Origin of the sequence: Acidovorax sp. WCS2018Noco2-16 (assembly GCF_031843945.1) — a bacterium.
Taxonomy (GTDB): Bacteria; Pseudomonadota; Gammaproteobacteria; order Burkholderiales; family Burkholderiaceae_C; genus Paracidovorax.
The window spans coordinates 1-56,199 of sequence record NZ_JAVTJJ010000005.1; the positions used below are offsets into that span (position 1 = coordinate 1).

The 56,199-nt window shown below is 68.2% G+C and carries 49 protein-coding genes and 1 pseudogene (1 of these 50 only partly in view); 24 read left to right on the forward strand and 26 right to left on the reverse strand.

Annotation, left to right across the window (positions count from 1 at the left end):
- Nucleotides 1-925, reverse strand: a 925-nt coding sequence (locus tag RQI28_RS12300; RefSeq protein ID WP_311230893.1) for a LysR family transcriptional regulator, incomplete at its 3' end; no start/stop codon positions are given.
- Nucleotides 926-1,030: 105 nt separating this feature from the next.
- On the opposite strand from RQI28_RS12300, the gene RQI28_RS12305 reads away from it, so the two are divergent.
- Nucleotides 1,031-1,891, forward strand: coding sequence for a class III extradiol ring-cleavage dioxygenase (locus tag RQI28_RS12305; RefSeq protein ID WP_311222190.1), 861 nt, complete (start codon nucleotides 1,031-1,033; stop codon nucleotides 1,889-1,891).
- A 109-nt stretch (nucleotides 1,892-2,000) separates the two neighbouring features.
- A complete protein-coding gene (locus RQI28_RS12310) occupies nucleotides 2,001-2,654 on the forward strand; it encodes a hypothetical protein (RefSeq protein WP_311222191.1) in 654 nt (217 codons plus the stop codon).
- 30 nt (nucleotides 2,655-2,684) lie between these two features.
- On the opposite strand, the gene RQI28_RS12315 is transcribed toward RQI28_RS12310, so the two are convergent.
- On the reverse strand, nucleotides 2,685-3,209 hold the full coding sequence (locus tag RQI28_RS12315; protein WP_311222192.1) for a PACE efflux transporter: 525 nt from the start codon (nucleotides 3,207-3,209) through the stop codon (nucleotides 2,685-2,687).
- A 72-nt stretch (nucleotides 3,210-3,281) separates the two neighbouring features.
- Between RQI28_RS12315 and RQI28_RS12320 the strand changes: the two genes are divergently transcribed.
- From RQI28_RS12320 to RQI28_RS12335, 4 genes are all read left to right on the forward strand, one after another.
- On the forward strand, nucleotides 3,282-4,172 hold the full coding sequence (locus RQI28_RS12320; RefSeq protein WP_311222193.1) for a LysR family transcriptional regulator: 891 nt from the start codon (nucleotides 3,282-3,284) through the stop codon (nucleotides 4,170-4,172).
- Nucleotides 4,173-4,336: 164 nt separating this feature from the next.
- Nucleotides 4,337-6,502 (forward strand): TonB-dependent siderophore receptor, encoded by a 2,166-nt coding sequence (locus RQI28_RS12325; protein ID WP_311222194.1) that lies wholly within the window; start codon nucleotides 4,337-4,339, stop codon nucleotides 6,500-6,502.
- A 197-nt stretch (nucleotides 6,503-6,699) separates the two neighbouring features.
- Entirely contained in the window at nucleotides 6,700-7,587 is an 888-nt protein-coding gene (locus RQI28_RS12330; protein WP_311222195.1) for a PPK2 family polyphosphate kinase, read from the forward strand.
- 68 nt (nucleotides 7,588-7,655) lie between these two features.
- Nucleotides 7,656-8,297: a DUF4197 domain-containing protein gene (locus RQI28_RS12335; protein WP_311222196.1), complete on the forward strand. Its 642-nt coding sequence runs from the start codon at nucleotides 7,656-7,658 to the stop codon at nucleotides 8,295-8,297.
- A gap of 27 nt (nucleotides 8,298-8,324) precedes the next feature.
- Here RQI28_RS12335 and RQI28_RS12340 read toward each other — a convergent pair whose 3' ends face one another.
- Nucleotides 8,325-9,266, reverse strand: coding sequence for a LysR family transcriptional regulator (locus tag RQI28_RS12340; RefSeq protein ID WP_311222197.1), 942 nt, complete (start codon nucleotides 9,264-9,266; stop codon nucleotides 8,325-8,327).
- 104 nt (nucleotides 9,267-9,370) lie between these two features.
- Between RQI28_RS12340 and RQI28_RS12345 the strand changes: the two genes are divergently transcribed.
- The 4 genes from RQI28_RS12345 (at nucleotide 9,371) to RQI28_RS12360 (ending at nucleotide 13,658) form a co-directional block, all read left to right on the forward strand.
- Nucleotides 9,371-10,375: a tripartite tricarboxylate transporter substrate-binding protein gene (locus tag RQI28_RS12345; RefSeq protein ID WP_311222198.1), complete on the forward strand. Its 1,005-nt coding sequence runs from the start codon at nucleotides 9,371-9,373 to the stop codon at nucleotides 10,373-10,375.
- Complete coding sequence (locus RQI28_RS12350) at nucleotides 10,372-11,463, forward strand: hydroxyacid dehydrogenase (protein ID WP_311230421.1); 1,092 nt, start codon at nucleotides 10,372-10,374, stop codon at nucleotides 11,461-11,463. Before RQI28_RS12345 ends, RQI28_RS12350 begins: the two co-directional genes overlap by 4 nt.
- Nucleotides 11,423-12,139: an RraA family protein gene (locus RQI28_RS12355; protein ID WP_311222200.1), complete on the forward strand. Its 717-nt coding sequence runs from the start codon at nucleotides 11,423-11,425 to the stop codon at nucleotides 12,137-12,139. Before RQI28_RS12350 ends, RQI28_RS12355 begins: the two co-directional genes overlap by 41 nt.
- A 217-nt stretch (nucleotides 12,140-12,356) precedes the next feature.
- Nucleotides 12,357-13,658 carry a Glu/Leu/Phe/Val dehydrogenase gene (locus RQI28_RS12360; RefSeq protein ID WP_311222201.1) on the forward strand — a complete coding sequence of 434 codons (1,302 nt, stop codon included), beginning with the start codon at nucleotides 12,357-12,359 and terminating at the stop codon, nucleotides 13,656-13,658.
- 118 nt (nucleotides 13,659-13,776) lie between these two features.
- Here RQI28_RS12360 and RQI28_RS12365 read toward each other — a convergent pair whose 3' ends face one another.
- The 3 genes from RQI28_RS12365 to RQI28_RS12375 form a co-directional block, all read right to left on the reverse strand.
- Nucleotides 13,777-14,892, reverse strand: a complete 1,116-nt coding sequence (locus RQI28_RS12365; RefSeq protein WP_311222202.1) for a hypothetical protein — start codon at nucleotides 14,890-14,892, stop codon at nucleotides 13,777-13,779.
- Nucleotides 14,893-15,081: 189 nt separating this feature from the next.
- Nucleotides 15,082-17,397 carry an ATP-dependent DNA helicase gene (locus RQI28_RS12370; RefSeq protein WP_311222203.1) on the reverse strand — a complete coding sequence of 772 codons (2,316 nt, stop codon included), beginning with the start codon at nucleotides 17,395-17,397 and terminating at the stop codon, nucleotides 15,082-15,084.
- Nucleotides 17,394-18,347 carry a hypothetical protein gene (locus RQI28_RS12375; protein WP_311222204.1) on the reverse strand — a complete coding sequence of 318 codons (954 nt, stop codon included), beginning with the start codon at nucleotides 18,345-18,347 and terminating at the stop codon, nucleotides 17,394-17,396. The genes RQI28_RS12370 and RQI28_RS12375 overlap by 4 nt, the downstream gene beginning before the upstream one ends.
- Nucleotides 18,348-18,568: 221 nt before the next feature.
- Here RQI28_RS12375 and RQI28_RS12380 point away from each other — a divergent pair, with 221 nt between their 5' ends.
- A complete protein-coding gene (locus RQI28_RS12380) occupies nucleotides 18,569-19,837 on the forward strand; it encodes a serine hydrolase (protein ID WP_311222205.1) in 1,269 nt (422 codons plus the stop codon).
- Nucleotides 19,806-20,888: a serine hydrolase gene (locus RQI28_RS12385; RefSeq protein ID WP_311222206.1), complete on the forward strand. Its 1,083-nt coding sequence runs from the start codon at nucleotides 19,806-19,808 to the stop codon at nucleotides 20,886-20,888. Before RQI28_RS12380 ends, RQI28_RS12385 begins: the two co-directional genes overlap by 32 nt.
- A gap of 112 nt (nucleotides 20,889-21,000) precedes the next feature.
- Here RQI28_RS12385 and RQI28_RS12390 read toward each other — a convergent pair whose 3' ends face one another.
- A complete protein-coding gene (locus tag RQI28_RS12390) occupies nucleotides 21,001-21,474 on the reverse strand; it encodes a peptidylprolyl isomerase (RefSeq protein ID WP_311222207.1) in 474 nt (157 codons plus the stop codon).
- 207 nt (nucleotides 21,475-21,681) lie between these two features.
- Nucleotides 21,682-22,755, reverse strand: coding sequence for a pirin family protein (locus RQI28_RS12395; RefSeq protein WP_311222208.1), 1,074 nt, complete (start codon nucleotides 22,753-22,755; stop codon nucleotides 21,682-21,684).
- 265 nt (nucleotides 22,756-23,020) lie between these two features.
- Here RQI28_RS12395 and mnmA point away from each other — a divergent pair, with 265 nt between their 5' ends.
- Complete coding sequence (gene mnmA / locus RQI28_RS12400; RefSeq protein ID WP_311222209.1) at nucleotides 23,021-24,133, forward strand: tRNA 2-thiouridine(34) synthase MnmA; 1,113 nt, start codon at nucleotides 23,021-23,023, stop codon at nucleotides 24,131-24,133.
- Nucleotides 24,134-24,404: 271 nt separating this feature from the next.
- Nucleotides 24,405-26,066 (forward strand): L-lactate permease, encoded by a 1,662-nt coding sequence (locus RQI28_RS12405; RefSeq protein WP_311222210.1) that lies wholly within the window; start codon nucleotides 24,405-24,407, stop codon nucleotides 26,064-26,066.
- 136 nt (nucleotides 26,067-26,202) lie between these two features.
- Here the strand turns inward: RQI28_RS12405 and RQI28_RS12410 are convergent, their stop codons facing one another.
- Nucleotides 26,203-26,547, reverse strand: coding sequence for a serine/threonine protein kinase (locus tag RQI28_RS12410; protein ID WP_311222211.1), 345 nt, complete (start codon nucleotides 26,545-26,547; stop codon nucleotides 26,203-26,205).
- 280 nt (nucleotides 26,548-26,827) lie between these two features.
- Between RQI28_RS12410 and RQI28_RS12415 the strand changes: the two genes are divergently transcribed.
- Together RQI28_RS12415 and RQI28_RS12420 are read left to right on the forward strand one after the other, a co-directional pair.
- Entirely contained in the window at nucleotides 26,828-28,063 is a 1,236-nt protein-coding gene (locus tag RQI28_RS12415) for an EAL domain-containing protein (RefSeq protein WP_311222212.1), read from the forward strand.
- A 277-nt stretch (nucleotides 28,064-28,340) separates the two neighbouring features.
- Nucleotides 28,341-29,237, forward strand: a complete 897-nt coding sequence (locus tag RQI28_RS12420; protein ID WP_311222213.1) for a LysR family transcriptional regulator — start codon at nucleotides 28,341-28,343, stop codon at nucleotides 29,235-29,237.
- Between the two features lie 113 nt (nucleotides 29,238-29,350).
- On the opposite strand, the gene maiA is transcribed toward RQI28_RS12420, so the two are convergent.
- From maiA to RQI28_RS12440, 4 genes are all read right to left on the reverse strand, one after another.
- Nucleotides 29,351-30,049 (reverse strand): maleylacetoacetate isomerase, encoded by a 699-nt coding sequence (gene maiA / locus RQI28_RS12425; protein ID WP_311222214.1) that lies wholly within the window; start codon nucleotides 30,047-30,049, stop codon nucleotides 29,351-29,353.
- Between the two features lie 2 nt (nucleotides 30,050-30,051).
- Nucleotides 30,052-30,945: a sulfurtransferase gene (locus RQI28_RS12430; RefSeq protein ID WP_311222215.1), complete on the reverse strand. Its 894-nt coding sequence runs from the start codon at nucleotides 30,943-30,945 to the stop codon at nucleotides 30,052-30,054.
- Between the two features lie 326 nt (nucleotides 30,946-31,271).
- Nucleotides 31,272-31,850 carry a single-stranded DNA-binding protein gene (gene ssb / locus RQI28_RS12435; protein WP_311222216.1) on the reverse strand — a complete coding sequence of 193 codons (579 nt, stop codon included), beginning with the start codon at nucleotides 31,848-31,850 and terminating at the stop codon, nucleotides 31,272-31,274.
- 146 nt (nucleotides 31,851-31,996) lie between these two features.
- Nucleotides 31,997-33,187 (reverse strand): MFS transporter, encoded by a 1,191-nt coding sequence (locus RQI28_RS12440; protein WP_311222378.1) that lies wholly within the window; start codon nucleotides 33,185-33,187, stop codon nucleotides 31,997-31,999.
- A 346-nt stretch (nucleotides 33,188-33,533) separates the two neighbouring features.
- Between RQI28_RS12440 and uvrA the strand changes: the two genes are divergently transcribed.
- Entirely contained in the window at nucleotides 33,534-36,602 is a 3,069-nt protein-coding gene (gene uvrA, locus RQI28_RS12445) for an excinuclease ABC subunit UvrA (protein WP_311222217.1), read from the forward strand.
- A gap of 74 nt (nucleotides 36,603-36,676) precedes the next feature.
- On the opposite strand, the pseudogene RQI28_RS12450 reads toward uvrA, so the two are convergent.
- Together RQI28_RS12450 and RQI28_RS12455 are read right to left on the reverse strand one after the other, a co-directional pair.
- Nucleotides 36,677-36,864 (reverse strand): annotated as a pseudogene (locus tag RQI28_RS12450) (Tat pathway signal protein); the annotation flags it as partial.
- A 78-nt stretch (nucleotides 36,865-36,942) separates the two neighbouring features.
- Nucleotides 36,943-38,937 (reverse strand): methyl-accepting chemotaxis protein, encoded by a 1,995-nt coding sequence (locus tag RQI28_RS12455; RefSeq protein WP_311222218.1) that lies wholly within the window; start codon nucleotides 38,935-38,937, stop codon nucleotides 36,943-36,945.
- Between the two features lie 278 nt (nucleotides 38,938-39,215).
- Here RQI28_RS12455 and RQI28_RS12460 point away from each other — a divergent pair, with 278 nt between their 5' ends.
- Nucleotides 39,216-40,157, forward strand: a complete 942-nt coding sequence (locus tag RQI28_RS12460; protein WP_311222219.1) for an EamA family transporter — start codon at nucleotides 39,216-39,218, stop codon at nucleotides 40,155-40,157.
- A gap of 95 nt (nucleotides 40,158-40,252) precedes the next feature.
- Here RQI28_RS12460 and RQI28_RS12465 read toward each other — a convergent pair whose 3' ends face one another.
- The 4 genes from RQI28_RS12465 to pyrF all read right to left on the reverse strand — a co-directional run bounded on the left by RQI28_RS12465 (nucleotide 40,253) and on the right by pyrF (nucleotide 44,182).
- Entirely contained in the window at nucleotides 40,253-41,290 is a 1,038-nt protein-coding gene (locus RQI28_RS12465; protein ID WP_404976885.1) for a succinylglutamate desuccinylase/aspartoacylase family protein, read from the reverse strand.
- Between the two features lie 3 nt (nucleotides 41,291-41,293).
- Nucleotides 41,294-42,319 carry a tripartite tricarboxylate transporter substrate-binding protein gene (locus RQI28_RS12470; RefSeq protein ID WP_311222220.1) on the reverse strand — a complete coding sequence of 342 codons (1,026 nt, stop codon included), beginning with the start codon at nucleotides 42,317-42,319 and terminating at the stop codon, nucleotides 41,294-41,296.
- A 120-nt stretch (nucleotides 42,320-42,439) separates the two neighbouring features.
- Nucleotides 42,440-43,339, reverse strand: coding sequence for a LysR family transcriptional regulator (locus RQI28_RS12475; RefSeq protein ID WP_311222221.1), 900 nt, complete (start codon nucleotides 43,337-43,339; stop codon nucleotides 42,440-42,442).
- 18 nt (nucleotides 43,340-43,357) lie between these two features.
- Nucleotides 43,358-44,182, reverse strand: a complete 825-nt coding sequence (gene pyrF / locus RQI28_RS12480; RefSeq protein ID WP_311222222.1) for an orotidine-5'-phosphate decarboxylase — start codon at nucleotides 44,180-44,182, stop codon at nucleotides 43,358-43,360.
- Nucleotides 44,183-44,329: 147 nt separating this feature from the next.
- Between pyrF and RQI28_RS12485 the strand changes: the two genes are divergently transcribed.
- Entirely contained in the window at nucleotides 44,330-44,923 is a 594-nt protein-coding gene (locus RQI28_RS12485; protein ID WP_311222223.1) for an exopolysaccharide biosynthesis protein, read from the forward strand.
- Between the two features lie 126 nt (nucleotides 44,924-45,049).
- On the opposite strand, the gene RQI28_RS12490 is transcribed toward RQI28_RS12485, so the two are convergent.
- The 6 genes from RQI28_RS12490 to def all read right to left on the reverse strand — a co-directional run bounded on the left by RQI28_RS12490 (nucleotide 45,050) and on the right by def (nucleotide 49,630).
- Entirely contained in the window at nucleotides 45,050-46,243 is a 1,194-nt protein-coding gene (locus RQI28_RS12490; RefSeq protein ID WP_311222380.1) for a phosphoglycerate kinase, read from the reverse strand.
- Between the two features lie 111 nt (nucleotides 46,244-46,354).
- Complete coding sequence (locus RQI28_RS12495; RefSeq protein ID WP_311222224.1) at nucleotides 46,355-46,702, reverse strand: AzlD domain-containing protein; 348 nt, start codon at nucleotides 46,700-46,702, stop codon at nucleotides 46,355-46,357.
- Nucleotides 46,699-47,547 carry an AzlC family ABC transporter permease gene (locus RQI28_RS12500; protein ID WP_311222225.1) on the reverse strand — a complete coding sequence of 283 codons (849 nt, stop codon included), beginning with the start codon at nucleotides 47,545-47,547 and terminating at the stop codon, nucleotides 46,699-46,701. The genes RQI28_RS12495 and RQI28_RS12500 overlap by 4 nt, the downstream gene beginning before the upstream one ends.
- Nucleotides 47,544-48,515, reverse strand: a complete 972-nt coding sequence (gene fmt, locus RQI28_RS12505) for a methionyl-tRNA formyltransferase (RefSeq protein WP_311222226.1) — start codon at nucleotides 48,513-48,515, stop codon at nucleotides 47,544-47,546. Before fmt ends, RQI28_RS12500 begins: the two co-directional genes overlap by 4 nt.
- A gap of 57 nt (nucleotides 48,516-48,572) precedes the next feature.
- Nucleotides 48,573-49,121, reverse strand: coding sequence for a hypothetical protein (locus RQI28_RS12510; RefSeq protein ID WP_311222227.1), 549 nt, complete (start codon nucleotides 49,119-49,121; stop codon nucleotides 48,573-48,575).
- Complete coding sequence (gene def, locus RQI28_RS12515) at nucleotides 49,118-49,630, reverse strand: peptide deformylase (RefSeq protein WP_311222228.1); 513 nt, start codon at nucleotides 49,628-49,630, stop codon at nucleotides 49,118-49,120. The genes RQI28_RS12510 and def overlap by 4 nt, the downstream gene beginning before the upstream one ends.
- Nucleotides 49,631-49,839: 209 nt before the next feature.
- On the opposite strand from def, the gene RQI28_RS12520 reads away from it, so the two are divergent.
- Together RQI28_RS12520 and dprA are read left to right on the forward strand one after the other, a co-directional pair.
- Complete coding sequence (locus RQI28_RS12520; RefSeq protein ID WP_311222229.1) at nucleotides 49,840-51,054, forward strand: LysM domain-containing protein; 1,215 nt, start codon at nucleotides 49,840-49,842, stop codon at nucleotides 51,052-51,054.
- Between the two features lie 66 nt (nucleotides 51,055-51,120).
- The gene (gene dprA, locus RQI28_RS12525) at nucleotides 51,121-52,320 is read left to right on the forward strand and encodes a DNA-processing protein DprA (RefSeq protein ID WP_311222230.1); all 1,200 of its coding nucleotides are present in this window, start codon (nucleotides 51,121-51,123) and stop codon (nucleotides 52,318-52,320) included.
- A 31-nt stretch (nucleotides 52,321-52,351) separates the two neighbouring features.
- On the opposite strand, the gene argC is transcribed toward dprA, so the two are convergent.
- A complete protein-coding gene (gene argC, locus RQI28_RS12530; RefSeq protein WP_311222231.1) occupies nucleotides 52,352-53,284 on the reverse strand; it encodes an N-acetyl-gamma-glutamyl-phosphate reductase in 933 nt (310 codons plus the stop codon).
- Between the two features lie 177 nt (nucleotides 53,285-53,461).
- Between argC and sucC the strand changes: the two genes are divergently transcribed.
- The 3 genes from sucC to RQI28_RS12545 form a co-directional block, all read left to right on the forward strand.
- Nucleotides 53,462-54,622: an ADP-forming succinate--CoA ligase subunit beta gene (sucC, locus tag RQI28_RS12535; RefSeq protein WP_010464519.1), complete on the forward strand. Its 1,161-nt coding sequence runs from the start codon at nucleotides 53,462-53,464 to the stop codon at nucleotides 54,620-54,622.
- A gap of 53 nt (nucleotides 54,623-54,675) precedes the next feature.
- Complete coding sequence (gene sucD, locus RQI28_RS12540; protein WP_010464520.1) at nucleotides 54,676-55,572, forward strand: succinate--CoA ligase subunit alpha; 897 nt, start codon at nucleotides 54,676-54,678, stop codon at nucleotides 55,570-55,572.
- A gap of 187 nt (nucleotides 55,573-55,759) precedes the next feature.
- Nucleotides 55,760-56,199 carry the 5' portion of a TerC family protein gene (locus tag RQI28_RS12545; protein ID WP_311222232.1) on the forward strand. The gene runs 253 nt beyond the window's last position, so 440 of the gene's 693 nt are visible here — the first part of the coding sequence; it begins with the start codon at nucleotides 55,760-55,762; its stop codon lies off the right edge, out of view.

Consider the following 56,199-nt stretch of genomic DNA (forward strand, 5'->3'; position numbering starts at 1 on the left):
TGATGCCGGTTTCCGTCTCCGTGGACGCTGCCGTTAACCCCCCCAACCGCTCCGCCAAAAAATCGATGAAGCTGCGCACCTTCAGCGGCATCTGCCGCCGGCTGGCATACACCGCATACAGCGTGTTCACATAACCTGTGTCGACCGGCAGCCGTACCAGCCGGCCGGCGGCCAGGTCGTCGTCCACCAGCCAGGCGGGCATGAACGCTGCGCCGATGCCGGCCGCCATGGCGTGGTAGCCCAGCGTGGTGTCGCTCGATTTCATGATGGGGTCGATGCGCCTGCGCATGCCCTCTTGCAGCCTGGCCTTCATGCGGTCCAGCGGCACGTAGTTGGGCAGGATCACCGGGATCGGCGGTCGTTCACCGGCCAGGTCCGCTCCATGGTCCAGGTCATGCAAGAGCCCGGGCGCGGCGACCCAGTGAAACGCCATCTGGCACAGTGGGCGCGCGATCAGCTGCGGTGCGGGCTCGGCGGTCATGCGCAGCGCCACGTCAAAGCCGTCCGAGACGAGGTCGACCATGTGGTTGTCCAGGTGCAGATCCAGCCGCACCTCCGGGCAGGCGCGGCTGTAGTCCGCCAACAGGCTGGCGAAGCGCGGCGTGGCACACCACACCGGGGCGCTGATGCGCAATTCGCCCTGCGGTTGTTGCTGGCCGCGGCCGACTGAAGACGCCGCCGCATCCAGCAGTTCCAGCGCCTGCCGGCCCTGGGCGTAGAAGGCCGTGCCGGCCTCCGTCAGGCTCATGCTGCGGCTGGTGCGGTTCAGCAGACGCGCGCCCAGTGCGCGCTCCAGCCGCGCGATGTGCTTGCTGACCATGGGCGGCGCCATGCCCAGGCGGTCTGCGGCGGCGCTGAAGCTGCCGGCTTCGACGATCACCTGGAACACGCGGATGCCGGTCAAGTCGAGATCTGCAGGGTTCATGGTTGCCAAAAAAGGAAAGATGACCATCACTCTATCGCCATCGATTTCCTTTACGGGAAACATTAACCTCGGGCCATCTGTTCCTCGCCATTGTTGGAGCCCCACATGACCGCTTCTTCTTCTCCTTCTCCTGTTTCCCCGGTTCCCACCGCCACCGCTGTGCTGCCCACCTACTTCATCTCGCACGGCGGCGGCCCCTGGCCCTATGTGACCGAGATGCGGCGCGACCTGCACAAGCTGGAGCTGTCGCTGCAAGACATTCCACGCCAGATCGGCACCCTTCCGAAGGCCGTGCTGGTGATCTCCGGGCACTGGGAAGACGACGTGTTTGCCGTGATGGCCAGCCCGCAGCCGCCCATGCTCTACGACTATTTCGGCTTTCCGCCCCATACGTATGAAGTGCGCTACCCGGCGCCCGGCGCGCCCGCGCTGGCCCAGCGCGTGGCGGCCCTCATCGAAGCAGCGGGCCTGCCCAGCCGGCTCGATGCCGAGCGCGGCTTCGACCACGGCACCTTCTCGCCGATGGAGGTGATCTACCCTGACGCCGACGTGCCGGTCATCCAAGTGTCTCTGCAGCGCGACCTGGACCCGGCGCTGCACCTGGCGCTCGGCCGCGCGCTGGCACCGCTGCGCAGCGAAGGCGTGCTGATCCTGGGCAGCGGGCTGAGTTATCACAACCTGCGCCGCTTTGGCGAGGCCGGCCGGGCCCCCTCGGCGGCTTTCGACCAATGGCTGCAGGATGCGGTGGTAGCAACGCCGCCGGCCGAGCGGCCAGCGCGGCTGATCGACTGGCAAAGCGCGCCCGCCGCCCGCCTGGCGCACCCGCGCGAAGACCATCTGATTCCGCTGATGGTGGCGGCAGGCGCCGCCGAAGCCGAAGCGGCCGACTGCGTGTATCACGAGGTGGGCGTGTACGGCGGCGTGACGGCATCGAGCTTTCGGTTTGGCGCCAGCGTGGCGCCCTGACGCTGCGGCGGGTGAAGCGCCTTTGGGGCATCATGACTTTTTCCCTCCACCGCACGCCGCCACGCCCATGAAGCCCCATCACGCCCCTGCGCTCCTGCCCCCGCTTTTCATGGCTGCCTCCTTGCTGTTGGGCAGCTTCGGTGCCACGGCGCAAACCGTGGCACCTGCGGCACCGGCGGCCGCAGCGCCAGCGCAGGCGGTGCAGACCGTGCGGCTGCGCGGCACCATCGAAGCCGTCACCCCCACCACGCTCACCGTGAAGGAGCGCGGCGGGCAAACGGTCGTGCTGGCCCTGGCGCCCACGCTGGTAGTGCAGGAGGTCTACCCCATCGAGCTGGCCAGCATCCAGCCGGGCAGCTTCATCGGCACGGCTGCGCTGCCCCAGGCGGACGGCACGCAACTGGCCATTGCGGTCACCGTGTTTCCTGAATCCGCCCGCGGCGCGGGTGAAGGCCACCGCCCGTTCGACCTGCAGCCGCAAAGCACCATGACCAACGCCACCGTGGCCAACGTGGCTGCGGTGACCGATGGCGCTGTGGTGGCGAATGCGGCCACCCAGGGCCGCACGCTGCGGCTGACCTACCCAGGGGGAGAGAAAACCGTCACGCTGGCGCCCGGCACGCCGGTGGTCACCTTCCGCCGCGGCGACCGCAGCCTGCTGGTGCCGGGCGCCAGCGTGTCGCTCAGCGCGCAAGAGGTGAACGGCACACCCACGGCCTTGCGCATCAACGCCGGGCGCAACGGCTTCGTGCTGCCCTACTGAGCGGTCAAGCGGTCAAGCTATCAGGTCAGATCAGCCCGTCGCCGCCACAGTGCCGGCAGGCGCGGCGGGTGCGGCCAGGGCCGACGCTGGCAGCCCGAACACCCGGTCGAAGCCCCAGTTGAAGACGAAGGTGTAGACCAGAAAGAACACCAGCAAGCCCAAGTCCATCATCAGCGCCTGCCACAGGCTCACGTCAAACCACCAGGCCAGCACGGGCACCAGGATGAAGGCCAGCCCGCCCTCGAAGCCGATGGCGTGCGCCACCCGCCGGCCCACGGTGCGCTCGCGTGAGGGCTGGCGCGACTCCCACCGCTCGAAGGCCCAGTTGAAGGCCACGTTCCAGACGATGGCAATGGCCGAGGCGATGGCCGACACCGCGCTCGCATGCGCTGCGCCCTGGCCGGTGAAAAACGCCAGTCCGACGGTAGCGGCAGCGATGGCAATCACCTCGTACAGCGCGACATACACCACGCGGCGGCGAACGCCCTGCAGGCCTGGGGCCGCGGGATGGGATGCGTTGGAAACGGCAGAGCGGGAAACATTGGAGGAAGCCATGGCCGCACTGTATGTGCGTGCTGCTGAAACTTAAAGTCAGCTTGTTTCAATATTTCTGATAGAAGCACTGCCATGGCTTTTTCCTCAGACAACGTGAATGTGTTCCTGGCCGTGCTGGACCGGGGCTCGTTTTCCGCCGCCGCCCGCGGGCTTGCGCGCGTGCCTTCGGCGGTCAGCATGACCATTGCGCACCTCGAAGCGGAGCTGGCGGTGCAGCTCTTCGACCGCAGCGGCCGCGAGCCGCGCCCCACGCCCGCCGCCCGGGCGCTGGAGCCGCAGGCACGGCTGCTCGCAGCTCAGCTCAAGCAGTTGAACGCGCAGGCGCTGGCCCTCACGCAGGGGCTCGAAGAGCGCCTGACCATCGCCATTGCCCCGGAGCTGCTCGCCGCGCACTGGACCGGGCCGCTCGCCGCGCTGGCCAGCGACTACCCCTTGCTGCAGGTCGAGGTGCTGGCCGCGCCGCAGGCAGACGCCGTGGCGCTGCTGCACGCCGGCCGCGCGCAACTGGCGCTGGTGTTCGAGCGCCCCAGCATCGACGGCCGCGAGGGTTTTCAGGAAGTCGGCAGCGAAACCCTGGTCGCCGTCATCGCGCCGCAGCACCCGGTGATGCAAGCGGCCGGCGACGGCCCTTTGAGCGAAGTGCACCTCACCACCACCCGCCAGATCGTCGTGGCCAGCCGCGACCTGGCGCAGACCGACCCGCGCTTCGTCTTCGCCCGCCACCACTGGCGCACCGACAACCACCTGGCCGCCCTGGGCCTGATCGAGGCCGGCCTGGGCTGGGGCTGGCAGCCGCGCGCGCTGGTGGAGCCACGCATCCAGGCCGGCACACTGGTGGAGATGCCGTTCAGCAATCTCAGCAACGGCGTGGCGCTGTGGGTGGACGTGGTGTGGTCCAAGGAGCGCCCGCAGGGCCTGGGCGCGCGGCGCTTCGTCGAACTGATGGGGCGCGGGCAGGTTTAGAACAGGTTCTCAGGGCGCCTCCCGGCGGGCGGAGTGTGGCCGCTGTGCCACATCAAATGAGATTACTTCTCATTTGAGAACTAGAATTCGGCCCCTCCCCGCTGTCCTGCGTCCTTTCTCCCCCTCCAACCCGCGCCCGGCTTTACCGCCTGGGCTTTGCGTTCATGCCTGTTTCCTCTTCTTCCACCGCGCACTGCGCATCCCTCACCCATGCGGCCCAGGCCGCGTTGGCCCTGTGCACCGGCTTGGCCGCACTGGCTGCGCATGCCGCAGACACCGTTGCCGACACGGCCTCGGCAGCTCCTGCCGTCACGTTGCAGGAAGTGCGGGTGCAGGACGCCAGCGGTGCCACCGGCTACCAGGGTGCTCAGCGCAACACCGCCGCCACCCGGACCGACACGCCGCTCATCGAAACCCCGCAGTCCGTGCGCGTGGTGCCCCGCCAGCTGATCGAAGACCTGGGCGCGAAGCGGCTGGCCGACACGGTGGACTTCGTGAGCGGCATCACCCGCATGAACGACTTTGGCGGCACTTGGGACAACTACGCCATCCGCGGCTTCAGCAATACCGAAGGCGGCTCGCTGCTCAACGGCTTTGCCTCGGGCCGCGGCTACGGCCCGCAGCGCGACGCCGCCACCATCGAGCGGGTGGAGTTTCTCAAGGGGCCGGCCGCTGCGCTCTACGGCAGCAGCGAGCCCGGCGGCACGATCAACATCGTCACCAAGAAGCCGCAGTTCACCGCGGCCCACAAGGCCGGACTGGAAGTGGGCACGCTGGGCATGCGCCGCGCCACGCTGGACACCACCGGCCCGCTGTCGCAAGACATCGCCTACCGCCTGAACGTGGCGGCCGAGGACGGCGCCAGCCGCACAGGCCTGGTGGACAACAAGAAGTATGTGATCGCCCCGGCCCTGACATGGGCCGTCAATGCCGACACCGTGCTGCAGTACGAGGCCGAGATCATCCGCATCCGCACGCCGCTGGACCGCGGCACGGTGCAGGTCGGCGGCGACGCCCTGGCGCTGCCCGGCAACCGCTACCTGCAGGAGGCAAACCGCGGCAACCTGCACGTCAACGGCGACACGCACCAGCTCACGCTGGACCACGACTTGGGGCGTGGCTGGCGCGCGCGCTTCGGGGGCGCCTATCGCGAGACCGAACTGTATGGCGACGCGGTGGACTTCGGCACCGGCCAGATCGGCCTGCTGGGGGCCGACGGCCGCACCCTGTCGCGCACCGACAGCTGGCGCACGCTGCCCTCGCGCGACGCCTCAGTGCAGGCCGAGCTGGAAGGCAAGTTCAGCACCGGTGGCCTGCGCCACACCGTGCTGGCCGGGCTGGAGTCGTGGCGCCTGTACATGGGCCAGGACATCCGCTATTCGGCCCAGCGCTACCCCATCGACATCTACAACCCCGTCTACGGCAACGTGCCGCGCGGCCCGCTGGCCCAGGGCTTTTTGCAGGACGACCGCCTGCGCGCCACGGGCCTGTTCCTGCAAGACCAGATCGACCTGAGCGCGCGCTGGAAGCTGCTGGCCGGCCTGCGCTTTGACCGGTTCAACCAGGACTTCGTCAACCAGATGACGAACACGCGCCAGGCCCAGCAGCACTCGGCTGCCACACCGCGCCTGGGCCTGAACTACATGCTCACGCCGAACAGCTCGGTCTACGTGTCCTACGGCCGCTCGTTCCGTCCCAACGCCGGGGCTGACTCGTCGGGCAAGGCCTTCGATCCGCAGAAGGGCAAGGCCTTCGACGCCGGCGCCAAGTGGCAGTCGGCCGACCAGCGCCTGAACGCGTCCGTTGCCGTGTTCGACATCCGCAAGACCAACGTGCTGACGCGCGACCCCGACAACGGCAACTTCAGCGTGGCCGCCGGCGAGGTGCGCAGCCGCGGCATCGAGGCCGACGTCGCAGGCCAGCTCGACGCGCACTGGCGCATCACCGCCAACGCCGCCTTCACCGACACCGAGGTGCTCCGCGACAACAATCCCGCGTTGGTGGGCAAGCGCCTGCTGGGCATTCCCCGCGTGAGCGCCGGCCTGTTCGCCATCCGCGAAGACCGGCTGGCCTCGGGCGGCCGCTACGGCCTGGGTGGCGGCCTGGTGCACGTGGGCGAGCGCACGGGCACCGCCACCGACACCTACCGCCTGCCGGCCTACACCACCGTGCGACTGCGCGGTTACTGGCAGATCGACCCGCGCACGCGCCTGACGCTGGACGTGCACAACCTGTTCGACAAGCACTACGCCGCGGCATCGTGGAACGCCATCGCCGTCATCCCCGGCCTGGGGCGCCAGGTAGTGGCGGGGGTGCAGATCAGCTTCTGAAGTGGCCCTGCATGGGTTTCATGAGTGAAATAGGGCTCTAGCGCTTATCCATCAAGCGCTAGTAGCTATCAAAATAGTAGCATCCATCTGCAGGCTGCTTGACTGGTGCTGCCGGCGCCCCCAGACACTGCGTGTGGAAGGGGCGGCGCCAACGGCCCACGCTGGTGACCTTTGCATGCCGCGCCACAATGGCCGGCATGAAAACACCCGTGCAGCACCCCTTCGATCTTCCGGACGACGCCCTGGCCGCACGCTGGCGGGCATGGCAGCCGGGCAAGCCCGGTGCCGGCGCAGCCGCCAAGGCCCGTGGCGACTTCTCACTGGCCGCGTTCGATCCGTCCGCCAAGCCGTTTTCGCAGGGCGACAAAGCCAGCGACAAGGCCGCCGTGCTGGCGCTGGCGGACGAGCTCGACGGCCTGCAGAATTTGTTCTATGCCGACCGGCGCTTCAAGCTGCTGGTGCTGCTGCAGGGCACCGACACCTCGGGCAAGGACGGCACGGTGCGCGGCGTGTTCGGCCGCACCAGCCCGCTGGGCGTGCGCGTGGTGGGCTGGAAGGCGCCCACCGAGGTCGAGCGCGCCCACGACTACCTCTGGCGCATCCACCAGCAAGTGCCGGCGGCCGGCGAGACGGTGGTGTTCAACCGCAGCCACTACGAAGACGTGCTGGTGCCGGTGGTGCAGGGCTGGATCACGCCCGAGCAGCACGCCCAGCGGCTGGCGCACATCAACGACTTCGAGCGCCTGCTGGCCGAGACCGGCACGGTGATCGTCAAGTTCATGCTGCACATCGGCAAGGACGAACAGCGCGAGCGGCTGCAGGAACGGCTGGACGACCCGGCCAAGCACTGGAAGTTCGAGATGGGCGACATCGCCGCGCGCCAGCAATGGGACGACTACCAGCGCGCCTATCAAACCCTGCTGCCCGCCACCCACACGCCCTGGGCGCCGTGGACCATCGTGCCGGCCAACTCCAAAACGCACCGCAACCTGATGATCGCGACCGTGCTGCGCGCGGTGCTCAAGAACCTGGACTTGCGCTATCCGGCAGGCGACCCGGCGCTGGAGCACTTCCAGGTGGAATGACACGGGCCGCCCGCCCACCGCCGCAGCGCAGAATGGCGCGCATGTCCATGTCTTCGGGGAACACCACCATGTCTTTGCGCAACCTCTTTGCCACCGCCGCCCTCACCTGCGCCGCCATCGTGCTGCCCGCCGCCGCCCAGATGCCCAGCTTCGGCATCAAGCCGCTGCTGGGCCAGGCGTCCGATGCGGCACTCGACAAGCTGTCGCAGCCCGGCGCCTTCTCGTCCGACTCGGCCATTCGCATCGCCCTGCCCGGCGCGGGCAACAAGAACGTCGGCAAGCTGCTGGAGCTGGCCCAGCAATCGGGCCTGTCGGCCAACCTGGACGCCGCCCTGAACCGCGCCGCAGAGCAGGCCGCCGCGCAGGCCAAGCCGATCTTCCGCGCCGCCATCGACAAGGCCACGCTGAACGACGCGGTGGACATCGCCCGCGGCGGCAGCACCGGCGCCACCGACTACCTGCGCAAGAGCACCGGCTCGCAGATCACTGCGCAGCTGCAGCCGCTGGTGCGCGCCGCGCTGCAAGGCAGCGGCGTGCTGCAGAAGACGTCGCAATTGCAAGCCCTGGGCTTCGACGAAGCGCGGCTGACCGACTACGTGGCGGGCAAGACGTCCGAGGGCATCTTCACGTACGTGGGCCGCGAGGAAACACGGCTGCGGCAAGACCCCATCGGCACGGGCACGCAGTTGCTCAAGGGTTTCAAGTTCTGAGCATCGGCTTGATTGGCACGGTGCGCGTCACGGCGCGTCGGCAGTCAGATCGGCCTGCACTTTGGCATCAGCGATCAGTGCCTCGCCGCGCGATCGCAGCAGCGCCACCAGCCGCCGCCCGGCGGGCGACAGGTAGCCGCCCCGCCGGTGCGTCACGCCCAGCGTGCGGATCAGCGTGGTGGCGGCCAGCGGCACTTCGGCCAGCGCGCCGTGGCTGCCCTCCACCAGCGTGCGGCGCGACACGAAGCTCAGCAGCCCCGTGCGGGCGATCAGCGCCGGCAGCAGCGGAATCGAATTGGCGCTGACCTGCACGTGCGGCGCGGGCAGGCCGTGCGACTGGAACACGGCGTCCAGCCACTGGCGGCTTGGAATGCTGGCAGCGGGCAGTGCCCAGGGATAGTCCAGCAGCGCGGCCAGCGTCACCTCCGGCAAGGCGAGCACGGGGTGGCCGGGGCTGGTGGCCACCACCACCGCGTCGTCGAAGATGGGGTGCGTCTCGAAGGCGCCATCGGGCATGGGCACCAGGCCGATCAGCAGGTCGATGCCGCCTTCGGCCAGGCGCTGGCGCAGCTCCATGCTCGGGCCCACGGTGATGTCGATGGTGGTGCGTGGGGCTTCCTGCAGCAGCAGCTGGCACAGCGCGGGCAGCACCCGGTCGGCGGCGATGGGGCCGCTGCCGATGCGCACGTGGCCCGCGTTGCCCTGGGCGAAATCGGCCACCTCGCGCATGGCCTCTTCGCTGGCGCCGCGCAGCACGCGCGCCCGCGCCTGCAGCACCTCGCCCACGGCCGTCAGGCGGATGCCCCGGCCCGCGCGCTCGAACAGCGGTGCGCCGAAGGCCGCTTCCAGCCGCTGGATCGACTTGGTCAGCGCCGGCTGCGTGCGGCCCAGGCGCTCGGCGGCCTGGCCCAGGTGGCCCAGTTCGGCCACCGCTTCAAAGTAGCTCAAGTCGCGCAGGTTCACAGCCATGAATTCATCACCAAAAGGAATGGGTGCATGAATCTTATCCAATAGACGGGAATGAATCGCCCTTCCAGAATGCACCGCACAGCCACAACAACGGAGACAACGCCATGACCATCCAACGCCGCGCCTTTCTCGGCGCATCCGCTGCCGCCCTGGGCGCCAGCGCCCTCGCCCCGCTCGCCGCCTGGGCCCAGCCGGCCGCCGCCAGCGCCTGGCCGCAGCGCCCCATCCGCCTGATCGTGCCCTTCCCGCCCGGCGGCAGTGCCGACTTTCTGGGCCGCCTGGTGGCTGACCGCCTCACGGCCGCCACCGGCTGGACCATCGTGGTGGACAACCGCGCCGGCGCGGCCGGCAACATCGGGCTGGACGCAGTGGCCCGCTCGGCACCCGACGGATACACGCTGGGCATCGGCCAGACGGCCAACCTGGCCATCAATCCGTCGCTCTACGCCAAGATGCCGTTCGACCCGCTGAAAGACCTGGTGCCCATCGCCCTGGTGGCGTCGCAGCCCATGGTGGTGACGGTGAAGGCCGACTCGCCCCACCGCACGCTGGCCGCGCTGCTGGCCGCCGCCAAGGCGGGCAAGGAGCCGCTGCGCGTGGCCTTCGCCGGCAACGGCACGGTGGCGCACCTGACCATCGAACTCATCGAGCGCCGCGCCGGCGTGCAACTGGTCAACGTGCCCTACAAGGGCGCCGGCCCGGCGGTGAACGACCTGCGCGCCGGGCATGTGGACTTTTTCATCGGCAATTCAGTCGCCGTGCTGGGCCCGGTGCAGGGCGGCAGCCTGCGGGCGCTGGCCGTCACCTCGCCCGCGCGGCTGAAAGCGCTGGCTGAAGTGCCCACCATGGCCGAGTCGGGCTTTGCCGGCTTCGACGCGCAGACCTGGTCGGGCGTGGTGGCGCCGGTGGGCGTGCCCAAGACCATTCTGGACCGCGTGCATGCCGAGGTGAACCGCGTCATCACCCAGCCGGAAGTGCTGACCAAGTTCGCCAACGAGGGCAGCACGCCTGCCGCCGGCCAGACGATAGACCAGTTCGCCGCGCTGGTGCGCGAGCAGCACCGCACCTGGGGCGACGTGGTGCGGCAGGCCAAGATCCAGATCGAATGATGGGCGCCAAAACCCCTGGAGCGGCTGAAACGGCGGGGTCGGGCGGCGCCTTCACGGTGCTCGTCACCGCGCCCACGCTGGCGCCCGCCGGCGCCGCGTTGCTGGCCGATGCCGGCTGCCGCGTGCTGTATCTGCCTGCGGATGCCGCCGATGACAATACCGAACTCACGCGCCTGCTGGCGGCCGAACGGGTGGATGCCGTCATCTCCCGCACCGCACCGCTCACCGCCGCGCAACTGGTGGCCTGCCCCACGCTGCGCATCGTCTGCAAGCACGGCGTGGGTGTCAGCAACATCGACGTGGCCGCGGCCAGCGCGCTGGGCATTGCGGTGTGCGTCACGCCCGGTGCCAACGCCCAGTCGGTGGCCGAGATGACCTGGGGCCTGATCTTCGCCGCCGCCCGGCGCATCGCCTGGATGGACGCCGAGCTGCGCGCCGGCCGTTGGTCGCGCTCTCAGGACGGTCTGCAACTGCAGGGCCGCACGCTCGGCCTGGTGGGCCTGGGCGACGTCGGCCAGCGCGTGGCACGCGTGGCGCTGGCGCTGGGCATGCCGGTGGTGGCGTTCGACCCGGCCCTGCGCGCCGTGCCCGCCGGGCTGGAGGCCGTGCGCCTGCTGCCCGCGGTGGACGACGTGGTGTGCGCCGCCGACGTGCTGAGCCTGCACGTGCCGCTCAACGTCGCCACGCGCGGGCTGATGGATGCCGAGCGCATCGCCCGCATGCCGCGCGGCGCGTTGCTCATCAACACCGCGCGCGGCGAGGTGGTGGATGAACCCGCCCTCATCGCCGCGCTGCGCAGCGGCCACCTTTTTGCGGCGGGGCTGGACACCACGGCCGCCGAGCCGCTGCCAGCGGGCAGCCCGCTGCTGTCGCTGCCCCAGGTGGTGCTGACCCCGCACGTGGGCGGCTCCACGCCCGCCGCGCTGGATGCGATGGCCAGCGGCGCCGCGCGCACCGTGCTGGCCGCGCTCGCCCACGGCCGCATCGATCCCGCCTGCTGCGTCAACCCGCAGGTGCTTCCCTTCCTTCTTGCCGAGTCACCACGCCATGACCACGAACCCGCCCTCTTCCTCCATCTCTGCCGCTGACTGGCCGCCCGGCTACCGCATCGGCGCGAGCGCGCCCCGCCTGCCGGCTGAGCTGATCGACGCCTTCAAGGGCATTCCCGTGGCCGTGGCGGGCGACTGCATGGGCCGCAGCGTGGGCGCCACCGGCCTGCACGGCTACCACGAAGACCTGGGCGCCGTGCTGTGCGGGCAGGCCGTCACCGTGCGCGTGCGCCCGGGCGACAACCTGATGATTCACAAGGCGCTGATGCTGGTGCAGCCCGGCGACGTGCTGGTGATCGATGGCGGCGGCGACGTGACGCAGGCGCTGATGGGCGGCCTGATGCGCACCACCTGCCTGGTCAAGCAACTGGGCGGGCTGGTGATCGACGGCGCCGTGCGCGACCGGCTTGAATGGGCCGAGGGCGGCCTGCCCGTCTTCGCGCGCGGCCACACGCACCGCGGGCCAGCCAAGGAAGGCCCGGGCGAAATCAACGTGCCCATCGCCTGCGCGGGCCTGGCCGTGCTGCCCGGCGACCTGGTGCTGGGCGACGCCGACGGCGTGATCGCCATTCCCGCCGCCGATGCCGCGCTGGTGCTGGAACGCGCCCGCCTGCACCTGGACAAGGAAGCCCGCATCCGCGCCAGCAACCTGGCGGGCACGGCCGACCCGGAGCGCTTCAACGCCACGCTGCGCGCCAAGGGGTTGCCGGTCTGAGGGTGTGGGGGTAGTGGCGGGTTTTTGAGCCAAATCGGCCTCTAGCGCTTGTCTGATAAGCGCGTGCAACTATCAATCTTGATGAAGATGAGTGTGCAGAAACCGGTTCTGCAACGTTATGCGTCGAATGCATAACACTGAAACACACCGGCCTTGGACAGGTTGTAACGGCAGGCATACAGTGGCCCTACCAAAACCTCCGATCCGCAAGGAACCCATGTCGAACACCTCCGGCACCCTCGATCAACACCCTGTGCCCTCCTACCTCCAGGCCGACCACCTCGGCCCCTGGGGCAACTACCTGCAGCAGGTAGACCGCGTCACCCCGTACCTGGGCAGCTTGGCGCGCTGGGTGGAAACGCTCAAGCGACCCAAGCGCATCCTGATCGTGGACGTGCCGATCGAGCTGGACAACGGCACCATCGCCCATTACGAAGGCTACCGCGTGCAGCACAACTTGAGCCGCGGCCCCGGCAAGGGTGGCGTGCGCTTTCACCAGGACGTGACGCTGTCCGAAGTGATGGCCTTGTCGGCCTGGATGTCGGTGAAGAACGCCGCCGTGAACGTGCCCTACGGCGGTGCCAAGGGCGGCATCCGCGTCGATCCCAAGAAGCTCTCGCGCGGCGAGCTCGAGCGCCTCACGCGCCGCTACACCAGCGAAATCGGCCTGCTGATCGGCCCGTCCAAGGACATTCCCGCCCCTGACGTGAACACCAACGGCCAGATCATGGCCTGGATGATGGACACGTATTCCATGAACACCGGCGCCACTTCCACCGGCGTGGTCACCGGCAAACCGGTTGATCTGGGCGGCTCGCTCGGCCGCGTCGAGGCCACGGGCCGCGGCGTCTTCACCGTGGGTGTGGAAGCTGCCAAGCTGACCGGCCTGCCCGTTGAAGGCGCGCGCCTGGCGGTGCAGGGCTTCGGCAACGTGGGCGGCATCGCGGGCAAGCTGTTTGCCGAAGCGGGCGCCAAGGTCGTGGCCGTACAGGACCACACCGGCACCATCCACAACGCCGGCGGCCTCGACGTGCCGGCCCTGCTGGAACACGTGAAGAAGACCGGCGGCGTGGGCGGCTTTGCCGGCGCCGACGTCATGGCCAAGGAAGACTTCTGGGGCGTGGACTGCGAGATCCTCATTCCGGCCGCGCTGGAAGGCCAGATCACCAAGGACAACGCCGGCCAGATCAAGGCCAAACTGGTGATCGAAGGCGCCAACGGCCCCACCACCACCGAAGCCGACGACATCCTGCACGACAAGGGCGTGCTGGTGCTGCCCGACGTGATCGCCAACGCCGGCGGCGTGACGGTCAGCTACTTCGAATGGGTGCAGGACTTCTCCAGCTTCTTCTGGAGCGAAGACGAGATCAACGCCCGCCTGGTGCGCATCATGCAAGAGGCCTTTGCAGGCATCTGGCACGTGGCGCAAGAACACAAGGTGAGCCTGCGCACCGCCACCTTCATCGTGGCCTGCCAGCGCATCCTGCACGCCCGCGAGATGCGCGGTCTGTACCCATAAAGCGTTCCACGGGATCAGCGGTTCGGCCCACAACGCCGGCTGCTGCCAAAGCACCGCCAGCGCCCGCATCGGGTCCTGGCGGTTTTTTTTATCGGCCGTCTGCTTTTCGGGCGCCGGCTCAGGTGGGCGGGTGTGGCCCGTTGTCCGCAGCCTGCGCGGCGCCGGCAGGCACCACCCGCAGCGCCATGCAGAACGGCTGCACGCAGGCCGCGCGCCCTGCGTAAGGGCAGCCCGGCGTGTCGCACGGCGTGCCCTGGCCGTCCTGGGCTTCGTCGTCCGCCGGCGGGCGCCAGCCGCTGGCCTGCAGCGCGGCCATCTGCAGCCAGGGGTCGGCGATGCGCGGGTCGCGGCCGTAGACCGTCGCGGCCTGCGCGGCCAGCCAGGGGGCGAAATCGATCGACAGCAAGGCACTGGTGCGTGCGCCGTCTGGCTCCTGAGGCTGCAGCACCAGCGCGAACAGGCCTGAGGCCAGCGCCTGCGGACGGCCGGCGAAAGCGGCCGCCAGCGTGCCTGTTGCCGTGGCGGTGCTCGCCTGGCCGGTGGTTGCGGCCGCTGGTTGCTCTTGCATCCACGCGGCCGGCACACGCAAGGCCAGCGACAGGTTGCGCGCGCCCTCGGGCGTCTGCACCGTGCCCTGGCCCACCAGCCACGTGCGCAGGGGCGGCACGCCAGCGGGGTCGTCGGTCAAGCGTTGCTCCAAGGCTGCCGACCAGGGCTGCGCTGCCACCACGCGCTGCGCCTGGCCCGGCGCGGTGAGCTGGCGCACCAGCGCATCCAGCACCTGGCGCAGCGGCGCGGCCACGCCGCCAGCGGGCCAGGCCGTGGGGCGCACTGCGGCAGTCGCTTCTGCTGCCACGCCCGCAGTGGTGCGGGCGGTGCCGCCTGCCGGCGTCTGCGCAGGCCGGCCATTCGATCCGCCAGCGCCTGCAGTCGTGCGGGCGGTGCCAAGCGCTGGCTCGCCTGCGTTCAGCAGGCTGCCCCGCGCCTGGGCCGACAGGCTGACGCGGTCGGCCTGGGCGGGCAAGGGCAGCGGCAATGGCAAGGGGGATGGCAGCGGCAACGCGCCGGCGCCGGGTTGCGGGGCGGGAAAGGGAAGGTCCACCGGCCCTGCCGATGCGGCGCGGCCTGCGTCGTTCGGGCGCAGCAGCATGTTCTGCCGCTGCAGCGCTGCCTCGGCCAGCACGCGGATCACCGGCGCTGTGGGCGTGCGGGACGGGTCGATGGAAGAGGCCATGCCGGTGGGGGTGCGTGCGTTGAGCGTGCGGGGCGTCGCGAGGTGTGAGCGCAGTGTGGCAGACGCAGGCCGGTGGTGGCAACGCCGCTGGAGCTTCATGCCGCTACGATCCATGGCTACTATTTTTATAGCTGCTCGCGCTTGCGGTGTAAGCGCTGGAGGCCAATTCATGTCTTATTTCAGTCGGCTTCACCACACCGCCCACCAAGCGGGCAGCAGCCGCCGCACCTCTGCCCGCCCAAACCGGTCGTCGATGAGATGCACCACGCCTTCGTCGCTGGGCGTGCGAATCACGCGGCCAGCGGCCTGCACCACCTTTTGAAGGCCGGGGTAGAGATACGTGTAGTCATAGCCCGCGCCGAAGAGCTGCTGCATGCGCGCGCGGATCTGCTCGTTCACCGGGTTGATCTGCGGCAGGCCCAGGGTGGACAGGAACGCGCCGATCAGCCGGCGCCCCGGCAGGTCGATGCCTTCGGCGAACGCGCCGCCCAGCACCGCGAAGCCGATGCCTTCGCTGGTGTCGGTAAAGCGGGCCAGGAAGGTGCGCTGCTCGGCCTCTTGCATGCGCGGCGACTGGCTCCAGTGCGGCAGTTGCGGGTGGCGGCGGGCGAAGGCGCCGGCCACCTGCGCCAGGTAGTCGTAGCTGCTGAAGAAAGCCAGGTAGTTGCCGGGCTGCTCGGTGAACTGCGCGGCCATCAGGTCGGCAATCGGCTCGGCCGATGCCGCGCGGTGTGCGTAGCGTGTGGAGATGTGGCGCGCCACCTGCACGCGCAGTTGCGTGGCGGCGAAGGGCGATTCGACCTCCACGGCGGCGTGGCCTTCGGGCAGGCCCAGCAGGTCGGCGTAGTAGCGCGTGGGCGCCAGCGTGGCTGAAAAGAGCGTGGCGGTGTGCGCGGCCGCAAAGCGCGGTGCGAGGAACGGCGCGGGCACGATATTGCGCACGCAGACGGTGGAGCCACCAACTGGGCTGCCTGCGGGCCGCTGTACATCGACGATGGAGTGCGTGTCGAAAAGCTCGGCCATGCGCAGCGTGTGCAGCGCCTCCAGATAGAAGGCCTGCAGTGCGCCGTCAGCCTGCTCTGGGTGTTCGGCGAAGTGCTCGCCCAGGGCGTTGCTGCCCTGCTGCAGCGCGGCCAGCAAGGCGGGCGGAAAGCCGGCGTCCTGCACTGCGTAGCCGCTGCCGTCAGGCTGGGACTTGTCCAGCGCCACCCACGCGCGCCGCACGCGGTTCAGCGCCTTCTTCACGGCCGGCACGGCCACGGCGGTGGGCGACTGGCGTGCTTCATAGAGCGTGCCGGGCAGCAGCTCGGCGGTGTACATGCGCCGGCCGCGCTCGACCAGGTTGTGCGCCTCGTCCACCAGCAGCGCCACGCGCCACTGGTTGGCCTGCGCCAGCCCGTGCAGCAGTCCGCCCAGGTCGAAGTAGTAGTGGTAGTCGCCCACCACCACGTCGGCCCAGCGGGCCAGCTCCTGCGACAAGTAGTAGGGACACACGCCGTGGGCCAGAGCGGCCTCGCGCACGTGCGCCTGGTCCAGTGCCAGCGGGCCGGTGCTGCTTGCTGCGGGTTGCAAGGCGTGTGCGCGCGCTGCGGGCAGGCGGTCGTAGAAGCCGCGTGCCAGCGGGCAGGCGTCGCCGTGGCAGGCCTGGCCGGGGTGCTCGCAAGCCTTGTCGCGTGCCACCAGTTCCAGCACGCGCAGCGGCAGTGCACCGCCTGTGGCATCGGATGGGTTCAGGCGCGCCAGTGCGTCCAGCGCCACCTGCCGGCCCGAGGTTTTGGCGGCCAGAAAGAAGACCTTGTCCAGCCGCTCGCCCGGCGCGGCTTTCAGCAGCGGAAACAGCGTGCCCACCGTCTTGCCGATGCCGGTGGGCGCCTGGGCCAGCAGGCAGCGCCCAGCCGTCGCGGCGCGGTAGACCGCTGCGGCCAGCGGGCGCTGCCCGGTGCGAAAGCCGCCGAACGGAAAGGCCAGCGCGGCCAGCGCTGCATCACGCGCGGCGCGGTGGGCGACCTCTTGCTCGGCCCAGGCCACGAAGCGGCTGCACTGCAGCTCGAAATGCGCCTGCAGGGCTTGGGCGGTGCAGCGCTCGGTCAACATCGTTTCGGCCTGCGTGCCGATGTCGAAGTACACCAGCGCCACGTCGATGTGCGCCAGTTGGCGCGCCTGGCACAGCAGCCAGCCGTAGACCTTGGCCTGCGCCCAGTGCAGCGCGCGGTGCGATGCGGGTTGCCGGTCGAGCCGGCCCTTGAAGGTCTTGACCTCTTCCAGCCGGCCGGCCGCGGCGTCGAAACCATCGGCCCGGCCGCGCACACGCAGGTGACGCTCGCCCTGGCGCCAGTCGCCCGCCAGCGTCACCTCGCGCTCGTAATCAGGGCCGCGCCGCGCGGCCACCGTGCCGTGGCCGGCGATGCCTTCCAGCGCGGTGGGTGCGGGCGTGAAGCGCAGGTCCAGGTCGCCCGCCTTGGCGGTGAACTCGCACAGCTCGCGCACCGCGACGGTGTAGGTCACACGGCGCTTTCCGGCTGCGGTAGTGGCGGCGATAGTGATGGCGGCGGACCGCAGGGCGCGGCGGCATCGGCGTCGGCCACCAGGTCTTCGGCGCCTTCGAGCCCTTCGCCCAAGCCTTCATCCACGCCCTCGCCCGTTCCCTCGCCCAGCTGCGCCTGCGCGGGCTCGCCCTGCGCGCGCATCGGCGTGGCCTTGCACAGCGTCATCCACACGGCAAAGGGCAGCGTGCAGCGGGCGTGGCGCGCGGGGCGCAGCAACTCGAAACGGCTGGCACTGCCCTCCTCCAGCCCGCCGTGCAGCACCCACACGCCGAACTGCTCGGGGATCTCGTCGGCCGTGGCAATGCCTGCGGGAAATACGTAATAGCACTCCTCGCACAGCCACTGGTACGCCTGGCGTTTGTCGGCATGTCGCAGGTCGGACAGCAGGTCTGCCCGGCTGGCTTTCACCTCATGCACCATGGGTTGCAGATAGGCCGACACGCTGGTGTTGCGCACCGAAAAAAGATCGGGCCGCGCCATGCGCCAGACCTGCGCGGCACGCGGCGCGGTGGACGGTGCCGCCTCTTCATCGGCCCAGAGCGTGGGTGCGCCGGCCAGCGCGGTGGCCGGCACCGCGCCTGCCGGGGCCACCGGCGCTGCCAACGCGGCGCGCAGCGAAAGCTCTCGCCACACGATGCGCCCGGCGCCCAGCAGATGTTCGGCAAAGCGCTCCGCCAGCCGGTCGTGCGCCGACAGCGCCCGCAGCCCGCGCTGGCGCGCCTGGGCCAGCAGGGTGATGCCGGCATCGGTCAGGCGCAGCACCTCGTGGCCTTCGCACGTGGTGTGCTGCGCCACCAGCCGGGCGGCCAGCAGGTCGATCTCGATAGCGTCCTTGCAGGGCCAGCCGGCAGAGCGCCAGATCTGCATCAAACGGGTGCGGTGGGTACGGGTGGGTTGGAAGTCCGGCATGAACCACTGATTATAAAAACAGTGGCTTGACCGGAGCCGGGCAAAGGCCATGCGCCCGTGTCCGACACGCAGGGCGCGCGGGGCGCTACGCAGCGTGCCTGTGCGACGCGATACGGTGGGTGCCTGTTCCAGTTCCAGCCGGTTTGCGCCGAAGCCACGCCACGCTGCCCATGCCTTTGAACTTGCCCAAGCACCTGTCATCGACACCCCCATTCCATGCCGTGCGCCCTGCCCTAGCGGCCTTGGCGATGGCCGCGCTGCCGTGCCTGCCGCCCGGAGCATTCGCCCAGGCGCCCTCGCCTTCGTCCCCTTCACCGCAGTGGCAAAGCGCGCCAGCGCCTACCCAGCGCCCGGCAGCGTGGGCGCGTGCAATGCACCGTGAGCTGGAACGCGCCGTGGCCGCCGGCGCCACGCCCTTCGGCGTGTATGTGCGCGACCTGAACACCGGCGAGGCGATGTCTTTTCACGCGGGCGAGCGCTGGTACCTCGCCTCGTCCGTCAAGGTGCCCGTGGCCGTTGCCGTGCTGCGCGGCGTGGAGCGCGGCGCGTTCACGCTCGACACGCCCTTGACCCTGCGCGAGGCCGATTACGTGGACGGCGCCGGCCCCGCCAAGCGCCAGCCGGTGGGCTCGGCCCTGACGGTGCGCTGGCTGCTCGAACAGATGATCATCTACAGCGACAACACCGCCACCGACATGCTGATCGGCCTGGTCGGCCAGCCGGCCGTGAACGCCGTGGCGCAAGAGGCCGTACCCGGCGGGCTCGACCGCATTACCACGCTGGCCGACGTGCGGCGCCACGCCTACAGCCAGCTCACGCCCGAGGCCGTGCACCTGTCGGGCAGCGACTTTCTCACGCTGAAAGCCCAGCGTGGCGACCGCGAGGTGAAGGAAACGCTGGCGCGCCTGGTGCGCGTGCCCACCGCCAGCCTGGCGCCCATCGGCGTGGGCGATGCGTTCGAGGCCTACTACGCCACCGGCCTCAATTCCGGCCGACTCGATGCGTACGGCGAGCTGCTGGCGCAACTGGTCCAAGGCCGGCTGCTGAACGCCGCGCACACGCGCTACCTGCTGGACGTGATGGAACGCGTGAAGACCGGCCCGCAGCGCATCAAGGCGGGCCTGCCCAGCGGCACGCGCTTTGCCCACAAAACCGGCACGCAGCGCGCGCGCACCTGCGATTCCGGCCTGGTCACCTTCGCGCCATCGTCGCAGCACACACGCGATGCGCGCGTCATCGTCGTGGCCTGCACGCGGGGCGAACTCTCCACCACCCGGTCCGACCGCACGTTGCGCCAGGTCGGTATCGCGCTGTGCCAGTCCGGTCTGCTGTCCCACGGAAAACCCCATGAACCACCCTGCCAAACCGTGCCAGCTCTCACCCAGCGCGCCCCGCCCGACGCCCTGCCCATGCCCGCCGTCACGGGCCGCACGGGCCCTGCCCCTGGCCCTGGCGTTATTGACGACGATCTGCGCGGCGACGAGCCCTGACGCCGCGCTGGCGCAGCAGCAGCCAGCGCAACAGAAAGCGCCGCAGACGACGGCGGCCGCCTTGAGCGCACCGGGCGCCTGGGTGGCCGCCATGCGCCAGCAGGTCGAGCGCATCGAGCGCGACACGCCCGGCCAGTTGGGTGTGTACGTCAAGCGGCTGGACACCGGCGAAGTCTTCGCCCACCAGGCCGACCGGCCCTGGTATCTGGCATCGTCCGCCAAGCTGCCGATCGCCATCGCCGTGCTGCGGGAGGTGGAGCAAGGCCGCCTGCGCATGGACCAGGAAGTGGTGGTGCAGGAAGGCGACAAGGTCGACGGATCGGGCGGCGTGGTGTGGCAAGACAACGGCACGCGCCACGACGTGAAAGACCTATTGCGCCGCATGCTGATGGAAAGCGACAACACCGCCGCCAACATGCTGATGCGCACTGCCGGCCAGGACGGCATCGCCCAGCGCGCCCGCGCCCTGCTGGGCGCCGGCGCCGGCCGCATCACCGACTTTGCCGAGGTGCGCTATGGCGTCTATACCGAATTCAGCCCCGACGCGCGCAAGCTGTCGCACACCGACCTGGTGCGCATCGCCGGCGCCCCCATGGGCCCGCGCCGCGTGCAGGCGCTGGCCCGCGCGCTGGACGTGCCGCAAAAGTCGCTGCAGGTGCAGACCATGGAAGAAGCGTACGCGCGCTTTTACCGCCGGGGCGACAACACCGCGTCGCTGGTGGCCTATGGCGGCCTGCTGGAAAACCTGGTGCGCGGCAAGCTGCTGAACGCCGAACACCAGCAATTGCTCTACAAGGATTTGAAGTTCGACACCTACGACGCGTACCGGCTCGAAGCCGGCCTGCCGCGCACCGTGCGCTTCATCCACAAGACCGGCACGCAGTTTCAGCGTGCCTGCCACATGGGCGTGATCGACCCGCAGGACGGTGGGCAGCGCGCGATCATCGTGGCCACCTGTGCTGAGGGGCTGGACGAACAGAAGCAGGCCGGACGCGCCTTCGAATCGCTGGGCCGCGCCATCACGCAGACCGCGCTGAAGGCGCGCGGGTGACTAGACTTTGGGTGTTTTTGGCCTCTAGCGCTTATCAATCAAGCGCTGATAGCTATAAATATGATAGCAAAATGACTGGGGCGGCCGGCGCGCCCGCACGGCCTTCCATGCATCAATGGTGATGGCCATGGCCGCCATGCACGTGGCGGTGGGCAATCTCTTCCGGCGTGGCGGCGCGTACTTCCGTCACCTTGGCGGCAAAGCGCAGCGCGTGCCCGGCCAGCGGGTGGTTGCCGTCCAGGTGCACTTCGGGGCCCTTGATCTTGACCACGTTGAACACCGCCGGCTGGCCGTCATCGGCCACGCCGCGCAACTGGCCGCCCACCTTCACACCGGGCGGAAATTCGCTCTTCGGAATGGTGCGCACCAGGCTCTCGTCACGCTCGCCGAAGGCATCGGCCACGGCCAGATCCACGGTGGCTGCATGGCCCACCGACTGGCCTTCCAGTGCTGCTTCCACCTTGGCGAACAGGTTGTCGTAGCCGCCATGCAGATAGGCCACGTCGCCTGAATCCAGCGGTTTGCCGGTGGCGGGATCGGTGATCTTGTAGCTCAGGGTGACGGCGGTGTCCTTGGTGATGTTCATGCGAGCGGGCTCCAAAAAGCTGAAGAGACAGGGCGTGCGCAGCGGTGCGCCCGTGCGGCCAAAACGACATTGTCCGCGATGCGGCGGCGGTGCAGCAGGGCGCTGGCAGCGCTTTCCGCGCCGGCCAAGTCGCACGGCGAGTGCCTCTAGCCGCTCAGCCGGGCGGGCCGATTCCCAGCTGCCGACTGCAGCGGCAGGCCTGCGGGCTCAGGCCTGGGCAGGCACTTCGTCCGCCTCGGCCCCCGGCCGCCGCGCAAAGCGACGCGGGTCGCGGCCATGCACCGGCGCCGCGTCGCCCCAGGGCCAGCCGCCGAATTCGGTGCGGCGGTAGTCCTGCAGCGCCTGGGCGATTTCCTGCTGCGTGTTCATCACGAAGGGGCCGTATTGCACGACGGGCTCGTTCAGCGGGCGGCCCTGCAGCAGCAGGAATTCGGCTTCTTGCGTGCCCGCGTTCACGATCACGGCATCGTCGCCTGCGCGCAGCTCCAGCGCGGCGTGGCCAGTGGCCTGGCCGGCCACGGTGACACCGTCGCCCGCGAAGTAATAGAGCATGCGGCGCGTGCCTTCGCCAGCGGCGGCGGGCAGCGTCCAGCGGGCGCCGGGTTCCATGCGGATGGTCCAGATGGCGATGTCCGATTCCGCCTGCGCAGCCCAGGAGCCGGGTGGCGGCGCCAGCGGCGCAGCGCTGCCCAGACGACCGGCGACCACGGCGACGTGGGTGGCGGGGCCGTTGCCATCGCCATCGCCCAGAGCCAGGCGCGGAATGCTCTCCGACCAGAACATGGTGAAGTGCGGCGCCACCATCTTCTGGCGCGCGGGCAGGTTCAGCCAGATCTGGAACAGCTCCAGCGGGTTGGGCCGGCTGGCATCGAGCAGCGGGAACATCTCCGCATGCACCACGCCGCTGCCGGCCGTGAGCCACTGCACATCGCCCTGGCCGAAGCGCGCGGCGGCGCCCAGCGAATCGCTGTGGTCGATCAGCCCTTCACGCACGATGGTCACGGTCTCGAACCCACGGTGTGGGTGCGGCGGAAAGCCGGGCACCACGTCGCCGTGGTACATGCTCCAGCCGTCCTTGCCGGAGAAGTCCTGCCCGATCTGCCGCCCGGCGAGCGAGGCTTGCGGCCCCAGCGCGTCGTTGCCGGCGGGGTAGGCGTCGTCGTGGTGGGCGCAGAAAAGGAACGGGTCGAGCGTGGGCCAGAGCCCGCCCAGCGGCTGGCTGGACAGGATGGTGGCGGCTGCGGAAGAGGGCGAGGAAGTGGTTGCGGTGGTGGATGTCATGGCGTCGGCGTCCTGTTCGGTGGGGGCCTGCACACGGCGGGCCATGCCGAGCATATGGGGCTGCCGGCAACTGGGTACCAGTGCCCGCGCGCGCAACGCTGCGGTGCAGCCATGGAACAGTGCGATAAACGGAATTTGAATGAAATCAGCCGCTGGCGCTTGTCCATCAAGCGCTTGCAGCTATCAATTCAATAGTAAGTGGTCTGACTGGCGCCGGAGCCCCCACGCCGGCAGCCGCCAGGCACCACGGGGATAATCCTGCCCCATGAACAGCAAGCAACGGGTCGTGGTCGGGTTGTCGGGTGGAGTCGATTCCGCGGTCACCGCGCACCTGCTCAAAGCAATGGGGCACGAGGTCGTCGGCATCTTCATGAAGAACTGGGAAGACGACGACGACAGCGAATACTGCTCGTCCAACATCGACTTCGTCGATGCCGCCGCCGTGGCCGACGTGCTGGGCATCGAGATCGAGCACGTCAATTTCGCCGCCGACTACAAGGACCGCGTGTTCGCCGAATTCCTGCGCGAATACCAGGCCGGCCGCACGCCCAACCCCGATGTCCTCTGCAACGCCGAGATCAAGTTCAAAGCCTTTTTGGACCACGCCATGCGCCTGGGCGCCGAGAAGATCGCCACCGGCCATTACGCCCGGGTGCGGCAAAACCCGGTGACGGGCCTGTTCGAGCTGCTCAAGGGGCTGGATGCGTCCAAGGACCAGAGCTACTTTCTGCACCGGCTGAACCAGGCGCAGCTGAGCAAGACGCTGTTCCCGGTGGGCGAGCTGCACAAGACCGAGGTACGCCGCATCGCCGAAGAGATCGGCCTGCCGAACGCGAAGAAGAAGGATTCGACCGGCATCTGCTTCATCGGCGAGCGGCCGTTCCGCGAATTTCTCAACCGCTACATCCAGAAAGAGCCCGGCCCCATCAAGGACGAGCGCGGCCGCGTGCTGGGGCGGCACCAGGGGCTGTCGTTCTACACGCTGGGCCAGCGGCAGGGGCTGGGCATTGGCGGCGTGAAAGAGAAGGGCGCCCAGCGTGGCGCGGGCGAGCACGCGCCCTGGTTCGTAGCCCGCAAGGAGCTGGAAACGCACACCCTGCGCGTGGTGCAAGGCCACGACCATCCGTGGCTGCAGTCGCACACGCTGCAGGCGGACGACGCGAGTTGGGTGGCGGGCCACCCACCGGGGACGGGCGCCAGTGCAGCCAAGACCCGCTACCGCCAGCAGGACGCAGCCTGCACCGTGGCCCGTGCCGACGGAGCAGGGTTTGCGCTGCAATTTCCGGGCGCGCAGTGGGCCGTGACTCCCGGCCAGAGCGCCGTGCTGTACGACGGCGAAGTGTGCCTGGGCGGCGGCGTCATCGCCAGTTGCAGCTGACTCACGCGGCTTCGATGCGCGGCGTTTCGCCGCTCCGATGACGGGACGAGGGCGCGGTGGGTGTCTCGCATGCGCCTCCATGCCGGGCCAGGCACTGCCTTGACGGGTTTGAAATCCATTCAATCCGTCCTAGACTGAATTTCACGCACGCCATGGAACTTTGTCCGTAAGGTCGTGCGCTTCGCGTCAGCCAAACCGTCCAGGCTCGCACACGCAACAGAAGACGGGTCCGCCGCGCTTTTCGTTCCCAACCGCACTGGAGACAAAGCCCATGCCCTGGCAGCAAATCTACGACCCGTTCGGCAACATGATCATCTCCACCGCGCTGGCCGCGATTCCGGTGGTGGTGATGCTGGCCGCGCTGGGCTTCTTCCACATCAAGGCGCACATCGCGGCCGGCTTGGGGCTGATCGCCGCGCTCATCGTGGCCGTCTTCGCCTATGGCATGCCGGCCGACATGGCGGGCCGCGCGGCGCTGTACGGCGGCTTCACCGGCCTGCTGCCCATCGGCTGGATCGTGCTGAACATCATCTTTTTGCACCAGCTGACCGAGCAGAACGGCAGCTTCAAGGTGCTGCAGGATTCGCTCTCGGGCATCACCAGCGACCGGCGCATCCAACTGCTGCTGATCGCCTTCAGCTTCGGCGCGTTCTTCGAAGGCGCGGCGGGCTTCGGCACCCCGGTGGCCGTGACGGCGGCGATTTTGATCGGGCTGGGCTTTTCGCCGCTGGCCGCGTCGGGACTGTCGCTCATCGCCAACACCGCGCCGGTGGCCTTCGGGGCGCTGGGCACCCCGGTCATCACCCTGGCCAAGGTGCACGGCTATGACCTCATGGAGGTGACGGCGATGGTCGGACGGCAACTGCCGTTCTTCTCGCTGCTGGTGCCGTTCTGGCTGATCTGGGCCTTCGCCGGGCGCAAGGGCATGTGGGAGATCTGGCCGGCCATTCTGGTCACGGCCGTGTCGTTCGCGGTGCCGCAATACCTGGTGTCCAACTTCATCGGCCCCGAACTGGTGGACATCATCGCGGCCATCGTGTCGATGGCGTCGTTGGTCGCGTTTTTGCGCGTGTGGAAGCCCAAGACGGTGTGGACCTCACCCTCGCTGCGCGGGCGCGACATCAGCGCCGCGGAGGCCAAGCCGCCCCAGCCCGTTGCCCAGCACACCCGCGCCGAACTGATGGCCGCATGGATGCCCTGGATCATCCTCTCGGTGTTCGTCTTCATCTGGGGCCTGCCGCCGGTCAAGGCCTGGCTCAACAGCCTGTTCGCACCGGCCTTCCCCATGGCCGGCCTGCACAACCTGATCGAAAAGGTGCCGCCCGTGGTGCCCCTGCCGACCAAGGAAGGCGCGGTCTACACGCTGAACCTGCTGTCGGCCACCGGCACGGCCATCTTGCTGTCGGCGGTGGTCAGCGCCTTCTTGATGAAGTACAACCCCGTCGCCATCGTGCGCACCTTCTTCAAGACGGTGTGGCTGGTCCGCTTTTCGCTGCTGACCATCGTGCTCATGCTGGCGTTGGGCACGCTCACGCGCTATTCGGGCACCGACACCACGCTGGGCCTGGCCTTCGCCAACACCGGCGTGTTCTACCCGTTCTTCGGCACGCTGATGGGCTGGCTGGGCGTGGCGCTGACGGGCTCGGACACGGCCTCGAACGTGCTGTTCGGCGGCATGCAGAAGGTGGCAGCCGAACAACTCGGCCTGTCGCCCAACCTGATGGGCGCGGCCAACAGCTCGGGCGGGGTGATGGGCAAGATGATCGACGCGCAGTCCATCGTGGTGGCATCGACCGCCACCCGCTGGTTCAACCACGAAGGCGACATCCTGCGCTACGTGTTCTTCCACTCGATCGCGCTGGCCTGCCTGGTGGGCCTGTATGTGACGCTGCAGGCGTATGTGTGGCCATTCACGCTGATGGTGATCCACTGAGGATATTGAGGCCTTTTTGGCCTCTAGCGCTTGAATGATAAGCGCTTGTAGCTATCAATTTAGTAGCAAAAACACAACGGGCGCCTGGAGCGCCCGTTGTGCTTTGGCGGTCTGCCCTGGCAGGGCCCGCAGCATTTCAGCGCTGGCGCTTGCCTTCCGGATCGCTCGGGCCGTTCGTGTCCGACAGCAATTCGGACGGCGGCTTCAGTTCGCCTGCATCGCCGCCTTCGGCCTCCCATGTGCCGCCAACGCGCGAGGTGTTGCCGCGCGGGTGGCCCATGTCGGTGCCGTCGTTGAAGTTGAGCGGGCCGTCCTGCGGCATGTCGTCGAAGGCATGGGCCGACACGTCTTCCAGCGAATCGGCCACATCGTCTTCCGCGCTCAGGCGTTCGTTGATGTCCTGGCCTTCGGGCAGCTCGGCGTTCGGGTCGTCGGAGGGGTCGATGACCGGTTCGGTCACGTCGTCGGGTGGGGTGCGCATGGCGTTCTCCTGTCGTACGGTCGCCCGAGGAAATAGGGCGATCACTGGCTGGAGCTTGGCGCTGCACTGCGGTGGTGGCGGTGGGTGCGTGGCCTATGCGGGGGTAGGAGCGTGCCGCCAGTGCCTTGCGTCATGTGTTTCCGCCAGGCAGAACTGCACAAATGGAAAGGCCGGGAATGTTTCCATTGGGTGATTTCGGTGTGCAAATATAAAGTTTCATGAGGCGGTCATCTGAAAAGATCTGCCGGTTCGGCAGGTTTTGTGCCACCAAGGAGGGGTCATGTCAGCACGTTCAGCGCCGCCCTACATCGACCCGCTGGCGCCGTTTTTCGAGCATTCGGTCAGCGCAGCCGGGCTCGAGCGTGTGCTGCAGGTGGTCCGCCGCCACCTGTCGATGGACGTGGCCTTCATCTCCCGCTTTCAGGAAACCGACCGCGTGCTCGACTACCTCGACAGCGAACCCGGCTGCGTCCTGTGGCGCGGGCAGGCCCTGCCGCTTTCAGAAGGCTATTGCCTGAAGGTCTTTCGCGGGGAGCTGCCCGAGTTCATTCCGGACACCGCCCAGGTTCCAGAGGCCATGGCCATACCGGCGACCACCGGCATTCCCATCGGCTCGCACCTCAGCGCGCCGATCGTGCTGGAGAACAAGCGGCTTTTTGGCACGCTGTGCTGCTTCAGCTACCAGCCCGTCGCCTCGCTGACCGAACGCGACATGGACGTGCTGCGCGCTTTCTCGGAATTCCTGGGCTTTTACTTCGACGCCGCAGCCAAGCGCGAACAGGAGAAGGAAACCATCGCGCACGACATCCACATGGCCATGGCCGCCGACCGGCTGCGCATCGTCTTCCAGCCCGTGTACGACCTGGCGCAGCGGCGCATCCACGGCTTTGAATGCCTGTCCCGCTTCGACATCGAGCCGCTGCGGCCGCCGGACCAGTGGTTCAACGCGGCCTACAGCGTGGGGCTGGGCCGAGAGCTGGAACTGCACGCCATCCACAAGGCGCTGTCCGTTCTGCAGGACTTTCCGGGCGGCGTGGAGTTCAACGTCAACTGCTCGCCCGAGCTGATCATCTCGGGAGCCCTGCAATCTTTGCTGGAAGACGGCACCGACCTGTCTCGCGTGGTGCTGGAAGTCACCGAGCACGCCATCGTGACCGACTACGCGGCGCTGGCCGATGGGCTAGGGCCGTTCCGGGCCCGCGGTGCCATGCTGGCCGTGGACGATGCGGGTGCAGGTTACTCAAGCATGCGGCACATCCTCAACCTGCAGCCCGAGGTCATCAAGCTGGACATGAGCATCACCCAGTCCATCGACCGCGACAACCACCGCCGGGCGCTGGCCAAGGGGCTGATCAGCTTTGCGCACGAGATCGGCAGCATGATCGTCGCGGAAGGGGTGGAGCAGGCGTCCGAGCTGGAGGCTCTGCAACTGCTCGGGGTCGACTTCGCTCAGGGCTACTACCTGGCCAAGCCGCTGGCGTTGGAAGAAGCGCTCTGGCGCTCGCGCCAGCACTGAGGGCAGGCTGAGCCGGCTCAGCCCCCACCCGGCGGCACCCTGAAGCTGTCCATGATGCGTTTTTCTGCCCGCTCGCAGACTGCGGCGAATTTGCTCCACCCGTCGTGAACGCGGCGACCGATCGACCGGAAGAGCCGCCAGATTCGGGGTGAGGAGGGCTGTGGCGGGTGGTCCGCTGCGTTGGAAGATGGCTTGTGTGACATGGCCCGAGCGATGCTCGCGCCCGACCAGACTTCTGTAAAGTTGAGTTCACTGACCGCTGAATTCACAATCGCTGATGCGTAACCTCAACCTCGACCAGCTGCAGACGCTCATCGCCATTGCCGATCTGGGCACCTTCGCCGCTGCGGCGCAGGCGCTGCACCTGGCGCCTCCCACCGTCAGCCTGCACATCAAGGAGCTGGAATCGCGCATGGACGCGGTGCTGGTCGTGCGCGGCCGGCGGCAGGCAGAACTGACCCCGGCAGGCCAGGTGCTGGTGCAGGAAGGCCGCAAGCTGCTGGCCGCCAGCGATGACCTCGTCGAGCAGGTGCAGCGCCGGGCGAGCGGGCGCGAAGGCATCGTGCGCGTGGGCGTCTCCGCCGGCGTCAGCACGCGGCTGCTGCCGCTGATGCTGCAGGCGCTGCATCGGCGCAGCCCGGGCGTGGAGGTGCGGCTCGAAGCGGTGGGCTCGGCCGACACCATGCTGCGCCTGAAGGCCGGCACGCTGGACATCGGCATCGTCGCCAGCCCCCAGCCTGCCGTGGCGGAGGTACGCCTGACGCCCTGGCGCAACGACCCGATGGTGGCGTTGCTGCCTGCTGCCTGGGAGGCGCCGGAGAAGGTCACCCCCGAATGGCTGGCCCACCGCCGCTGGGCGTCCTTCGCCCCGGCCACGCAGATGCACGGGCTCATCGCGGCATGGTTCGGGCAGGCGGGCTTCAACCCCCGGCCGTTCTTGACGCTGAGCTACCCCGGCGCCCTGAAAAGCCTGGCGGCGGCCAGCCAGAGCGCAGCCATCCTGCCGCTGGAAGAGGCCGAAGACCTGCCTTTTTCAGCCGATGCCAGCGCTGTGCAAGTGCGGCACCTGCACCCACCGCTGATGCGCCCGATGGCGGTGGCGCATCGCAACGTGCCCGCGCCGGGCATGGCCATCACCCATGTGCTGGACGTGTTGGCCGAGTTCGCCAGCTGACCGAGGCAGAAGAGCCGGGCGGGCCTTTGAGCCCCCTCAGCCGGCCGGCTCCCGACGCGGTGATGGTGTGTGTGTAGCCGCTGTCCGATGCACGCGCCGCTGTGCGCCGTGCATCAGCCCACGGGCGCGCCCAGTTGTCGGCCGGGATGCGCCTTCGCGAATGCCTCGACGCCATCGCACTGGCCGATGATGCGGTCAATCGTGGGGGTGTGATCGACGTGGATTTTCAAGACCCGCATGACCGCCACCACACTGGCCAGGCAGATATCGGCCATCGTGGGGCTGTCGCCGTGGCAAAAAAGGCCCGTGCCGGCTTCGGTGGAAAGCCGTTGCTCGACGGCGTGCAATCCGGTCTCAAACCAGTGCGTCTGCCAAGTGCGCCAGCCGGTGTCATCGATGCCCGATGTCGCGGCGAGGTACTTCCTGATGCGTGGGGTGACCAGCGGGTGGGTGTCGGAGGCGATCATTCCCGACAGCGACCGTACCCGCGCGCGGCCACGGGGATCGGCGGGCAACAAAGCCGGAGTGGGTTGCACGTCTTCCAGAAATTCCAGAATGGCCAGCGACTGCGTGATGGGGGCGTGCCCCGGCTCCACCAGGGTCGGCAGGCCGCCCAGCGCATTCACGGCGCGGTAGGCGGCGCTGTGTTGGGCGCCCATTTCCAGATCGATGACGTGTTCATGGGCGGTCAGCCCTTTCATGGCCAAGGCCACACGCACCCGGTAGCTCGCCGCCGACCGCCAGAAGGCGTAGAGCTCGTAGGCGGGCGGCTGGCCACCGGGCGGGGCTTCCAGCGTCGGTTCGGGGGCCATTCTCAGGCGGCCATCGCCACGTCAGCGTTCTTGCTGGACTTTGCGACCGGCAAGCCGGTTTCGATGGGCAGACTGTCGTCGCGTGACCATTCGTTCCAGGAGCCGAAGTACATGCGCACGTCGCTGAAGCCCGCCTGCTTCAAGGCGAGGAAGGAATTGGAGGCGCGCGCGCCCTTGAAGCAATAAAGGTAGACCGTGTCTTCTGGTGCGATGCCCGCCGTGGCGCACTCGGCCCTGACTTCGTCGGGTGTTTTGAACACGGGGCCGTCGCCAGAGGGCTTCATGAAGCGGTACCACTCGATCCATTTGGCGCCCGGCAGGCGGCCTTTGCGGGGAGCGAAGTCCTTGCCGTAGGGCGAGGAGCTTTCGCCGATCCATTCATCGACGTCGCGCACGTCCAGCATCACCGTGTCGCTGCCCAAGGCAGCCAGCACGTCGGCTTGCGTGAGCATCACATCGGCCGTGGGCAAATCGCTGGGGAAGGTGGCCGCCACGGGCGTGGCGCTCTCGGTAGACACGGGCAGGCCCGCGGCCTTCCAGGCGCTGAATCCACCGTTGAGCACCTTGATCTTGGGATAACCCAGCCAGGTCAGCAGGTAGTAGCCACGGCAAGACTGGCCGTAACCGCTGTTCATCGCGTCCTCATAGAACACGGCGGTTTCTTTGCCCGACAGCCCTGCCGCGCCCAGCGCCTTGGCAAAAGTCGCCTGGAGTTCCTGCAGGCCCTCGGGGCTCGATGTCGCCAGGAAGGTGAACACCTCTCGCAGGTTCACGGCGCCAGGGATGTGGCCAGCGCTGTAGGTGTCAGCGTCTCGCGTGTCGATCACGACGACAGGCTCGGACGCTTGCAACGTGGCGAGTTGCGCCGGGGAGATCAGGGTGGCTTCGATGCTCATTGGAACCTCTCGGAAAGAACAAAGGCAGAATCGCCCTCGTCTTTCATTGCAACTGCCGTGCCAAGGCGGTTGCCGCCGATGTGCTCCCGTGGTTTGAGCGCTAAGTGGTTGAATTGATGGGGTATTTTGCGGTCAAGGCGATTTGTCCTGCGAACTGGCCCATGCGAATGCAGCCGGTATGGCGGACATTGTGTTGACGCAATGTCTACACAATGTCTGCCTGCAGACGCCGTTCAACGTGAGCCCTTTTGTTCAGGCGGGCTGGCTGAACGGTCGCGAGGGGAAATTTCAGCCTTGCGGCGTTTGGACAAGCCCGTTTTTCCCACTCAGAACGGAATGTCGTCGTCCATATCGTCGAAACCCGACGCGGCGCGCGGCTGCTGGGGCGCCGGTGCGGGGGCAGGGCGCGCGGCCGGCGCGGGCCGGGGCGCTGCGGCCGACTGCGCCGCTGGCGCGGGGCGGCGCGCCGGGGCTGCTCCGCCGCCGCCACCATTGCCGTAGCCGTTGTCCGGGGCCTCGCCGTATCCGCCGTCGTCATAGCCGCCGCCGCCTTGACCACCGCCCGCGCCCTGGCGGCTGCCCAGCATCTGCATGCTGTCGGCTCTAATTTCGGTGGTGAATTTTTCCACGCCGGCCTGGTCGGTCCACTTGCGGGTGCGCAGCGAACCTTCCACGTAGACCTGCGAGCCTTTGCGCAGGTACTGGCCCACGATTTCCGCCAGCCGGCCGTTGAAGACGATGCGGTGCCACTCGGTGGACTCCTTGTTCTCGCCGGTGTTCTTGTCGCGCCAGCGGTCAGTGGTGGCGATGGTGACGTTGGCGACCTGGTCGCCGCTGGGGAAGGTGCGGATCTCGGGGTCGCGCCCCAGGTTGCCGACGATGATGACTTTGTTGACGGATGCCATGGTGTGAGGGGGCCTGTAGAGAATGAAGGAGGGAAGGCACTACGGCCTGGGGCGGGTTTGCTCCCCCCAAAAGGGGTGCAGACACGCCGAAGGAGCGGCGATTGTGCCGTATCCGACGCGCCGTGGGTCGGCGCGGACGGCCGCCCTCAGTGCCCGCGCGAACCCGCCTGGCGAGGCACCGTGCGCATGCCCCAGGCCACTGCCAGCCACACCGCGCACAGCACCGCCGTGGCGGTGAACAGGCTGGTCGCGCCGCCCCAGCGCAGCAGCGCGCCGCCCAGGGCGCCGCCGGCGAACAGGCCCAGCGACTGCAGCGTGTTGTAGGTGCCCAGGGCCGCGCCCCGCAGCGCCGCCGGTGCGGTGCGCGACACCAGGCTGGGCTGGCTGGCCTCCAGCGCGTTGAACCCGCAAAAGAACACGAAGAGCAGCACGCCCAGCGACCACACGCCGGCCCATGCGGGCAAGGCCGACGCCACGCCCAGGCCCACTTGCACGGCCAGCACCAGGGCAATCGCGGCCAGCAGCGCGGCGCGCAGATGCCCGGCGCGTTCCAGCGCGAAAAGGCCGCCCATCAGCAGAAACGACAGCACCACCGCCGGCAGATACACATGCCAGTGCGCGGCCTTGGGCAAACCGGCCTGCACCAACAGCGCTGGCACGGCCACCCACATCGCCAACTGCACGGTGTGCAGCACGAACACGCCCAGGTTCAGGCGCAGCAGGTCGGGGTGGGCAAGCACGTCGGCCAGACGGCCGCGCGATGTGTGCGTGGGTTGGGCGGGCTCGGGCGGCACCACCCAGATCACGGCGGCGATGCCGGCCAGCGCCAGCGCGCAGGTCAGCGCGAAGATGCCGGCCAGGCCAAAGCGCGCGGCCAGTGGAGGCGCCGCCACCAGCGCCACGGCGAACATCAGCCCGATGCTGCCGCCCACCAGCGCCATGGCCTTGGTGCGCACGCCGTCGCGGGTCTGGTCGGCCAGCAGCGCCGTGACCGCAGCCGACACCGCGCCCGCGCCCTGCAGCGCGCGGCCCCAGAGCAGGCCGGTGAGCGAGTCGGCCAGCGCTGCCAGCAAACTGCCGCCGGCAAACACCAGCAGCCCCAGCACGATGACCCGCTTGCGCCCGAAGCGGTCGGACGCCATGCCCAGCGGCAGTTGCAGCACCGCCTGCGTCAGACCGTAAATGCCCATGGCCAGGCCGACCAGGGCCGGGTCGTCGCCGCCGGGGTATTTGCGTGCCTCCAGCGCGAACACCGGCAGCACCAGGAACAGCCCCAGCATGCGCAGCGCGAAGATCAGCGCCAGGCTGATGCTGGAGCGGCGCTCCAGCGGCGTCATGGTGGTGGATGCGGCGGCGGCAGTCGTCGTGCTGGCTGCGGCGGCGGGCGAGGGCGGGGAGGATTCCTGCACGGTGTGCGTTGTCTTGCGGATCGTGGGGGCCGTGGGCGAAAGCCGCGATTCTCGCGCATCGCCTTGGGCGGGCCATGGGGGCCTGATGGCGGTCTGCGCAAGAAATTCATGCCAAATAGGCCTCTAGCGCTTATCCATCAAGCGCGGGTAGCTATTGTTTTAATAGCAAATGGTGGCATGTCAAAAGAACCGTTCCCGCAGCCCGATGCCCCGGGGCTGCGCGCGAAGAGCCCGTCCCCTATGATGGCCGGTTGACCTTTCAAAGCCTGCTGCCGTGACTTTTCCTGCCACCGATGACGACGCCCCAGGCCGCCCCGCCGAAGGCACCTACCTGGCCCGCGTGCTGCGAGAGCAGCGCATCAGCATCCGTGGCGCGCGCACGCACAACCTCAAGAACATCGACCTGGACCTGCCGCGCAACCAGCTGGTGGTGATCACCGGGCTGTCGGGCTCGGGCAAGTCCAGCCTGGCGTTCGACACGCTCTATGCCGAGGGCCAGCGCCGCTATGTGGAAAGCCTGTCGGCCTATGCGCGTCAATTCCTGGGCCGGCTCGACAAGCCCGACGTCGATCTGATCGAGGGCCTGTCGCCGGCCATTTCCATCGAGCAGAAGGCCACCAGCCACAACCCGCGCTCCACCGTCGGCACGGTGACCGAGATCCACGACTACCTGCGCCTGCTCTACGCCCGTGCCGGCACGCCGTACTGCCCCGACCACGGCCTGCCGCTGTCATCGCAGACCGTCAGCCAGATGGTGGACGCCGTGCTGGCGCTGCCCGAAGACACGCGCCTGATGGTGCTGGCCCCGGTGGCGCGCGACAAGAAGGGCGAATTCACCGACCTGTTCACGCAGATGCAGGCGCTGGGTTATGTGCGCTTTCGCGTCGATGGGCAAATCTACGAGGTGGAGAGCCTGCCTGCGTTGAAGAAGACGGAGAAGCACGACATCGACGTGGTGATCGACCGGCTGAAGGTGCGCGCCGACGTGCAGCAGCGCTTGGCGGAGAGCTTTGAGGCCGCGCTGCGCGTGGGCCTGGGTGCCAGCGGCGCGGACGGCAATGGCCGCGTGCTCGCGCTGGAAATGGATTCCGGCCAGGAGCATCTGTTTTCCTCCAAGTTCGCGTGCCCGGTGTGCGGCTTCTCGCTGCCTGAACTGGAGCCGCGCCTGTTCTCGTTCAACGCGCCGATGGGCGCCTGCCCGACCTGCGACGGCTTGGGCCAGCAGGAAGTGTTCGACCCGGCGCGGGTGGTGGCCTTCCCATCCCTCAGCTTGGCCAGCGGCGCCATCAAGGGCTGGGACCGGCGCAACGGCTACTACTTTGCCATGCTCGAGAGCCTGGCCCGGCATTACGAATTCGACGTGGAGGCCCCGTTCGAATCGTTGCCCGAGCGCGTGCGCAACGCGGTGCTGTACGGTTCGGGGGACGAAGAGGTCGCCTTCAACTACATCCTCGACAGCGGCGCCAACAAAGGCAAGTCGGTCGTCAAGAAGCACCCGTTCGAGGGCATCCTTCCGAACATGTCGCGGCGCTACCGCGAGACCGATTCGGTCGTCGTGCGCGAAGACCTGGCGCGCCTGCGCAGCACCCAGGCCTGCCCCGACTGCCACGGCACGCGCCTGCGCCGCGAGGCCCGCCACGTGCGCGTGGGCGAGGGCAAGCAGTCCCGCGCCATCTATGAAGTGAGCCACGCCACGCTGGCCGAGGCGCTGGCCTGGTTCCACGCGCTCCAACTCACCGGCGCCAAGGCCGATATCGCCGACAAGGTGGTGCGAGAGATCGCCACGCGCCTGACCTTCCTGAACGACGTGGGCCTGAACTACCTGAGCCTGGACCGCAGCGCCGAGACCCTGTCGGGCGGCGAGGCGCAGCGCATCCGCCTGGCCAGCCAGATCGGCTCGGGCCTGACGGGTGTGATGTACGTGCTGGACGAGCCCAGCATCGGCTTGCACCAGCGCGACAACGACCGCCTCATCGCCACACTGCAGCACCTGCGCGACATCGGCAACAGCGTGATCGTGGTCGAGCACGACGAAGACATGATGCGCGCCGCCGACCACGTGGTGGACATGGGCCCCGGCGCCGGCGTGCATGGCGGCCGCGTGATGGCGCAGGGCACCTACGACGAGGTGCGCGCGCACCCCGATTCGCTCACCGGCCAGTACCTGTCGGGCGTGCGCTCCATTCCCGTGCCCAATCGCCGCACGCCCTGGCTGCCGGTGCTCGAACAGCAAGCCGCGCCCGAGGCGAAGAAAAGCGCCGGCAAGCCGCGCTTTCCCGAGTCCGACGCCAGCCGCCGCCGCGCCGAGCGCATGGCCGAACACCGCGCCACCCAGGGGCGCCTGCAGGCGCTGCGCGTGGTGGGCGCCAGCGGCCACAGCCTGAAGGACGTGAGCGTTGAATTCCCCGTGGGCCTGTTCACCTGCGTGACGGGCGTCTCAGGCTCGGGCAAGAGCACGCTGGTCAACGACACGCTCTACGCCGCCGTGGCGCGCCAGCTGTACCGCGCGCATGACGAGCCCGCGCCGCACGAATCCATCGAAGGCATGGAGTACTTCGACAAGGTCATCAACGTCGACCAGAGCCCCATCGGCCGCACGCCGCGCAGCAACCCGGCCACGTACACCGGCCTGTTCACGCCGATCCGCGAGCTGATGGCCGAGACCAACACCGCGAAGGAGCGCGGCTACGGCCCCGGGCGCTTCTCGTTCAACGTGGCGGGCGGGCGCTGCGAGGCCTGCCAGGGCGACGGCGTGGTGAAGGTGGAGATGCACTTTCTGCCCGACGTGTACGTGCCCTGCGACCTGTGCCACGGCCAGCGCTACAACCGCGAAACGCTGGAAGTGCAGTGGAAGGGCAGGAACATCGCGCAGATCCTGGAGCTGACGGTGGAAGACGCCTACGCCTTCTTCCAGGACGTTCCCACCATCGCCCGCAAGCTGCACACGCTGCTGCAGGTGGGGCTGTCGTACATCCGCCTGGGCCAATCGGCGACCACCTTGTCGGGCGGCGAGGCGCAGCGCGTGAAGCTCGCGCAGGAGCTATCGAAGCGCGACACTGGCCGCACGCTCTACATTTTGGACGAGCCCACCACCGGCCTGCACTTCGCCGACATCGACCTGCTGCTGAAGGTGCTGCACCAGCTGCGCGACGCGGGCAACACCATCGTCGTGATCGAGCACAACCTGGACGTCATCAAGACGGCCGACTGGGTGATCGACATGGGCCCCGAAGGCGGCGCCGGCGGCGGCACCGTGGTGGGCGAGGGCACGCCGGAGGAATTGGCGGCCAACCCGGCGAGCCACACCGGGCGGTACCTGGGGCCGTATCTGGCGCGGGCCTAGAACACGGCGTTTAGTAGTGAAATAGTGCTCTAGCGCTTATTCATCAAGCGCTGGTAGCTATGAAAATAATAGTGTCAGCCTAGAAACCCCAGGTTGACCGGATACGCCGGGCCGCCGAAATTGCGCAGCCCCGGCAGCACGCCGGCCAACTCGGTGTCGGCCATGCCGAACCAGCGCGCCAGGGTGGCCGCGTGCCGTAGAAGCCCGCGCCGCGCCGCGCCGCCCACGACGAATGGTCGCTGCCCCAGCCGTGGCTGGAGCCCGTGCAGGCGCCACATCAGCGAGACGCTGCCATGTCTGCAGTGGTTGCGTCCGTGGCGGGCTCGCTACGCGCCGCGCGCTATCGAATCGCCGGCACCGGATGCGGCTCGCCATGGCCGAAGGCATCGCCATGGGCGTCGGTCGCCAGCCGGAACACCGCCACGCCTTCGACCAGCGCCTGCGCCTGCCCGCGCAGGCTGGCGGCGGCGGCCGCCATCTCTTCGACCAGGGCTGCGTTCTGCTGCGTGGCCTGGTCCATCTGCGTGACGGCTTCGCCCACCTGCGCCACGCCTTGCGACTGTTCCTGGCTGGCCGCGCTGATCTCGCCCATGATGTCGGTCACCCGGCGCACGGCCGACACCACCTCCTGCATGGTGCTGCCCGCGCGCGCGACCAGCGTATTGCCCTGTTCCACGTTCTGCACGCTGGTGTTGATCAGCGCCTTGATCTCCTTGGCCGCGTCAGCCGATCGGCCGGCCAGCGAGCGCACCTCGCCCGCCACCACGGCAAAGCCCCGGCCCTGCTCGCCCGCGCGGGCCGCTTCCACGGCCGCGTTCAGCGCCAGGATGTTGGTTTGAAAAGCGATGCCGTCGATCACGCCGATGATGTCGGCGATCTTGCCCGACGAGGCGTGAATGCCCTGCATGGTCTGCACCACCTGGGCCACCACCTCGCCGCCCTGCACGGCCACCTGGCTGGCGCTGGCGGCCAGCTGGCTGGCCTGGCGGGCGCTGTCGGCGTTCTGGCGCACGGTGGCGGTCATCTGCTCCATCGACGCGGCGGTTTCCTCCAGCGCGCTGGCTTGGGCTTCGGTGCGGGCCGACAGGTCGTGGTTGCCCTGCGCGATCTCGGCGCTGGCCGTGGCCACGCCCTCGGCACCGCCGCGCACGCGGCCCACCACCTGCGTCAGCTGGCCGCGCATGCGGGTCAGCGCGGCGATGAGCTGGCCCACCTCGTCGCTGCCGTGGGCAATCGGCGCACCCGACAGGTCGCCCTGCGCCACGTCATCGGCCAGCGCCATGGCCTGCGCCAGCGGGCGGGTGACCGAGCGCACGAACACCGTCATCAGCACGGCCCCCAGCGCCACCATGGCCGCCATCAGCAGCGCCTGCCACAGCAGGGTGCGCTGCTGCTGCTCGATGCGGTGGTCCAGCGACTGCTGCATGCTGTCCATCGCCAGGGTGTTGAGTGCATAGAGCGCGTCGATGGCCTGGGTGAAGGTGTCGAAATACGCCTGCGGCGACTGACTGGGCGCTTCATCGGGCTTGAGGTCGATCAGCGCCGAATTGGCCAGCTGCAGCGCGCCGGCCACCTGGTCTTGCAGCGCGCGGGTCGGCGCCTGCATGGCGGCGGCAAAGGCGGGGTTGGTGCGCATGGCGCGGTTCAGGCCCCGCGCCGTTTCGCCCTGCAGTTCCTGCACCCGCTCGCGCAGGCCCATCAGCAGGCCGCGGCCCTGGGGCGGCAGTTCCTTCTTGCCGAGAAAGCCGGTGCCCTGCGCGCGCATCACGCCCATCTTTTCGCCCAGCATCGGCGCGCTCACCATGGTGGCCTGGATCAGCGCATGCGTTTCCTCGTCCGGCTCCAGTTGGAGGCCGTAGGCGTGCAGCAGCTCTTCGCCCACCAGCAGCAGGGCGGCGATGAGTTCGGTGTGCTGCGCCGTGCTTTGCGCAGGCTGCAGGCTGCGTGCGGCTACGGCCGATTCCAGCGACTGCCAGGTCGTGCGCACCTGGTTCCAGGCCTGGGTTTGCGCTGGCGGTACGCCGGCTTCGGCGAATCGGGCGGTACCGGCCTGCAGCGCCTGGCTGACGGCATCGCGGGCGGCGGGTCGGCGCGCGCCCAGCGCATCGTTGCCGCCCAGCATGCCGGCGGACAGGCCCCGGTGCACCTGCAGCCCCTGCACCGCCTTGTGCAGCGCCAGCAGCGGCGGCGCCCCGCGGGCTTCGCGCCGGGCATCCTGAATGGCATCCACCGACTGCATCACGAACAGGGCAGTGGGCAAGGCGCTCATCAACAAGCCGATCAGACCTAGGATCAGGAACTTGTGGAGCAAAGGAAGGTGGGTCATTCGGGCCATGGCGTGGGCTCAAGGTGAATAGAAAGCTGTCGAAAGCCGAAGCTTGGGAGGAGAAGGAGAAGTGGCGGCGGAAAGTCTGTAACTCAATGTAGCAACTATCAGGCCGCACCAATTTGATGCGCATCAAGCCCGGCGTGCATCGCACGCCGGCCGCGTCTGCGGAATAATTCCCCCGGGGGCTGGATGTTCCGGCCTCCCCCACCCACTGTTCTGCACCGCATGTCCTATTCCCGCCCCTGTTGCTTCTGCGTTCGATTCCCGGCCGGCGAGGGGCACCCTTGAGCCGGGCCCCGCCCGCGCCCCTGGGCACGCGCGACCTGGTGGCTGCGCTGCTCGTGGTGACGATCTGGGGCGTGAACTTCGTGGTAATGAAGTGGGGCCTGCGCCACTTCACGCCGTTCCAGCTGGGCGCCGTGCGCTACGTGTGCGCGGCGTTGCCGCTGGTGTTCTTCCTGCGCCCGCCGGCCGTGCACTGGCGCTGGGTGGTGCTGTACGGGCTCTTTCAGGGCGTGGGGCAGTTCGGCATGGTGTTCTTCGCGCTGCGCGTGGGGCTGACGGCGGCGTTGGCCAGCGTGCTGATGCAGACGCAGGTGTTCTTCACCGCGCTCTGGGCGTTCATGCTGCTGCAAGAGCGGCCCGGCCGCCCCCTGATCGTCGGCATGGGGCTGGCGGGCATCGGGCTGGCGTGCTTCGGCCTGCACTTCACCACACCGGGCGCCTTGGGCGGCGACGTCACGCTGCTGGGCGTGGCGCTGGCGCTGTGCGGGGCGTCGTCGTGGGCGGCGTCCAACATCGTGGCGCGCCGCGCACAGCAAGAGTCGCCCGGCTACGACCCGCTGGCGTTTGTCGTCTGGAGCTGCCTGGTGCCGATCGTGCCCTTCATGGGCTTGTCGGCGCTGGCGGACCCTGACGCCGCCCGCTGGCTGCAGCCCGCCACCTGGGCCGCGCTGCCAGCTGCCGCGTGGGGTTCCGCCCTGTTCCTGGGCTGGGTGGCCACCATCGTGGGCTACGGCCTGTGGACCACGTTGCTGACCCGCCACCCGGCCAACCGCGTGGCGCCGTTCAGCCTGGGCGTGCCCGTGGTGGGCCTGGCCGCCGGCACGCTGGTGCTGGGCGAGGTGGTGTCGCCCTGGCAATGGGCCGGGGTGGCCTTCGTGGTGCTGGCGCTGGCCTGTGTGGTGCTGGGGCCGCGCTGGGCGGCGGCGCGCCGGGCCCGCTGAACGGGCTGTGGTTTTGAAGTGTTTTTGGCCTCTAGCGCTTATCCATCAAGCGCTATAAGCTACAAAAACAATAGCAAACTCAGCCCAGGGCAGCGTCAGAGTGGCGAGCGCTGGGCGAAGCGCACCACCGTCACGCCCGCGCGGGCCTGGCGGGTTGAGGGCATGACCAGCACGCAGTCGTCGTAGGGCGTCGCCACCGGCTCGCCGCCGTGGATGGCTTCGCTGGCGTCGGCGGCGTTCCAGCCGATCACCGTGCCAGCCTTCGCGATCACTTCCAGTCCGGTGAAGGGCTCGGTGAAGCGAAAGTGCTCGCTCTTCGCAACCACTGGGCCGGTGACTTCCAGCGCCCATTGCGCGGGGGCGTCGGGCTGGCGCCAGCCGGGCAGCTGGCGCTCGGCCTCAGCGGCGCTCAGGGTGCCGGCGGCGACCAGAAAGCGCACGCATTGGTCTTGCGCCACCACGCGGCTGGCCGGGTCGCCATGAAAGCCGCATTCGATCAGCAGCGAGCGCGAATCGCCGGCTGAGTCATCGGGCAGCCCGAAGCGGCCGTAGTCGCGCATGCGGGTGCCGTCCTTGTGGCCGGCGTCGATCACCACATGCGCGGGCGCGCCCATGGTGCGGGCCAGCGCGCGGTTGCGCGGCGGCATGCCGGTAAGCGACAGCGGCGCGCTGGGCTCGTGCATGGAATGCAGGTCCAGCAGCCAGTCGGCCTGCTGCACGAAGGGGCGCAGCTGGGCGGCCCGGCGGCGTTCCTGCGTGTCGGCCGCGTCGATGCGGTCGTCGCTCCACTGGCGGTTCATGTCCTGGTCGACGAAGCGCGAGGCGTCGTGGTCGGCCGCATCGAACCGGTCGAACGCGGCCAGGTTGCAGAACGCCAGCGTGAGCGAGCCGGCCTGCAGCTTGAGGCCCGCTTCCAGCAAACCCTTGAGCGCCCAGGCGCCGCACAGCTCGTTGCCGTGCACCAGCGCGCTGATCATCACGTGGCGGCCGGGCTGGCCGCTGTCCAGGCGCCAGACGCCTTCGGTGCCGGTGTTGCCGGCGCGCCAGGCAGAGATGTCGGGAGCGGGCAGGGCGAAGACCAGGGGCGCTGCGCCGTGGCGCGCGGTGGGCGTCATCGTTGCGGTCGTCGTCATGCCTTATTCCTCGATCTTGGCGAACTGCACGATCTTCTGGTACTTGGCGATCTCGGCGGCGATGAACTTGTCGGCGTCCACGGTGGGCGATGCCACCACCGATGCGGCGGCTTCCATCTTCTTGCGGAATTCGGGCGACTGCAGCGTGTCGTTAAGCGCCTTCTTGAGCTTGTCGTACACCGGCGCGGGCAGCTTGGCCGGAGCCATCAGCGCGAACCAGATGTTGATGTCCACGTTCTTGAACTGGGGCGATTCGGCCAGCGCCGGAATGTCGGGCGTGATGGCCGAGCGCTTGGCTTCGGTCGTGCCCAGCGCCACCACCTTGCCGCTCTTGATGTGCGGCAGGCCGCTGGAGAGCACGAACACGCCGAATTCCAGGTTGTTGCCCAGCAGGTCGTTGGTGAGCGGGGCCACGCCGCGGTAGGGAATGTGCGTCATGAACAGCTTGCCCTGCTCCTTGACCATCTCGCCCGTCAGGTGCAGCGCCGTGCCCACGCCCGAGCTGCCGTAGCTGTACTTGCCTGGGTTGGCGCTGACCTTCTTCACGAATTCAGCCGCGTTCTTCACCCCCGCGCCGGGCGATGCCACCAGCACCATCGGCTGCGTGCCCACCAGGCCGATGGCGGTGAAGTCCTTGATGTCGTACTTGACCTTCTGCGTCACCAGCTTGTTGATGGCGATCTCGTTGCTGGCGCCCACCAGCAGGGTGTAGCCGTCAGGCTGGGCATTGGCCACCTTCTGCGCACCGATGGCGCCGCCCGCGCCGCCGATGTTCTCGATCACCACGGGCTGGCCCAGGCGGTTGGACAGCTCCGTGCCCACCAGCCGGCCCATCAGGTCGGTGCTGCCGCCGGCCGGGTAGCCCACCACGATGGTGATCGGCTTGGCGGGGTAGGCCGCGCCGGGCTGCTGCGCAAAGGCGGCAGGCGTGGTGGCTGCGGCGGCAGCCAGCAGGGCGGCCGTGCCGGCGGCCAGGGCGTGGCGGCGGGCGGTGAAGGAAGAAGAACGCAGGGTGGCGGTGGGGCGCATGGGAATCTCCGTGTGGGGGGAAGCGATGCCACCGATTGTGCGAAGCCGTGCACTGCAACATGGTGCCGAAACGGCACGCACCGGTGCTGATTGCAGTGGCTTGCCCCTATGAGCGAGCGTTCAGCGCCGCGCCATCTGCGCCCACAGCGCCTCGGCCAGCGGCCCCAGGCGGCGTTTGGGGCGGTACAGGCGCACGTCGAACTTGATTTCCATGCGCTTGTCGCCTGCGGGCGCCAGCCGGTAGGCCTTGCAGTCCGCATGCGCCATCGACCAGGGCAGCCACGACACGCCCAGCCCGCGCAGCACGTATTCGAGGTGCGCATCGGGTGAATCGCATTCCACCAACTGCTGCAGGCGCGGGGCTGCGCGGTGATTGGCCAGGTGGTCTTCCACCAACCGACCCAGCGCCAGCGTGCGGCCGTAGGCGATGTAGGGCACTGCGGGGCCGTCGGCGGCACCGAAGCGAAACGCCGGCGCGCCTGCAGCGTCGGCGCGCGCCAGCGGCACCAGCCGGTCGCTCGCCACGGTCAGGTGCGCGTACTGGCGCGCATCCAGCGGCACCACCAGCGTGGGGTGGTGGTAGATGAGCGAGAAGTCGGCCTCGCCGCGCTGCAGTTCATCGACGGCCGCCGCCAGCGACCGCGTGACCACACGCAGCTCGCCATCGCCCAGCTGCGGGCGCAGGCGCACCAGCAGGTCGGCTACCACGGTGCGCGACAGCGTGCGGCCGGTGGCCAGCGTCACCGTGCGCGCCTGGCGCCCGGCAATCGACTGCAATTCTTCGTGCGACTGCGCCAGGTTGCGCGCCATCTGCCCCGCCGTTTCCACAAACGCCTGGCCGGCGGGCGTGAGCCGCACCGGGCCGCCGCCGCGCTCGATGAGCGGCGTGCCAGCCCATCCCTCCAGCGCGCGAATGCGGCGCCCGAAGGCGGGGTGGGTGACATGCCGCAGCTCGGCCGCGCGGGTGAAGCTGCGCTCTTGCGCCAGCACCAGGAAGTCTTCCAGCCACTTCAGCTGCATGGCTGTGCTTTTGGGGAATTACGGCCGAGCGGCGTTAAGGGATGCGCGCGTGGTTTCGGCAGCCGTGCGTGCCGCAGCGGCAAAGTCGTCGCCCGCCGACGCATACAGCACCGCGCGCGACGAGCTGACGATGATCGGCCCGTCATGGCGCAGCCCGGCGCGCACGGTGGCCGCCGCATCGCCGCCCTGCGCGCCCACGCCAGGAATCAGCAGCGGCAGCGTCGGCGCGAGTGCGCGCACGCGCTCGATTTCGGCCGGGTAGGTGGCGCCCACCACCAGGCCCAACTGGCCGTTCGTGTTCCAGGGGCCTTGCGCCAGGCGGGCGATGTGTTCGTACAGCAGCGGCTGGCCGTCCACGCTGGCCAGGCGCTGGGCCTGCAGGTCGTCGCCGCCCGGGTTGGATGTGCGGCACAGCAGAATCGCGCCCTTGCCGTGGTGGGCCAGGTAAGGCGCGATGGAGTCGAAACCCATGAAGGGCGAGAGCGTCACCGCGTCGGCGCCGTAGCGCTCGAAGGCCTCGCGGGCGTACTGCTCGGCGGTGGAGCCGATGTCGCCGCGCTTGGCGTCCAGAATGACGGGCACGTGCGGCGCAGTAGCGCGCATGTGGCGCATCAGCCGCTCGAGCTGGTCTTCGGCGCCGTGCGCGGCAAAGTAGGCGATCTGCGGCTTGAAGGCGTTCACCAGGTCGGCCGTCGCATCGACGATGGCGGCGCAGAAGTCGTAGATCTTGGTGGAGTCGCCCCGCAGATGGGCCGGAAAGCGCTGCGGTTCCGGGTCCAGCCCGACGCACAGCAGGGAGTCGTTCTGCGCAGTCGCGCCGCGCAGCATGTCAGTGAAAGTCATGGGCGGCGATTCTAGGTGTTGGCCTTCCATTGAGGGGGCTTTGCCACAGACAGCGGGCGGCCGGCCGGCACAATGCGCGCCCATGCCTGCACCCTCCTCATTGCTTCGACTTGTCGTCCGCGCTCGCCGCCTTCTTGGGGCGCCGCCATGCTGAGCCACCTGCTCGCCTCGCTGATCGACGACATCGACGGCGACACCATCACGTTGCGCACGCTGCTCGAGCGCAGCGGGCGAGAGGGCATGTTGCTGGTCTGCGCGCTGGCCACGCTGCCGTTCCTGATCCCGGTGTCGATTCCGGGCGTCTCCACCGTGTTCGGGGCGGCCATCGTGCTGTTGACCGGCGCGCTGTTCTTGAACCGCCTGCCGTGGCTGCCCCAGCGCATCCTGGACCGCCCCATGGACGGCCGCAAGCTGGTGCCGGTGCTGCGCAAGGGCGTAGGCCTGGTGGGCCGCATCGACCGCTGGGTGAAGGCCCGCTGGCTGGGGCTGACGGCCGGCCCGCTGCTGCGCGTGAACTACGCGGCCATGGTGTTCGGAGGCCTGCTGCTGATGGCGCCGCTGGGGCCGATTCCGTTTTCCAACACCGCCCCGGCCGTGGGCATCCTGCTGCTGGCCGTGGGCCTGCTGCAGCGCGACGGCCTTTTCGTGCTGCTGGGCTATCTGGGCCTGGTGGTGAGCGTGGCGTATTTCAGCGTGCTGGGCTATCTGGCCTGGACGGGCGGCACCTACCTGTTCGGTTGAACGTCTTCACCAAAACAAAGAAGCCCGCAGGCGCCAAGCCAGGCGGGCTTCTTTTTTGATAGCAGCCAGCGCTTGTCTGATAAGCGCTAGAGGCCGATTTGGCTTGAATCTGCCTAAAGACGCGGATCAGCCGTTGGCGCGCTTGGCCAGAATCTCGAACGCCGGCAGCGTCTTGCCTTCCAGCACTTCCAGGAACGCGCCGCCGCCGGTGGAGATGTAGCCCACGTCTTTCTCGATGCCGTACTTGGCGATGGCCGCCAGCGTGTCGCCGCCACCCGCAATGCTGAACGCGGACGATTCGGCAATCGCCTGCGCGATGACCTTGGTGCCGTTCTCGAACGCGGCGAACTCGAACACGCCCACCGGGCCGTTCCAGACGATGGTGCCGGCGGCCTTCAACTGCTGTGCCAGCTTGGCGGCCGTTTCCGGGCCGATGTCCAGGATCAGGTCGTCATCGGCCACGTCGGTGGCCGCCTTGACGGTGGCGGGCGCATCGGCAGCGAAGGTCTTGGCGACCACCACGTCGGTCGGAATCGGCACGGCAGCGCCGCGTGCCTTCATCGCCTCGATCACCGCGCGGGCTTCGCCCAGCAGGTCGGGCTCGGCCAGGCTCTTGCCGATGTTCAGGCCGGCGGCCAGCATGAAGGTGTTGGCAATGCCGCCGCCCACGATCAGGCCGTCCACGTTCCTGGCCAGGCTTTGCAGAATGGTCAGCTTGGTGCTGACCTTGCTGCCCGCCACGATGGCGACCAGCGGGCGCTTCGGCTGGGCCAGCGCCTGGGTGATGGCGTCGATCTCGGCCGACAGCAGCGGGCCGGCGCAGGCCACCGGCGCGTATTCGGCGATGCCGTAGGTCGTGCCCTCGGCGCGGTGCGCGGTGCCGAAGGCATCGTTCACGTAGATGTCGCACAGCTGCGCCAGCTTTTTCGCCAGATCGGGGCTGTTCTTCTTCTCGCCTTGATTGACGCGGCAGTTTTCCAGCAGCACGACTTGGCCGGGCTCCACGCTCACGCCGTCCACCCAGTCGGCCACCAGCGGCACGTCGCGGCCCAGCAGTTCTGCCAGGCGCTTTGCGACCGGCGCCAGCGAATCGGCGGGGTTAAGCGTGCCTTCGGTCGGCCGGCCCAGGTGGCTGGTCACCATCACGGCGGCGCCGGAATCGAGCGCCAGTTGGATGCAGGGCACCGAAGCGCGGATGCGCGTGTCTTCGGTGATGCTGCCGTCATCACTCTGGGGCACGTTCAGGTCGGCACGGATGAACACGCGCTGGTTGCGGGCCTTGCCCTGGGCGCAGAGATCGGAAAAGCGAAGGATGTGCATGGGGTCTGAAAAGAGGTGGCCAATCGGGTGGTCGATCACGGCCAGGAAGGGGCAAAAACGGTGCGCCGCATTGTAGGCGGCGAGATTCATGCCCTTGCGCCTTCTTGCGCCTTACCAGCCCCAGCCGATATGCAGCGGCAGGTACACCGCCATGCCCACCACGATGGTGCCCAGAATGCCGCGCTGCCAGAAGTAGTAACCCACGGCGCACAGCACGGCGGGCAGGCGGGCGTCGCGCACGGTGTCGATCAGCTCGCCCTGCGTCATCAGCAGCTCCGGCGCGATCACGGCGGCGAGCGCAGCCAGCGGCGCGTATTTGAGCCCGCGCTTGAGCCAGTCGGGCATGGGCAGCTCGCGCTCTGGAATCATGAAGAAGGCGCGCGAGACGACCGTGATGACCGCCAGGCCCAGGATGGCGAGGGCGGGCACGACCCACGACCAGTCGAAGTTCCCGTTCATGGGTGGCGCTCCTCGCGCAGCGGCACGTCGCCGTCCTCGACCTGCTTGCGGTCTTCGGGCGGCAGCGGGCTGTCGGCCGGCACCAGCAGCACCTTGGGCTTGCGGCGAAGGTGCTTGTCCGCCGCCTCGATCAGCAGGCCGGCCGTCACCGCCGCGGCAATCGCCACCAGAATGTTCAGCTTGAGCGGCAGCGCAAAGGCCGCGATGGCCGCCGTGCCCGCCACGAAGGTGGCCAGCCAGGTGGCCCGGTCGAACAGCATGGACAGCAGCACGCCCAGCAGCGCCAGCACGCCGGCAAAGCCCAGCCCCCACGACAGCGGCACGGCGTTGGCCAGCAGAATGCCCGCTATCGACGGCACCTGCCAGGCCAGCCAGTTGGCCGACGCCGCGCCCCAGAAGTAGGGCACCTGTTCCGGCTTGGGTTCCGGCTGGGGAAAGCGCTTCATGAAGGCGACGAAGATCACGTCGCCGCTGAAGTAGCCCACCGCCAGCCGCTGGCGCAGCGGCAGCGTGTGGAAGTAACTGCGCCACATGCTGCTGAAGATGACGAAGCGCAGGTTGACGCACGACGCCGTCAGCCACACCACCCACAGCGGCGCGCCCACCGCCAGCAGCGGCAGCACGGCCAGCTGCGCGCTGCCGGCATAGACGACCAGCGACATGAAGATCGCCATCGGCACCGACAGCCCCGTCTTGACCATGGCCACGCCGGTGACCAGCCCCCAGGCGCCGATGCCCAGGCAGGTGGCCAGCATGTCGACCACGCCGGAGCGAAAGGCCGGGTCGCGGACGGTGGCGCGCACGGCGGCGGAGCGGCCTGCCGCTGGCGGAGCAGTAGGGCTCATGCCGGCACCTCGCCCAGCACCTGGCCGGGCGCCAGGGGAAAGCCGCGCAGGAAGTCGGCCACCGGCAGGCGCTTGCCGCCGGCGCGCTGCAGCACGGTCAGTCGCAAGGCGCCATCGCCTGTGGCGATGGCAATGCCTGAAGAATCCACCGATAAAATCTCGCCGTAGCGCTTATTGGTTGAGCGCAAGCTGCTATCTATTTCATAGTTCCACAGCTTGACGACTTCGCCGTTGGCGATGGTGTTGGCGCCAGGGAACGGATCGAACGCACGAATGCGGCGGCCGATGACCTCGGCGGGCAGCGACCAGTCGATGGCGCTTTCGACTTTTTCGATCTTGTGCGCGTAGGTCACGCCCTCGGCCGGCTGGGGTGTGGCGGCGAGGCCGCCGCAGGCCGCCAGCTCCAGCGCCTCCACGATCATGCGGCCGCCCAGGTCGGCCAGCCGGTCGTGCAGCGTGGCCGTGGTGTCGGTAGGTGCGATGGCGGTTTTTTCGATCAGCAGCATGTCGCCGGTGTCCAGCCCGGCGTCCATCTGCATGATGGTGACGCCTGTTTCGGCATCGCCCGCCTCGATGGCGCGGTGAATGGGCGCGGCCCCGCGCCAGCGCGGCAGCAGGCTGGCGTGGATGTTGAAGCAACCCTTCGCTGGCAGATCAAGTACCCACTGCGGAAGAATCAACCCATAGGCGGCCACCACCATCGCGTCGGCCCCGACTGCCAGCAGCGCATCGCGCGCGGCGGCGGCGTCTTCGGGGTACTTACCGTCCAGGCGCAGGCTGCGCGGCTGGGCTACGGCGATGCCTTGGTCCAGCGCGCATTGCTTGACGGGCGAGGCCTGCAGTTTCATGCCCCGGCCGGCGGGGCGGTCGGGCTGGGTCAGCACCAGCGGCACGGTGAAGCCCGCGTCCAGCAGGCGTTGCAGGGCGACACGGGCGAAATCCGGCGTACCGGCAAAAACGATCTTCATGGGCTCGGGCGGAAACGGAACCGAAGCCCCGGCGCCGGCAAGGCGCTGGGAACTCGATCAGAACGAACGGTCGTCGTCGGACAGCGGCTCGTCGGTGAACATGACGCGGCGCACCACGCCGGCGGGGTCGATATGCATGTGCGCCAGGCGGCGCAGGTTGATGTCGGCAATGAAGCGGTACGTCCACACGTCGCCGTCGAAGCTGTAGACGCGCTCGACGCGCATGGGCGGGCCAAAGGTGTCGCGCACGTCTGCGGCCGTCCACTGGCCGATCGGAATGCCCGCCAGCCGGCTGAAAGTGAGCACCTGCTCGGTGCGCGCCACGCGCCCGCTGACGTCCAGGTCGACGTGGTAGACGTAAAAGCCCATCGGCTGGGTGCTGTAGACCAGCCGCTCGCCACCGCCCTGCAGCGGCGTCGCGACGAACGGCGCGCCCAGTTGCGCCACCACCGCCGCGCGGGGTGTGCCGGCCGCCAGCGACGTGGGCCCGGTGGCGCAACCAGCCAGCAGCAGCGCCACGGCCAGGGCCGCCAACGGCAGCCACAGCGCGCGCATCAGCGCTGGCCGAGCGACTGGCCGGAGGCTACAGCCTGGGCCGTCGTTCATGGGCGTTGGTCCTCGCGCTGCTGCTTGACCAGCTTGGTCTTGATGCGGTTGCGCTTGAGCGGCGACAGGTATTCGACGAACACCTTGCCCAGCAGGTGGTCCATCTCATGTTGAACGCACACGGCAAGCAGGCCGTCGGCCTCGATCACGCGTTGCTGGCCGTCGCGGCCCAGCGCGCGCACATGCACGGCGGCGGCGCGTTCCACCCCGTCGTAGACGCCGGGCACCGACAGGCAGCCCTCTTCGCCGGTTACCCGCTCGGGGCTGGACCAGACGATCTCAGGGTTGATCAGCACAAGCGGCGTGTCGCGGTCTTCGGACACGTCGATGACGACGATGCGTTCGTGCACATCGATCTGGGTGGCCGCCAGCCCGATGCCTTGCGCGTCGTACATGGTGGCGAGCATGTCGTCCAGCAGGGCGCGCACGCGGTCATCCACCTGCTGAACGGGTTGGGCAACCTTGTGCAGACGTGGATCGGGGTAACGGAGAATGGAAAGAATGGCCATGGCGCAGGGGGAATATGTCGCTATTTTCGCCACTTTCCTGTGGGCTTGCGCAAGCCGGTCGCAATAATCGTTGCCCCTGGATGGGCTTGCGCAGAGAATCTCAAAAGGTTTTGAACGTCGTGGGCACTGTTGCAATCGTTACAGAAGATGACTGGCCCGGCTCTGCCAAACGACATTTGGCTTTCCCAATGCAACACAAGAGGAACAACATGAGGGCACCCATCCGCGCGCGCCGCACCGTGCTGGGCACGCTGGCTTTCCTGAGCGGATGCCTGTCCGTCCTTCCAGCTTGGTCGCAGACAGCCAACTACCCCGTCACGGGCGGGCAGCGCGCCACGGCGCAGCAGGTCGCCTCGCGCGGCGTGCCGCTGGCCGAGCTCTCGCCCAGCGCGCCCGATACCTATGTGGTCAAGCGTGGCGACACGCTGTGGGGCATCTCGGGCCTGTACCTGCAGCGCCCCTGGCGCTGGCCCGAGCTGTGGGGCATGAACCTGCAGGCCATTCCCAACCCGCACCTGATCTACCCCGGCCAGACGCTTTACCTGGAAAAGTCCGACGGCTACGCCCGCCTGAGCACCAGCCGTGGCGGTAGTGGATCGAGCGAAACGGTGCGTGTGTCGCCCCGCACCCGCTACGACAGCCTGGCCGGCACCGCGCTGCCCACGCTGCAGCCGCACCTGATCGAACCCTTCCTGGTCGAGCCGTTGGTGGTGGATGAACTCACGCTGTCGCTGGCGCCGCGCCTGGTGGCCACCACTGAAGAGCGCGTGCTGATGACCACTGGCGACCGCGCCTATGCCCTGGGCCCGGAAGGCAACCCGCTCGTGCTGGCGCCGCAGGTGCCGCGTGAATACCGTGTCTTCCGCAACGCCACGCCGATGAAAGACCCCACCACCGGCGAGATCCTGGGTTATGAATCCCAGTACGTCGGCCGGGCCGAACTGGTGCGCAGCCAGTCGGTCGAATCGACGCCCGACGGCAAGGGCGGCACCACGGTCGACATCGTGCCCGCCACGGTGGACCTGCGCGCCTCGAAGGAAGAAATCCGCGCAGGCGACCGTCTGCTGCCATTGCCGGAGCGCAGCTATGTCAGCTACACCCCGCGTGCGCCGCAGTCGCCGGTCGACGCGCGGGTCGTGTCGCTCTACGGCAGCACCGCCGTGGCCTATGCCGCGCAGAACCAGGTCGTCGCCATCAACAAGGGCACGCGCGACGGCATCGAGGCCGGCCACGTCCTGACCGTGCTCACCCAGGGCCAGCGCATCAAGGACAAGACCGATGAGCGGCGCGGCACCATCCGCCTGCCGAGCGAGGCCAACGGCACCGCCATGGTGTTCCGCACCTTTGACCGCGTCTCGTACGCGCTGCTGCTGCAGGTGCAAGAGGGCGTGCGCGTGGGTGACCGCCTGGTCAACCCGCAGTAAGCCGATTAAGACCATGACACGGCTGCCGCCCGGTTACCGGGCGGCCGTTCTTTCTGCAGGCAAGGCATGGACATCGACGAACTGACCGCTTGGTTGCGGCTGACGCTGAGTACCGGCGTGGGCAACATGGCGGCCAGGCGCCTGTTGGCCACGTTTGGCCTGCCGCAAGCCATCTTTGCGCAGACCGAGCACGCGCTGCAATCGTGCGTGACACCCGCCCAGGCCCGCACGTTGTGCCAGGTGCCTGACGGACTCGACGCGCAGGTGGAGGATACCCGCCAGTGGCTGGCTGGTGCTGCTTCTGCGTCGGTGCCCGGCGAGTTGCCGGCGCCCGCCCGGGGGTTGCTTACGCTGGGCGACCCGGCCTACCCGCGCAATCTGCTGGAAACCGAAGATCCGCCGTTGCTGCTGTACCTGACGGGTGCGCCGCGCTTCGTGTACGGTGAATGCGACCCCTTTCCCGCTGCACGATGCCTGGCTGTCGTCGGCAGCCGCAACCCGACTGCGCAGGGCGCCGACAACGCGCGCCAGTTCGCCCGTGCGCTGAGAGCGTCCGGGCTCTGCATCGTGTCGGGCCTGGCGCTGGGTGTGGACGCTGCTGCGCACGAAGGCGCGCTGTTGGATGCAGGCGATCCCGCATTGCCCGCCACCATCGCCATCGTCGGCACCGGGCTCGACCGGGTCTACCCGCGCCGCAATCTGGAACTGGCCCGCCGCATCGCGCAGCACGGTTTGTTGGTAAGCGAATACCCGCTGGGCACGCCGCCGTTGCCTGGCAACTTTCCGAAGCGCAACCGCATCATTGCGGGGCTGTCGCAGGGCACGCTGGTGGTCGAGGCGGCGCTGGCTTCCGGCTCGTTGATCACGGCGCGCCTCGCCTCCGAACAGGGCCGCGAGGTGTTTGCGATCCCGGGCTCCATCCACGCGCCGCAGTCGCGCGGCTGTCACGCGCTGATCCGCCAGGGCGCCAAGCTGGTCGAGTCAGCGCAGGATGTCTTGGAAGAATTGCGCCTGTCGCCAGCCCATGCGGTGGGCGACGCCACAGAGCCGGACAGCGAAAGCGCCGCACTGCAGGGCGGCGACAGCGCCGGCCCTTACGCCGACTTGCTGGCGGCGCTGGGCTTCGACCCGGTGAGCCTGGATGCCCTGCAGGCGCGCACCGGGCGCGACACGGCCGGGCTACAGGTGGCGCTGCTGGAACTGGAACTGGACGGCAGGGTCGCCCGGCTGCCGGGCGGCTTGTTCCAGCGCATGGGCAGCGCCTGAACAAGCGGCCCCGCCGAACGCGGTAGGCGGATTACAGGCCCAACATCAGCTTCAGGTTTTGCACGGCCGCGCCGCTGGCACCCTTGCCCAGGTTGTCCAGGCGAGCGACCACGACAGCGTGGCGATGCTCGTCGCTGGAGAACACGCGCAGCTCCAGCTGGTTGGTGTCGTTCAGCGCAGTCGGCTCGATCTTGCCGTCTTCGGTGTGCGGCAGCACGCGCACCCATTGGTCGGGCGTGTTGCTGCGCGCATAGTGGGCGGCCAGAGCGTCATGCAGGTCGGCAGCCTTGGGCGCGCCGGGCAGCAGGTCCAGGTGCAGGGGCAACTGCACCAGCATGCCCTGACGGAAATTGCCCACCGAGGGCGTGAAGATCGGCCGACGCGTGAGGCCTGTGTACTTCAAAATCTCGGGAATGTGCTTGTGCGACAGGCCCAGCGCATACAGCTCGTAGGGCGGGGCTTCACCCTTTTCGTAGGCTTCGATCATCGTGCGCCCACCGCCCGAATAGCCGCTGACCGATGGCAGGGCCAGCGGGTAGTCTTTGGGCAATAGGCCGGCATCGATCAAAGGCCTTACCAGCGCAATGGCGCCCGTGGCGTAGCAGCCGGGGTTGGATACACGCAAGGATCCTTTCACTGCGGCGGCCTGGCCGGCCGACAGCTCAGGAAAGCCATAAACCCAGCCAGGCGCCGTGCGGTGCGCGGTGGAGGCGTCAATGATGCGGATGGTGCGACCCGTTTCTGCCGTGATGGCATCGACCAGCGCCACGGTTTCCCGTGCGGCGTCGTCATGCAGGCACAGCACCACCAGATCGACGCCGGCAATGAGGGCGCGCTTGGCGGCCACGTCCTTACGCAGTTCGGGCGCAATGCTCACCAACTCGATCTGCGGCATGGCCTGCAGGCGCTCGCGGATCTCCAGTCCCGTGGTGCCGGCTTCGCCATCGATAAACACTTTAGACATCAATCTGCTCCTGCGAAAAACGCGGCCTGGCCGCTATGGGCAAGTAAGTTATATCCACATGGATGGTGCGTCGCAGCATGATACAGTCGCCGGTTGCCATGTCCCTAGCCCGCGCCAGACATCTCACATCTGATCATGGCAAACGGGTAACCACCATCCTTTCCTGAGAGAGACCTCATGAAGATTCACGAATACCAAGGCAAGGAAATCTTGCGCAATTTTGGTGTGCCCGTTCCGCGCGGCATTCCTGCTTTCACGGTGCAGGAAGCCGTTGAAGCTGCTCAGAAGCTCGGCGGCCCCGTGTGGGTGGTCAAGGCCCAGATCCACGCGGGTGGCCGTGGCAAGGGCGGCGGCGTCAAGGTTGCCAAGACCATTGAAGACGTCAAGCGCATCTCGGGCGAAATCCTGGGCATGCAGCTCAAAACGCACCAGACCGGCCCTGAAGGCCAGAAGGTCCGCCGCCTGTACATCGAAGACGGCGCCGACATCAAGAACGAACTGTATGTTTCCCTGGTCACCGACCGCGGCACGCAGAAGGTCGCCCTGATCGCGTCGAGCGAAGGCGGCATGGATATCGAGGAAGTGGCCCACTCCACCCCCGAGAAGATCATCACCGAGATGATCGATCCCATCGTCGGCATCACCACCGAGCAAAGCAAGAAGGTCGCAGCCGCCATCGGCCTGACCGGTGCTTCCGTCGACCAGGCCGTAGACATCTTCGCCAAGATCTACAAGTGCTACATGGAAACCGACGCGTCGCTGGTGGAAATCAACCCGCTGAACTGCGACTCCAAGGGCAACCTGATGGCCCTGGACGCGAAGTTCAACTTCGACGCCAACGCGCTGTTCCGCCACCCAGAAATCGTGGCCTTCCGCGACCTGGACGAAGAAGACCCGGCTGAAGTGGAAGCTTCCAAGTTCGACCTGGCCTACATCAGCCTGGACGGCAACATCGGCTGCCTGGTGAACGGCGCCGGCCTGGCCATGGCCACCATGGACACCATCAAGCTGTTCGGCGGCGAGCCGGCCAACTTCCTGGACGTGGGCGGCGGTGCCACCCCCGAGAAGGTCACCGAAGCCTTCAAGATCATGCTCAAGAACCCCAAGGTTGAAGGCATTCTGGTCAACATCTTCGGCGGCATCATGAAGTGCGACACCATCGCCACCGGCGTGATCACGGCCTGCAAGGCCGTGAATCTGAACGTGCCGCTGGTCGTGCGCATGAAGGGCACCAACGAAGAGCTGGGCAAGAAGATGCTGGCCGAATCCGGCCTGCCCATCATTGCTGCTGACACCATGGCCGAAGCCGCGACGAAGATCGTTGCTGCCGTTAAGTAATGACCTTGGGGGCAGATCTTTAGCTCTGTCCCCGACTGACTAGGACACGCATCATGTCGATCTACATCAACAAAGACACCAAGGTCATCACCCAGGGCATCACGGGCAAGACGGGCCAGTTCCACACCGAGAAGTGCCAGGAATACGCGAATGGCAAGAACGCCTTCGTGGCCGGGGTGAACCCCAAGAAGGCCGGCGAGTCGATCTTCAACATACCGATCTACGCCTCCGTCAAGGAAGCCGCATCGCAGACCGGCGCCACCGTGTCGGTGATCTACGTGCCGCCCGCAGGCGCAGCTGCCGCCATCTGGGAAGCCGTCGAGGCCGACCTGGACCTGGCGATCTGCATCACCGAAGGCATCCCGGTGCGCGACATGCTGGAAGTGCGCAACAAGATGAAGGCCAAGGAAGCCGCTGGCGGCAAGCGCACGCTGCTGTTGGGCCCCAACTGCCCCGGCCTGATCACGCCTGACGAAATCAAGATCGGCATCATGCCCGGCCACATCCACCGCAAGGGCCGTATCGGCGTCGTGAGCCGCTCCGGCACGCTGACGTATGAAGCCGTGGCCATGCTGACCGAAGTGGGCCTGGGCCAGTCGAGCGCTGTGGGCATTGGTGGCGACCCCATCAATGGCTTGAAGCACATCGACGTGATGAAGGCCTTCAACGACGACCCCGACACCGATGCCGTGATCATGATCGGCGAAATCGGCGGACCTGACGAAGCCGAAGCCGCCCAATGGTGCAAGGCCAACATGAAGAAGCCTATCGTCGGCTTCATCGCTGGTGTGACTGCCCCTCCCGGCAAGCGCATGGGCCACGCAGGTGCTCTGATCTCCGGTGGTGCCGACACGGCCGATGCCAAGCTGGCCATCATGGAAGAGTCGGGCTTCATCATTACGCGCAACCCGTCGGAACTGGGCAAGCTGCTCAAGGCCCAACTGAAGTAATTGGCAAACAACGGGGCACTGGTACCTTAGCCGGTATCGGTACATGAAGTGACGTAGCGAGGCCTAAGCAAAACTACGCACGACCTGGCCTTTGGGCCACCGCTAAACTGCAGGCTCCAAAAAAAGAGAAGCGCCCGAAACGCAGGTTTCGGGCGCTTCTTGCATTCATAACAGTGGAGCAACAGCTATGGAATTCGTTCATTCCGCCGATTTCTGGATCGGCTTGGTCAAGATCGTCTGGATCAACATCATTCTGTCGGGCGACAACGCCGTCGTCATTGCGCTGGCGGCCCGTTCCCTGCCCCCGCATCAACAGAAAAGGGCCATCGCCTGGGGCTCCGGCGCCGCGGTGTTTCTACGCATCGTGCTCACCGTCGTAGCGGCCAAACTGCTGGAATTGTCATTCCTGCAAATCATTGGGGGCTGCCTGCTTCTCTGGATCGGTTTTCAACTGCTCACAGACAGCGACGAAGAGGGCGGCGAGTCGAAATCGAACGGCGGATTGATGGCTGCGGTGCGCACCATCCTGATTGCCGACCTGGTGATGAGTCTGGACAACGTGATCGCCGTGGCCGCAGCCGCGCAGGGCAACATGGTCTTGCTGATCCTGGGCTTGGCTATCAGCAT

Excerpts from the sequence above, each read along its gene's own strand:
- RQI28_RS12415 (WP_311222212.1), top strand. The coding sequence starts at position 26,828 with ATGTCAGCACGTTCAGCGCCGCCCTACATCGACCCGCTGGCGCCGTTT.
- RQI28_RS12495 (WP_311222224.1), bottom strand. The coding sequence starts at position 46,702 with ATGAACGGGAACTTCGACTGGTCGTGGGTCGTGCCCGCCCTCGCCATC.
- ssb (WP_311222216.1), bottom strand. The coding sequence starts at position 31,850 with ATGGCATCCGTCAACAAAGTCATCATCGTCGGCAACCTGGGGCGCGAC.
- RQI28_RS12410 (WP_311222211.1), bottom strand. The coding sequence starts at position 26,547 with ATGCGCACCCCACCCGACGACGTGACCGAACCGGTCATCGACCCCTCC.
- RQI28_RS12420 (WP_311222213.1), top strand. The coding sequence starts at position 28,341 with ATGCGTAACCTCAACCTCGACCAGCTGCAGACGCTCATCGCCATTGCC.
- RQI28_RS12520 (WP_311222229.1), top strand. The coding sequence starts at position 49,840 with ATGAGGGCACCCATCCGCGCGCGCCGCACCGTGCTGGGCACGCTGGCT.
- RQI28_RS12490 (WP_311222380.1), bottom strand. The coding sequence starts at position 46,243 with ATGCACATCCTTCGCTTTTCCGATCTCTGCGCCCAGGGCAAGGCCCGC.
- RQI28_RS12335 (WP_311222196.1), top strand. The coding sequence starts at position 7,656 with ATGTCTTTGCGCAACCTCTTTGCCACCGCCGCCCTCACCTGCGCCGCC.
- RQI28_RS12395 (WP_311222208.1), bottom strand. The coding sequence starts at position 22,755 with ATGACATCCACCACCGCAACCACTTCCTCGCCCTCTTCCGCAGCCGCC.
- argC (WP_311222231.1), bottom strand. The coding sequence starts at position 53,284 with ATGTCTAAAGTGTTTATCGATGGCGAAGCCGGCACCACGGGACTGGAG.
- mnmA (WP_311222209.1), top strand. The coding sequence starts at position 23,021 with ATGAACAGCAAGCAACGGGTCGTGGTCGGGTTGTCGGGTGGAGTCGAT.
- RQI28_RS12375 (WP_311222204.1), bottom strand. The coding sequence starts at position 18,347 with ATGCCGGACTTCCAACCCACCCGTACCCACCGCACCCGTTTGATGCAG.
- RQI28_RS12430 (WP_311222215.1), bottom strand. The coding sequence starts at position 30,945 with ATGAGCATCGAAGCCACCCTGATCTCCCCGGCGCAACTCGCCACGTTG.
- RQI28_RS12470 (WP_311222220.1), bottom strand. The coding sequence starts at position 42,319 with ATGCGCCCCACCGCCACCCTGCGTTCTTCTTCCTTCACCGCCCGCCGC.
- RQI28_RS12350 (WP_311230421.1), top strand. The coding sequence starts at position 10,372 with ATGATGGGCGCCAAAACCCCTGGAGCGGCTGAAACGGCGGGGTCGGGC.
- RQI28_RS12510 (WP_311222227.1), bottom strand. The coding sequence starts at position 49,121 with ATGAACGACGGCCCAGGCTGTAGCCTCCGGCCAGTCGCTCGGCCAGCG.
- RQI28_RS12440 (WP_311222378.1), bottom strand. The coding sequence starts at position 33,187 with ATGACGCCGCTGGAGCGCCGCTCCAGCATCAGCCTGGCGCTGATCTTC.
- RQI28_RS12345 (WP_311222198.1), top strand. The coding sequence starts at position 9,371 with ATGACCATCCAACGCCGCGCCTTTCTCGGCGCATCCGCTGCCGCCCTG.
- RQI28_RS12355 (WP_311222200.1), top strand. The coding sequence starts at position 11,423 with ATGACCACGAACCCGCCCTCTTCCTCCATCTCTGCCGCTGACTGGCCG.
- RQI28_RS12365 (WP_311222202.1), bottom strand. The coding sequence starts at position 14,892 with ATGGCCTCTTCCATCGACCCGTCCCGCACGCCCACAGCGCCGGTGATC.
- RQI28_RS12455 (WP_311222218.1), bottom strand. The coding sequence starts at position 38,937 with ATGGCCCGAATGACCCACCTTCCTTTGCTCCACAAGTTCCTGATCCTA.
- RQI28_RS12330 (WP_311222195.1), top strand. The coding sequence starts at position 6,700 with ATGAAAACACCCGTGCAGCACCCCTTCGATCTTCCGGACGACGCCCTG.
- RQI28_RS12390 (WP_311222207.1), bottom strand. The coding sequence starts at position 21,474 with ATGAACATCACCAAGGACACCGCCGTCACCCTGAGCTACAAGATCACC.
- RQI28_RS12315 (WP_311222192.1), bottom strand. The coding sequence starts at position 3,209 with ATGGCTTCCTCCAATGTTTCCCGCTCTGCCGTTTCCAACGCATCCCAT.
- def (WP_311222228.1), bottom strand. The coding sequence starts at position 49,630 with ATGGCCATTCTTTCCATTCTCCGTTACCCCGATCCACGTCTGCACAAG.
- RQI28_RS12475 (WP_311222221.1), bottom strand. The coding sequence starts at position 43,339 with ATGCAGCTGAAGTGGCTGGAAGACTTCCTGGTGCTGGCGCAAGAGCGC.
- sucD (WP_010464520.1), top strand. The coding sequence starts at position 54,676 with ATGTCGATCTACATCAACAAAGACACCAAGGTCATCACCCAGGGCATC.
- fmt (WP_311222226.1), bottom strand. The coding sequence starts at position 48,515 with ATGAAGATCGTTTTTGCCGGTACGCCGGATTTCGCCCGTGTCGCCCTG.
- RQI28_RS12320 (WP_311222193.1), top strand. The coding sequence starts at position 3,282 with ATGGCTTTTTCCTCAGACAACGTGAATGTGTTCCTGGCCGTGCTGGAC.
- RQI28_RS12485 (WP_311222223.1), top strand. The coding sequence starts at position 44,330 with ATGCTGAGCCACCTGCTCGCCTCGCTGATCGACGACATCGACGGCGAC.
- sucC (WP_010464519.1), top strand. The coding sequence starts at position 53,462 with ATGAAGATTCACGAATACCAAGGCAAGGAAATCTTGCGCAATTTTGGT.
- maiA (WP_311222214.1), bottom strand. The coding sequence starts at position 30,049 with ATGGCCCCCGAACCGACGCTGGAAGCCCCGCCCGGTGGCCAGCCGCCC.
- RQI28_RS12340 (WP_311222197.1), bottom strand. The coding sequence starts at position 9,266 with ATGGCTGTGAACCTGCGCGACTTGAGCTACTTTGAAGCGGTGGCCGAA.
- pyrF (WP_311222222.1), bottom strand. The coding sequence starts at position 44,182 with ATGACTTTCACTGACATGCTGCGCGGCGCGACTGCGCAGAACGACTCC.
- RQI28_RS12360 (WP_311222201.1), top strand. The coding sequence starts at position 12,357 with ATGTCGAACACCTCCGGCACCCTCGATCAACACCCTGTGCCCTCCTAC.
- RQI28_RS12465 (WP_404976885.1), bottom strand. The coding sequence starts at position 41,290 with ATGACGACGACCGCAACGATGACGCCCACCGCGCGCCACGGCGCAGCG.
- RQI28_RS12325 (WP_311222194.1), top strand. The coding sequence starts at position 4,337 with ATGCCTGTTTCCTCTTCTTCCACCGCGCACTGCGCATCCCTCACCCAT.
- RQI28_RS12310 (WP_311222191.1), top strand. The coding sequence starts at position 2,001 with ATGGCTGCCTCCTTGCTGTTGGGCAGCTTCGGTGCCACGGCGCAAACC.
- RQI28_RS12500 (WP_311222225.1), bottom strand. The coding sequence starts at position 47,547 with ATGAGCCCTACTGCTCCGCCAGCGGCAGGCCGCTCCGCCGCCGTGCGC.
- dprA (WP_311222230.1), top strand. The coding sequence starts at position 51,121 with ATGGACATCGACGAACTGACCGCTTGGTTGCGGCTGACGCTGAGTACC.
- RQI28_RS12405 (WP_311222210.1), top strand. The coding sequence starts at position 24,405 with ATGCCCTGGCAGCAAATCTACGACCCGTTCGGCAACATGATCATCTCC.
- RQI28_RS12305 (WP_311222190.1), top strand. The coding sequence starts at position 1,031 with ATGACCGCTTCTTCTTCTCCTTCTCCTGTTTCCCCGGTTCCCACCGCC.